The sequence below is a fragment of the Tenacibaculum pacificus genome, assembly GCF_027941775.1.
Lineage (GTDB): Bacteria > Bacteroidota > Bacteroidia > Flavobacteriales > Flavobacteriaceae > Polaribacter > Polaribacter pacificus_A.
The window spans coordinates 770,687-828,357 of the sequence record NZ_CP115917.1; the positions used below are offsets into that span (position 1 = coordinate 770,687).

54 protein-coding genes and 4 pseudogenes (2 of these 58 running past the window's edge) are annotated in these 57,671 nt (G+C 28.0%); 30 read left to right on the forward strand and 28 right to left on the reverse strand.

The window, feature by feature from the left end; all coding sequences use genetic code 11:
* From PG913_RS03570 to PG913_RS03580, 3 genes and pseudogenes are all read left to right on the forward strand, one after another.
* On the forward strand, positions 1-685 hold the 3' portion of the coding sequence (locus PG913_RS03570; protein WP_271231650.1) for a 3'-5' exonuclease. Its footprint begins 143 nt before the window's first position; the window shows 685 of its 828 coding nt (coding positions 144-828); the start codon falls outside the window, past its left edge; it ends in the stop codon at positions 683-685.
* A 34-nt stretch (positions 686-719) separates the two neighbouring features.
* Complete coding sequence (locus PG913_RS03575) at positions 720-1,205, forward strand: ABC transporter ATPase (RefSeq protein ID WP_271231651.1); 486 nt, start codon at positions 720-722, stop codon at positions 1,203-1,205.
* Positions 1,206-1,600: 395 nt separating this feature from the next.
* Positions 1,601-4,362 (forward strand): annotated as a pseudogene (locus tag PG913_RS03580) (glycoside hydrolase family 3 N-terminal domain-containing protein).
* Between the two features lie 12 nt (positions 4,363-4,374).
* On the opposite strand, the gene PG913_RS03585 reads toward PG913_RS03580, so the two are convergent.
* The 9 genes and pseudogenes from PG913_RS03585 to PG913_RS03615 all read right to left on the reverse strand — a co-directional run bounded on the left by PG913_RS03585 (position 4,375) and on the right by PG913_RS03615 (position 10,606).
* Complete coding sequence (locus PG913_RS03585; protein WP_271231652.1) at positions 4,375-5,295, reverse strand: bile acid:sodium symporter family protein; 921 nt, start codon at positions 5,293-5,295, stop codon at positions 4,375-4,377.
* Positions 5,279-5,922, reverse strand: a pseudogene (locus tag PG913_RS03590) (DUF4159 domain-containing protein). Before PG913_RS03590 ends, PG913_RS03585 begins: the two are co-directional and overlap by 17 nt.
* A gap of 235 nt (positions 5,923-6,157) precedes the next feature.
* Complete coding sequence (locus PG913_RS12995) at positions 6,158-6,373, reverse strand: helix-turn-helix domain-containing protein (protein ID WP_408648502.1); 216 nt, start codon at positions 6,371-6,373, stop codon at positions 6,158-6,160.
* Positions 6,340-7,236 (reverse strand): hypothetical protein, encoded by an 897-nt coding sequence (locus tag PG913_RS03595; RefSeq protein WP_271231653.1) that lies wholly within the window; start codon positions 7,234-7,236, stop codon positions 6,340-6,342. The genes PG913_RS12995 and PG913_RS03595 overlap by 34 nt, the downstream gene beginning before the upstream one ends.
* Positions 7,237-7,376: 140 nt before the next feature.
* A pseudogene (locus PG913_RS03600) lies at positions 7,377-8,088 on the reverse strand (16S rRNA (uracil(1498)-N(3))-methyltransferase).
* Positions 8,088-9,206, reverse strand: a complete 1,119-nt coding sequence (locus PG913_RS03605; protein ID WP_271231654.1) for a GTP cyclohydrolase — start codon at positions 9,204-9,206, stop codon at positions 8,088-8,090. Before PG913_RS03605 ends, PG913_RS03600 begins: the two are co-directional and overlap by 1 nt.
* Positions 9,207-9,224: 18 nt before the next feature.
* Entirely contained in the window at positions 9,225-9,806 is a 582-nt protein-coding gene (locus PG913_RS03610; protein WP_271231655.1) for a hypothetical protein, read from the reverse strand.
* A 27-nt stretch (positions 9,807-9,833) separates the two neighbouring features.
* A pseudogene (locus tag PG913_RS13000) lies at positions 9,834-10,310 on the reverse strand (transporter); the annotation flags it as partial.
* Positions 10,283-10,606, reverse strand: coding sequence for a hypothetical protein (locus tag PG913_RS03615; RefSeq protein WP_271231656.1), 324 nt, complete (start codon positions 10,604-10,606; stop codon positions 10,283-10,285). The pseudogene PG913_RS13000 and the gene PG913_RS03615, both read right to left, overlap by 28 nt.
* A 137-nt stretch (positions 10,607-10,743) precedes the next feature.
* Here PG913_RS03615 and PG913_RS03620 point away from each other — a divergent pair, with 137 nt between their 5' ends.
* The 9 genes from PG913_RS03620 to PG913_RS03660 all read left to right on the forward strand — a co-directional run bounded on the left by PG913_RS03620 (position 10,744) and on the right by PG913_RS03660 (position 19,057).
* The gene (locus PG913_RS03620; protein ID WP_271231657.1) at positions 10,744-11,034 is read left to right on the forward strand and encodes a DUF4834 family protein; all 291 of its coding nucleotides are present in this window, start codon (positions 10,744-10,746) and stop codon (positions 11,032-11,034) included.
* Positions 11,035-11,063: 29 nt separating this feature from the next.
* A complete protein-coding gene (locus tag PG913_RS03625) occupies positions 11,064-13,319 on the forward strand; it encodes a hypothetical protein (RefSeq protein ID WP_333780788.1) in 2,256 nt (751 codons plus the stop codon).
* 155 nt (positions 13,320-13,474) lie between these two features.
* Entirely contained in the window at positions 13,475-13,996 is a 522-nt protein-coding gene (locus PG913_RS03630) for a class I SAM-dependent methyltransferase (protein ID WP_271231658.1), read from the forward strand.
* A 4-nt stretch (positions 13,997-14,000) separates the two neighbouring features.
* A complete protein-coding gene (locus tag PG913_RS03635; RefSeq protein WP_271231659.1) occupies positions 14,001-14,165 on the forward strand; it encodes a hypothetical protein in 165 nt (54 codons plus the stop codon).
* 89 nt (positions 14,166-14,254) lie between these two features.
* On the forward strand, positions 14,255-15,187 hold the full coding sequence (locus tag PG913_RS03640) for a glycosyltransferase family 4 protein (protein ID WP_271231660.1): 933 nt from the start codon (positions 14,255-14,257) through the stop codon (positions 15,185-15,187).
* Between the two features lies 1 nt (position 15,188).
* Positions 15,189-15,455, forward strand: coding sequence for a hypothetical protein (locus PG913_RS03645; protein ID WP_271231661.1), 267 nt, complete (start codon positions 15,189-15,191; stop codon positions 15,453-15,455).
* A 92-nt stretch (positions 15,456-15,547) separates the two neighbouring features.
* The gene (locus PG913_RS03650; RefSeq protein ID WP_271231662.1) at positions 15,548-16,468 is read left to right on the forward strand and encodes a glycosyltransferase; all 921 of its coding nucleotides are present in this window, start codon (positions 15,548-15,550) and stop codon (positions 16,466-16,468) included.
* On the forward strand, positions 16,465-17,550 hold the full coding sequence (gene wecB, locus PG913_RS03655) for a non-hydrolyzing UDP-N-acetylglucosamine 2-epimerase (protein WP_271231663.1): 1,086 nt from the start codon (positions 16,465-16,467) through the stop codon (positions 17,548-17,550). The genes PG913_RS03650 and wecB overlap by 4 nt, the downstream gene beginning before the upstream one ends.
* 1 nt (position 17,551) lies before the next feature.
* Positions 17,552-19,057 carry a lipopolysaccharide biosynthesis protein gene (locus tag PG913_RS03660; protein ID WP_271231664.1) on the forward strand — a complete coding sequence of 502 codons (1,506 nt, stop codon included), beginning with the start codon at positions 17,552-17,554 and terminating at the stop codon, positions 19,055-19,057.
* 89 nt (positions 19,058-19,146) lie between these two features.
* On the opposite strand, the gene PG913_RS03665 is transcribed toward PG913_RS03660, so the two are convergent.
* Positions 19,147-20,148 carry a transglutaminase domain-containing protein gene (locus PG913_RS03665; protein ID WP_271231665.1) on the reverse strand — a complete coding sequence of 334 codons (1,002 nt, stop codon included), beginning with the start codon at positions 20,146-20,148 and terminating at the stop codon, positions 19,147-19,149.
* A 12-nt stretch (positions 20,149-20,160) separates the two neighbouring features.
* Positions 20,161-20,826, reverse strand: coding sequence for a carboxypeptidase-like regulatory domain-containing protein (locus tag PG913_RS03670; RefSeq protein WP_271231666.1), 666 nt, complete (start codon positions 20,824-20,826; stop codon positions 20,161-20,163).
* 161 nt (positions 20,827-20,987) lie between these two features.
* Here PG913_RS03670 and PG913_RS03675 point away from each other — a divergent pair, with 161 nt between their 5' ends.
* Positions 20,988-21,437, forward strand: coding sequence for a Panacea domain-containing protein (locus PG913_RS03675; RefSeq protein ID WP_271231667.1), 450 nt, complete (start codon positions 20,988-20,990; stop codon positions 21,435-21,437).
* Positions 21,430-21,834, forward strand: coding sequence for a hypothetical protein (locus PG913_RS03680; RefSeq protein ID WP_271231668.1), 405 nt, complete (start codon positions 21,430-21,432; stop codon positions 21,832-21,834). The genes PG913_RS03675 and PG913_RS03680 overlap by 8 nt, the downstream gene beginning before the upstream one ends.
* Positions 21,835-21,917: 83 nt before the next feature.
* On the opposite strand, the gene htpG is transcribed toward PG913_RS03680, so the two are convergent.
* From htpG to PG913_RS03705, 5 genes are all read right to left on the reverse strand, one after another.
* Positions 21,918-23,831: a molecular chaperone HtpG gene (gene htpG / locus PG913_RS03685; RefSeq protein WP_271231669.1), complete on the reverse strand. Its 1,914-nt coding sequence runs from the start codon at positions 23,829-23,831 to the stop codon at positions 21,918-21,920.
* A gap of 127 nt (positions 23,832-23,958) precedes the next feature.
* Positions 23,959-24,627: a hypothetical protein gene (locus PG913_RS03690; protein ID WP_271231670.1), complete on the reverse strand. Its 669-nt coding sequence runs from the start codon at positions 24,625-24,627 to the stop codon at positions 23,959-23,961.
* A 990-nt stretch (positions 24,628-25,617) separates the two neighbouring features.
* Positions 25,618-26,547 carry an IS3 family transposase gene (locus PG913_RS03695; protein WP_193700664.1) on the reverse strand — a complete coding sequence of 310 codons (930 nt, stop codon included), beginning with the start codon at positions 26,545-26,547 and terminating at the stop codon, positions 25,618-25,620.
* Positions 26,481-26,873: a helix-turn-helix domain-containing protein gene (locus PG913_RS03700; protein ID WP_101915088.1), complete on the reverse strand. Its 393-nt coding sequence runs from the start codon at positions 26,871-26,873 to the stop codon at positions 26,481-26,483. The genes PG913_RS03695 and PG913_RS03700 overlap by 67 nt, the downstream gene beginning before the upstream one ends.
* A gap of 38 nt (positions 26,874-26,911) precedes the next feature.
* Positions 26,912-28,630: a hypothetical protein gene (locus PG913_RS03705; protein ID WP_271231671.1), complete on the reverse strand. Its 1,719-nt coding sequence runs from the start codon at positions 28,628-28,630 to the stop codon at positions 26,912-26,914.
* A gap of 102 nt (positions 28,631-28,732) precedes the next feature.
* On the opposite strand from PG913_RS03705, the gene PG913_RS03710 reads away from it, so the two are divergent.
* Entirely contained in the window at positions 28,733-29,740 is a 1,008-nt protein-coding gene (locus PG913_RS03710) for a 3-oxoacyl-ACP synthase III family protein (protein WP_271231672.1), read from the forward strand.
* Positions 29,741-29,910: 170 nt separating this feature from the next.
* Here PG913_RS03710 and PG913_RS03715 read toward each other — a convergent pair whose 3' ends face one another.
* Together PG913_RS03715 and PG913_RS12880 are read right to left on the reverse strand one after the other, a co-directional pair.
* Positions 29,911-31,596 (reverse strand): outer membrane beta-barrel family protein, encoded by a 1,686-nt coding sequence (locus PG913_RS03715; RefSeq protein WP_333780789.1) that lies wholly within the window; start codon positions 31,594-31,596, stop codon positions 29,911-29,913.
* Complete coding sequence (locus PG913_RS12880) at positions 31,586-32,377, reverse strand: TonB-dependent receptor (RefSeq protein WP_333780790.1); 792 nt, start codon at positions 32,375-32,377, stop codon at positions 31,586-31,588. The genes PG913_RS03715 and PG913_RS12880 overlap by 11 nt, the downstream gene beginning before the upstream one ends.
* 118 nt (positions 32,378-32,495) lie before the next feature.
* Between PG913_RS12880 and PG913_RS03720 the strand changes: the two genes are divergently transcribed.
* Both PG913_RS03720 and PG913_RS03725 read left to right on the forward strand, forming a co-directional pair.
* The gene (locus tag PG913_RS03720; protein ID WP_271231673.1) at positions 32,496-33,017 is read left to right on the forward strand and encodes a hypothetical protein; all 522 of its coding nucleotides are present in this window, start codon (positions 32,496-32,498) and stop codon (positions 33,015-33,017) included.
* A 21-nt stretch (positions 33,018-33,038) separates the two neighbouring features.
* On the forward strand, positions 33,039-33,401 hold the full coding sequence (locus tag PG913_RS03725) for a CoA-binding protein (protein ID WP_271231674.1): 363 nt from the start codon (positions 33,039-33,041) through the stop codon (positions 33,399-33,401).
* On the opposite strand, the gene PG913_RS03730 is transcribed toward PG913_RS03725, so the two are convergent.
* The 5 genes from PG913_RS03730 to pyrR are packed head-to-tail and all read right to left on the reverse strand — an operon-like array spanning position 33,398 to position 36,535.
* Positions 33,398-34,339, reverse strand: a complete 942-nt coding sequence (locus tag PG913_RS03730) for a ribonuclease Z (protein WP_271231675.1) — start codon at positions 34,337-34,339, stop codon at positions 33,398-33,400. The two genes, PG913_RS03725 and PG913_RS03730, sit on opposite strands and share 4 nt — an antisense overlap.
* Positions 34,340-34,657: a T9SS type A sorting domain-containing protein gene (locus PG913_RS03735; protein ID WP_271231676.1), complete on the reverse strand. Its 318-nt coding sequence runs from the start codon at positions 34,655-34,657 to the stop codon at positions 34,340-34,342.
* A 31-nt stretch (positions 34,658-34,688) separates the two neighbouring features.
* Positions 34,689-35,021: a hypothetical protein gene (locus tag PG913_RS03740; RefSeq protein WP_271231677.1), complete on the reverse strand. Its 333-nt coding sequence runs from the start codon at positions 35,019-35,021 to the stop codon at positions 34,689-34,691.
* 2 nt (positions 35,022-35,023) lie between these two features.
* Positions 35,024-35,956 carry an aspartate carbamoyltransferase catalytic subunit gene (locus PG913_RS03745; RefSeq protein WP_271231678.1) on the reverse strand — a complete coding sequence of 311 codons (933 nt, stop codon included), beginning with the start codon at positions 35,954-35,956 and terminating at the stop codon, positions 35,024-35,026.
* A gap of 24 nt (positions 35,957-35,980) precedes the next feature.
* Positions 35,981-36,535: a bifunctional pyr operon transcriptional regulator/uracil phosphoribosyltransferase PyrR gene (gene pyrR, locus PG913_RS03750; RefSeq protein ID WP_271231679.1), complete on the reverse strand. Its 555-nt coding sequence runs from the start codon at positions 36,533-36,535 to the stop codon at positions 35,981-35,983.
* Positions 36,536-36,680: 145 nt separating this feature from the next.
* On the opposite strand from pyrR, the gene PG913_RS03755 reads away from it, so the two are divergent.
* The gene (locus tag PG913_RS03755) at positions 36,681-38,573 is read left to right on the forward strand and encodes a SulP family inorganic anion transporter (protein WP_271231680.1); all 1,893 of its coding nucleotides are present in this window, start codon (positions 36,681-36,683) and stop codon (positions 38,571-38,573) included.
* Between the two features lie 50 nt (positions 38,574-38,623).
* Here the strand turns inward: PG913_RS03755 and PG913_RS03760 are convergent, their stop codons facing one another.
* Entirely contained in the window at positions 38,624-39,565 is a 942-nt protein-coding gene (locus PG913_RS03760) for a LysR family transcriptional regulator (RefSeq protein ID WP_271231681.1), read from the reverse strand.
* A gap of 112 nt (positions 39,566-39,677) precedes the next feature.
* Here PG913_RS03760 and PG913_RS03765 point away from each other — a divergent pair, with 112 nt between their 5' ends.
* On the forward strand, positions 39,678-40,148 hold the full coding sequence (locus tag PG913_RS03765) for a Dps family protein (RefSeq protein WP_271231682.1): 471 nt from the start codon (positions 39,678-39,680) through the stop codon (positions 40,146-40,148).
* Between the two features lie 77 nt (positions 40,149-40,225).
* Here the strand turns inward: PG913_RS03765 and PG913_RS03770 are convergent, their stop codons facing one another.
* Complete coding sequence (locus tag PG913_RS03770; RefSeq protein ID WP_271231683.1) at positions 40,226-41,041, reverse strand: TerC family protein; 816 nt, start codon at positions 41,039-41,041, stop codon at positions 40,226-40,228.
* Positions 41,042-41,280: 239 nt separating this feature from the next.
* Here PG913_RS03770 and PG913_RS03775 point away from each other — a divergent pair, with 239 nt between their 5' ends.
* The 4 genes from PG913_RS03775 (at position 41,281) to PG913_RS03790 (ending at position 47,358) form a co-directional block, all read left to right on the forward strand.
* Positions 41,281-42,801, forward strand: a complete 1,521-nt coding sequence (locus PG913_RS03775; protein WP_271231684.1) for a PhoX family protein — start codon at positions 41,281-41,283, stop codon at positions 42,799-42,801.
* Between the two features lie 4 nt (positions 42,802-42,805).
* Positions 42,806-44,596 (forward strand): cytochrome-c peroxidase, encoded by a 1,791-nt coding sequence (locus PG913_RS03780; RefSeq protein ID WP_271231685.1) that lies wholly within the window; start codon positions 42,806-42,808, stop codon positions 44,594-44,596.
* Positions 44,597-44,809: 213 nt separating this feature from the next.
* A complete protein-coding gene (locus PG913_RS03785; RefSeq protein ID WP_271231686.1) occupies positions 44,810-46,141 on the forward strand; it encodes a saccharopine dehydrogenase C-terminal domain-containing protein in 1,332 nt (443 codons plus the stop codon).
* Positions 46,142-46,146: 5 nt separating this feature from the next.
* A complete protein-coding gene (locus PG913_RS03790; RefSeq protein WP_271231687.1) occupies positions 46,147-47,358 on the forward strand; it encodes an NAD(P)-dependent oxidoreductase in 1,212 nt (403 codons plus the stop codon).
* 46 nt (positions 47,359-47,404) lie between these two features.
* On the opposite strand, the gene PG913_RS03795 is transcribed toward PG913_RS03790, so the two are convergent.
* The gene (locus PG913_RS03795) at positions 47,405-48,187 is read right to left on the reverse strand and encodes a sulfite exporter TauE/SafE family protein (RefSeq protein WP_271231688.1); all 783 of its coding nucleotides are present in this window, start codon (positions 48,185-48,187) and stop codon (positions 47,405-47,407) included.
* Between the two features lie 40 nt (positions 48,188-48,227).
* Positions 48,228-49,106 (reverse strand): helix-turn-helix transcriptional regulator, encoded by an 879-nt coding sequence (locus PG913_RS03800; protein WP_271231689.1) that lies wholly within the window; start codon positions 49,104-49,106, stop codon positions 48,228-48,230.
* 247 nt (positions 49,107-49,353) lie between these two features.
* Here PG913_RS03800 and acs point away from each other — a divergent pair, with 247 nt between their 5' ends.
* The 6 genes from acs (at position 49,354) to PG913_RS03830 (ending at position 55,946) form a co-directional block, all read left to right on the forward strand.
* Positions 49,354-51,264: an acetate--CoA ligase gene (gene acs / locus PG913_RS03805; RefSeq protein WP_271232125.1), complete on the forward strand. Its 1,911-nt coding sequence runs from the start codon at positions 49,354-49,356 to the stop codon at positions 51,262-51,264.
* A gap of 12 nt (positions 51,265-51,276) precedes the next feature.
* The gene (locus tag PG913_RS03810; RefSeq protein ID WP_271232126.1) at positions 51,277-51,849 is read left to right on the forward strand and encodes a Crp/Fnr family transcriptional regulator; all 573 of its coding nucleotides are present in this window, start codon (positions 51,277-51,279) and stop codon (positions 51,847-51,849) included.
* Between the two features lie 59 nt (positions 51,850-51,908).
* Positions 51,909-52,634, forward strand: a complete 726-nt coding sequence (locus tag PG913_RS03815; protein ID WP_271231690.1) for an acyl-CoA desaturase — start codon at positions 51,909-51,911, stop codon at positions 52,632-52,634.
* A gap of 149 nt (positions 52,635-52,783) precedes the next feature.
* Entirely contained in the window at positions 52,784-54,559 is a 1,776-nt protein-coding gene (locus PG913_RS03820) for an ABC transporter ATP-binding protein (RefSeq protein WP_271231691.1), read from the forward strand.
* Positions 54,560-54,689: 130 nt separating this feature from the next.
* Positions 54,690-55,454, forward strand: a complete 765-nt coding sequence (locus PG913_RS03825; protein ID WP_271231692.1) for a DUF6503 family protein — start codon at positions 54,690-54,692, stop codon at positions 55,452-55,454.
* 9 nt (positions 55,455-55,463) lie between these two features.
* Positions 55,464-55,946 carry a GNAT family N-acetyltransferase gene (locus PG913_RS03830; protein WP_271231693.1) on the forward strand — a complete coding sequence of 161 codons (483 nt, stop codon included), beginning with the start codon at positions 55,464-55,466 and terminating at the stop codon, positions 55,944-55,946.
* Here PG913_RS03830 and PG913_RS03835 read toward each other — a convergent pair.
* A complete protein-coding gene (locus PG913_RS03835) occupies positions 55,943-57,136 on the reverse strand; it encodes a BaiN/RdsA family NAD(P)/FAD-dependent oxidoreductase (RefSeq protein WP_271231694.1) in 1,194 nt (397 codons plus the stop codon). The two genes, PG913_RS03830 and PG913_RS03835, sit on opposite strands and share 4 nt — an antisense overlap.
* A 260-nt stretch (positions 57,137-57,396) precedes the next feature.
* Here PG913_RS03835 and PG913_RS03840 point away from each other — a divergent pair, with 260 nt between their 5' ends.
* A protein-coding gene (locus PG913_RS03840; protein WP_271231695.1) for an MIP/aquaporin family protein crosses the window boundary here: on the forward strand, positions 57,397-57,671 show its start. It continues 394 nt past the right edge of the window; the window shows 275 of its 669 coding nt (coding positions 1-275); it begins with the start codon at positions 57,397-57,399; its stop codon lies beyond the right edge, outside the window.

Consider the following 57,671-nt stretch of genomic DNA (forward strand, 5'->3'; position numbering starts at 1 on the left):
TCCTGAAATGCCAATACCCGTAGCATCATCAGAAATACACGGAATTACAGATGATAAAGTAGCAAATGAGCCTACTTTTAAAGAGTTATCGGTAAATATTAATGAAATGATTGCAGGTTGTGATTTAGCAGGTTTCAATTCAAATAGGTTTGATATTCCTGTTTTAGCTGAAGAGTTAATGCGTGCAGGAATTGATTTTGATATGAAAGACCGTAAGGCTGTTGATGTTCAAGTAATTTTTCATAAAAAAGAACAACGAACTTTAAGTGCTGGTTATCAGTTTTATTGTGGTCAGGAATTAGTAGGTGCACACGGTGCTGAAGCAGATACAAATGCTACTTATGAAATTTTGTTAGCGCAGTTAGATAAATATGATGATATTGAAAATACAGTAGATGCGTTAAGTGAATATTCAACACATGGTAAACGAGCCGATTTTGCTGGTTTTGTTTTGATGAATGATGAAGATCAAGAAACTTTTTCTTTCGGAAAATATAAAGGACGTACTGTTGAAGATGTTTTTAAAGAAAACCCTGGTTATAATTCATGGATTCAAAATGCAGATTTTCCACTGTACACTAAAAAAGTATTACGTGAAATTAAGCAGCGTATGACAGTTCCTAAAAAGAAATTGACGGATGCAGAAAAATTACAAGCCTTACAGCAAAAATTTAATTTTAGATAATATTTAACTTAGAGGTTATAAAAATCAAGAAAAAATGTTTACAGAATATAGCAATTTACCAAGTAATTCAAGAGTTTGGATTTATCAAGCTGATAGAGAATTTAATATAGAAGAAATAGAATATATTTGTGCAAAAGCAATTCTTTTTATTGATAATTGGACACGTCGTGGTGACGATTTAAAAGGGGCTTTTACCGTAAAATACAATCAGTTTTTAATATTAGCTGTTGATGAAAATGTAACAAGTGTATCAGGTTGTTCTATTGATTCTTCTGTTCGTTTTATCAAAGAGTTAGAAAACGAATTAAAAGTCGATTTAATGAATAAAATGAATGTTTCTTTTAAAGATGGAGACATTATTAATATTGTTAAATTATCAGAATTTAAGCAGTTTGCCAAGGCGAAAAAAATTACATCAGAAACAGTAGTTTTTAATAATATGGTAAATACCAAAGGAGATTTTGAAACGAAATGGGAGGTAACCGCAGATAAAAGCTGGCATAAGCAATTTTTGGTATAACTATTGATTTTAAATAGTGTAAAGTTAAGTAGGTATTCTTATTTTATTAGCTATTGCTTTTGATATTAGAATACGTAAAATATTTAGCAAACGACTCACTTTGTTATTTTTATAAATCAAATTATATTTAATTGAAAACTAAATTCAATTTATTAAGTGAGTCGCTAAAATTATTGCCTTATTTATTGTATTTAACAATAATTTGTAAAGAAAAGATTATGAAAAAGATACTTATATTACTCGCTATAACGTTTATACAAACGTTAGAAGCTCAACAAATATCAGAGATAAAACAAACCGACCCATTATTGGCTAAGGATGCCATAAATCAAAAAAAATGGGTAGATAGTATTATGAATAATATGTCAATTGATGAAAAAATTGGACAGTTATTTATGATACAAGCATATTCTAATAAAGATAAAAAACACGAAAATTTTATTAATAATATGATAAACAAGTATCATATTGGTAATTTAATTTTTATGCAAGGTACTCCACAAAAACAAGTCGCTTTAAATAATAAATATCAAGCAATATCAAAAGTACCATTAATGATTGGTTTTGATGGTGAATGGGGTTTAGATATGCGATTGAAAAATACCTATCGTTTCCCTTGGAATATGACTTTAGGAGCTATTCAAGATGACAAACTATTAAAAGCAACAGGTAAAAGAATTGGTGAACACTGTAAAAGAGTTGGGATTCATATTAATTTTGCGCCCGTAGTTGATATCAATACAAATCCTAAAAATCCTATTATAGGAAATCGCTCTTTTGGAGAGAACAAAGAAAACGTTACTCGAAAAGCAATCGCTTTTACTAAAGGAATGCAAAGTGTTGGCGTGTTAGCCAATGCAAAACATTTTCCTGGTCATGGTGATAGTGCTACAGATTCACATCACACATTACCAACTATTAATTTTGATGAATTTCGTTTAGATTCGATAGAGTTACATCCGTATAAAAAAATGTTTCGTGAAGGTGTAGCAAGTGTTATGACAGCACATTTAAGTATTCCGGCTTTAGAGCCGAATGAAAAATTACCAACATCATTATCAAAAAATGTTGTAACGACTTTATTACAAGAAGAATTAGGTTTTAAAGGTCTTGTAATTACTGATGGTTTAAACATGAAAGGTGCGGCTAATTATGCAACACCAGCAGCTATTAATGTTGCTGCACTTGTAGCTGGTAATGATTTATTACTGATTCCTCAAGATGTTCCAGGAACAATACGATTGATAAAAGATGCATTAATTAAAGGAGATTTAACACAAAAACGTTTAAATAAATCAGTAAAAAAAATATTAAAAGCAAAGTATCTAGTAGGTTTAAATAAATATAAAGCTATTGAAACTGAAAATATTGCTTCGGATATTAATTCACCATATGATGAGGTTTTACACAGGAAATTGATGAAGAATGCGATTACTGTTGTGAAAAATAACGAAGCTATTTTGCCAATCAAAAACTTAAAAGATAAAAAAATAGCATATGTATCTTTAGGTGACGCTAAAGGAGATTCATTTGTATCAATGTTAAAGAATTATACAAGTGTTGAGGTAGTTTCGGCAGATAATTTAAATGTATTATTACAGAAACTTGAAAAATTTAATCTAGTTGTTATTGGTTTTCATAAATCGAATAAAAATCCTTGGAAAGGATATGAATTTTCGAATAAAAATTTAGTTTGGTTACAAGAAATAGCTAGAAACAAAAAAGTTATTTTAGATGTATTTACAAGTCCGTATAGTTTATTGAAGGTAAAATCATTTGAAAATATAGAAGGAGTTGTTGTTTCTTATCAGAATAGTGTTTTATCACAAGAACTATCGGCACAAGCATTATTTGGGGCTTTTGATTTGAAAGGAAAATTACCTGTTTCAATTAACGGAAATATTCAAGAAGGTACAGGTATTTTTGTAAAAGGAATTAATGTATTACAATATACAATTCCTGAAGAAGCAGGTGTTTCTTCAGAAAAATTATCAATAATAGATAAAAGAATTGATACTATTTTGATGAAAAAAATGGCGCCAGGTGGACAGGTTTTTGTAGCTAAAAATGGAAAAGTTATCTATAATAAAAGTTTTGGATATCATACTTTTTCAAAAAGACGTGCTGTAAAAAGTTCTGATATTTATGATTTAGCTTCTTTAACAAAAATATTAGCATCATTACCAATGATAATGAAGGCTGAGGAAGAAAAAAAATAAGTTTATATTCTAATTTAGGAAATGTTTTACCAAGGTATAAAGATTCTAATAAAGATACTTTGTTGTTAAAAGAGTTATTATCACATTACGGGCGTTTACGCTCTTGGATTCCTTTTTATTTAAATACCAAAGATGATGAAACAGGTAACAATTCTAAAAAATATTATAGAAAAGTAAGAACAAGCGACTTTAATATTAAAGTCGCTAATAACTTATATTTAAAAAATACTTATAAAGACTCGATATACAAGCATATTGTAGATGCTAAGCAGCGAAAAAGATTAGGTTATAAATATAGTGATCTTGGTTATTATATGTTTAAAGAAATTTTAGAGTTAAAATATCAACAACCATTAAATATTTTGGCTGATGATTTTTTATATAGTTCGTTAGGAGCTGATAGAACAACTTATTTACCTCTTACTAAATTTAGTAAATCTGATATTGTACCAACAGAACGTGATAATTATTACCGAAATCAATTAGTACGTGGTTATGTGCATGATATGGGAGCAGCTATGATTGGTGGAGTAGGTGGCCATGCTGGTTTGTTTGCTAATGCTAATGATGTAGCTAAAATTATGCAACTTTTTTTACAAGAAGGAACTTATGGTGATAAAAAATATTTTGAGCCAGAAACTATCGAAAAATTTAATAAAAGATACTATGAAAATAAAAGAGTTCGTAGAGGTTTAGGTTTTGATAAGCCTCAGTTAAATCCTAAGGTAAAGGCAACTTGTGGTTGTGTTTCTGATCAAAGTTTTGGGCATAGTGGTTTTACAGGTACTTATACTTGGGCAGATCCTGCAACAGGTATTGTATATGTTTTTTTATCAAACAGAGTATATCCTACGATGAGAAATAGAGGTTTGATTAAAAGCAACATACGAACTAAAATTCAAAATGATATTCAGAATGCTATTTTAATGGCAGAGTAGTGCTTTTTTATCTTATTGATCTATTTTTTTATATTTCCAATAAGTAGATAAAACAATTCCTGAAGATAATCCCCAAACACCCCAAAAGGCAATTAATAAAGCCATTCCTCCTAAATCTTCAAAAAAAGTAAAGACAAGTAATAGTCCTAATCCGCTATTTTGAATTCCAGTTTCCATTGAAATAGTTCTAGTATCTTTTTTATTAAGTTTGAAAGATTTTGCTGTTAAATACCCGATTATAAAACCATATATATTGTGGAAAATAACTAAAAATAAGACTAAAGTAACATACTTTTTAAAGATATATGTATTGTTAGAGAGTGCTATACCAATTAATGCGATAAAAAATAGCATTGAAAACGGACGAATTAATTTATTTAGTTTTTTAGCTATTGTAGGGTAAAAATAATTAACAGTCATTCCTAGTGTTAAAGGGAGCCCTAAAAGAAGAGTAACAAGTTTAAATAATTCTAGCGGATTTAACGAAATGTTTTTTAAAATAATATTTGTAGGTTCATATAAACTTCCCCAAAAATGTAAATTAAAAGGAGTCATAACTAAACAAATAATAGTAGCACAGGTTGTTAAGCTAACAGATAGTGCAGTGTTTCCATGTGCCATTTTACTAAAGAAATTAGAAGTATTCCCTCCAGGACAAGCTGATATTAATAACAATCCTAAGGCAAAGCTAGGATGAGGATTAATAATGCAAATTGCAATAAAAGTTAAAAAAGGTAACAAAAAAAATTGTGATAACAAACCAATTAAAATAATTTTAGGGTTTTTTAAAAGTGTTTTAAAATCAGCTATTTTAACATCTAAAGAAACACCAAACATTATAATAGCTAAAGCAATATTTAACATCCATAAGGCATCCGAATTAAAGTTTATTCTAATACTATCTATTTCAGTGTTATTAATGTTTAAAAGCATATTCTATAATATTTGCGCCCATTTTTAATGCTGTTAGTCTTGTTTCTTCGGAATTATTATGAATAGAAGTATCTTCCCATCCATCACTTAAATCGCTTTCATAGTCATAAAAAACAACTAATCTACCTTTGTAAAAAAGTCCAAATCCTTGAGCTGATTTTTCGTCACGTATTCATGAATTTTAGGAAGTCCTTTAGTAAACGGAAATGTTTGATGATAAATAGCATGTGTATTGGGTATTTCTTGAAAATTTATAGTAGGAAATACTTTTTTCATCTCTCTTCTAATATATTTATCTAAACCATAATTGTCTGATATGTGTAAAAATCCACCAGCAGTTAAATAGTTTTTAAGATTAGTTACTTCTTCTTCAGGAAAAAAAATATTACCATGACCTGTAATAAAAACAATGGGATAATTATAAATCGTATTATCTTCAAGGGTTACTGTTTGAATTTTTTGGTTAATAGAAGTATTTGCATTGGTGTTACTAAATTCTATTAAATTAGGTAAAGCTGTTGGGTTAGCATACCAATCACCACCACCTTTATATTTTAAAATAGCTACTTGCTGAGCAAAAATAAAAGTATGACTAATAAATAAAAGTAAAAATAGTATATTTTTCATTTAGTAATTTAGTTATATGATATCAAGATAATAAAAGAACAATAAAAAACACCAATATTGCTATTGGTGTTTTAGTACAGTACTCTTCTTTTTCATCATTAAGAATAATCTTAATAACTTCTTTAAAGTTGTATGTAAAATAGAAAACCCCTTCAAAAATTTTCTTAAACAAATATAATATTATTTATATGAAAAAGAGTGTGAAATCATCAATTTTATATGTTTTTGTACTTTTTTAAGTCTTATTTAACTGATTTGTAATTGATGTTGAATTTTTAAACTGCACAGGTGTATACCCTACCTGTTTTTTAAAGACAGTGAAAAATGTTGACTTTGAATTAAATCCAGATTCTAAGCCTATAGCAGTAATAGTATATTTTGAATAATGAGGGTCAACTAAAAGTAGTTTTGCTTGTGTTATTTTTTTTCGTTCAGGTAATCTGTAAAAGATTTACCTGCAATATTATTGATAATTAAAGAAAGTGTACTTGAACTTAATTTAGTGTCTTTTGATAAATTTAGTAAAGTATATTTAGGTAATAAGAATTTTTTATTATGATTAATAAATGTATCTATTTCTAAAAATTGTATTTCATGTTTTTTAGAAGTTGTGTTTTTAGTATTTAATTTAGTCGTTTTAGTGAAGTTTATATTTGAATTAACTACTAGTAATAATAATTCTCTTATTTGTTTACGTTCGTTTAATATTCTTATCTGTTTTAATCCTTGATAACCTAACCAATAAATAAGTAAAGTGGTATAAACCCTAAGAGGATAGTAAGAAAATATAAAGCCAGTAAAGTTCATTCTTATTTTAATAATCAATGCAAGTATCCATAATGTATATCCAATAGTTGTAAGTTTAAAAAAAGTATGAATCCATTTTAAATTATCAAATGATAATATTTTAGGGAACATTTTTTCCTTTTTATAAAGAATATAAAAGGAATAACTAAAGATACTTAATGAAACAAGTAAACTAAACATTTCTTCAAAAGAAGTATATTTTTCATAAATATAATCTAATTTTTGAATAGAGGTTTTAATGGTAACACTGTAGTGATAAACAAAAATAATTTGAATAACTACTATAATTAAAAATAAAGGAAGTATTATTTTTAAAATATTAATTGCTTTTTTAGCTAAATTTAGATAATGAATTAAAAACATATACAAAAAAGGCATTGCTAAAAAGTGCCAAGGGATTTGTAAATAATCTAACGAAAATTTATGTTGAAATAAATTGTTTTCTAAAATCCAATCTTGTATGTTATTTAAAGAAATAGTAAGTATCAAAAAAAATAAATAACGCATACTTTTTTCTCTTCCCTTTTTTGAACAAAAAAGAATAATGCTAAAAGCAACGCCATGTAGCGCGCTAAAAATTAAAAAGAGGTTAAATAAGTCCTTGATATTCAATTATTGTAGTTTTAACCAAATATACAAAAAATCAATTACTGATGTATAAAAGCAATACTTTGCACTACATTTAAACCTGCAGTTTCTGTACGAAGACGATTTTCACCTAATGAAATAGGAAGAAAATTTGATGATAATGAGGTTTCAATTTCTTTTGATGAAAAATCACCTTCAGGACCAATTAAAACAGTATATTTTCCGTTTTTTTGCACACTATTTTGTAAAAATTTCTTCTCTATATTTTCTTCACAGTGAGCAATGTATATTTCTTCTGTAAAATTTTGTTTTATAAATTCTGAAAATTTTATTGGATTATTCAGTTTTGGAAGTGTAAATTGTAATGATTGCTTCATTGCTGATTGTACTATTTTAGCCAATCGATCAATTTTTATTATTTTTCTTTCTGAATTATCACAAATAATAGGTGTAATTTCATCAATACCAATTTCTGTTGCTTTTTCTAAGAACCATTCTAAACGGTCATTGTTTTTAGTTGGAGCAATGGCAAGGTGTAAATAATAATCTCTATTATTAGGCTTGTTTTCAATGTTTTACAACAGTTGTAAGACATCTTTTATCATTTGCAATAGTTATTTCTACAAAAAATAAAAATCCAGCACCGTTAGTTATATGTAATAAATCACCTTCTTTTTTTCTTAAAACACGAACAATGTGCCTACTTTCTTCTTTATCAAAAGTAATTTGTTTGGTTTCTTTAGTAATATTAGGGTTGAAAAATAATTGCATTACAAATTAAGTTTATAAGTTCTTCTTCTTTTGTGTGTTGTCGGGTCAAAGTCTTTCCATATTTGATGGATAGCTGTGTTATCTTCTAATTCTGGTGTTCTAATACAGTTTACGATTCCTTTTTTAGCAAACGTATTACAATACTGTTTAAAAATAATCGCAATAACACCTTTATTTTGATATTCAGGATCAACACCAATTAGATAAAAAGTAACATCTTTTGAGTTTTTTCGAGCATTTAATAAATGAAATAATCCGAAAGGTAAAAGATTTCCTTTTGCTTTTTGTAAAGCAATAGAAAAAGAAGGCATCACAATAGCAAATGCAACTAATTTATCATTTTTATCTACTACAAATTTTATATATTCAGGATTAATAAAGCTGATATATTTTTCTTTGAAGTGTTTTATTTGTGCATCTGAAATAGGAACATACGTTGATAATTTCGAGTATGCTTTGCTAAATACATCAAACATTTCATCTACATAAGGTAATATATCTTTTGTTTTAGTAAAATCTAAGGGTCTTAATCCGTAGCGTCTTTGGATTAAACTACTTGCTTTTCCATATTTTACGCCGTCTACATTTTTAAAAAGAAATTTATTCTCTAAGTATTCTTTTTCTTTTTTGAAACCTAATTTTTCAAAATGCTGTGAATAATAAGGGTGATTATACCACGTAATCATTGTACCGATATGATCAAAACCTTCAACAAGTACACCTGTTTTATCTAGGTTATTAAAACCAACAGGTCCTTCAATGAAGTCTAAATTGTTTTGAATACCAATTTCTTTAGCTTTATTTAATAATGCTTCTGTTACTTTTATATCATCAATGGCATCAAACCAGCCAAATCGCAATTTTTTTATACCTTGTTTTTCTACTTCATAAGTGTTGATAATAGCAACTATTCTTCCAACAATTTTATCATTTTTTAATGCGATAAAAAAGTGTGCTTTTGCGTATTCAAAAACAGGATTTTTGTCTTTATCAAAATTATCAACTTCATCACTAATAATAGGGGGAACCCAGTTCTTATTATCTTTATAAAGAGAAAAAGGAAATTTAACAAATTGTTTCATTTCCTTTCTTGAAAATATTTCTTTAATTTTAATCATACAGCAAATGTAAGATTTTTAATCGTCCTTTTTTTCTTCTTTTTCGTCTTCCTTTTTTAAATCGTCTTCAAGTTTTTTTATTTCTTTTTCTAGTTTTAAACGTTCTTTTTCTTTACGTTTAATTTCTTTTTCTTCCTCTTTTTTAATATCTTTTTGAAGTTTTAATCGCTCTTTTTCTTTTTGTTTAACTTCTTTCTCCTTGTCTTTAATAAGGTTTTTTTCTTGTTTTAAACGTTCTTTTTCTTTTCGTTTAATAGCTTTTTTAGCTTTTTTAATTGCTCTTTTCTCTGCTTTACTTGTTTTTTTCTTTTCTTTTTTATCTTCTTTAGTAATAACATCAATTAACGACTTAGAACGTTCTCTTCTTGGTTTTTCAATTATTATTTCTTCTTCTTTATCTCCGTCTTTTATTGTTACTTTTTGTTTATCTTTCTTTTTAAATAATCCAGTTATTTTCGCAATTATACGACCAAAGAAGCCTTTATCTTCATCGTATTTTTCGTCTTTTTGTTCTTCTATTTTATTATCAAACTCATCAACTTCTATAAATTTATCTTGATGCTTATTTAATCGATATGAAGCACCTAAACCAACATACATACCAACTTCTTCTTGTTGTAAAGTACCTCTAACTGTACCGTTAAATTGTAAGTTTTCACTAAATAGGTAGGCTGCTCCAGCACCAACGTTTGTTTTGTTTTGATATTGATCAGAAGTTCCTTGTATTTCTGCAAAAGCAGACCAATAATCGTTTAGGTTTTTAGTTGCACTAATTATATATGAAAGTTCTTTAAAATCACTACCAATATAATCATAGTAAAAATTGGTAATTACGTATAATTTATCAGAAAATTCATGTTGAAGTAAAAGACCAACTTTAGCATTAATACCGCCTTTTTGATAATAATCACCTAAAACACTTCCAAAATTAGCACCTACATATATACCTACATGAGGAATCCATCTTTTATTATCAAAAGAATGTCTTTTTTTCCAGCTTCTAATCTCTTCTTTTTTATCTTCATATTTAGGAGTGTAAATTAAGTATTTAGCTCCTAATGTTAGTTTACTTAAACCTATTTTATTAACAGAGGATTCAAAAATATTTTTAAAAAAAGTTTATCTTTTTGAAAAGTTGTATTTAAGTTAAATTCTAATTTTTCCGTAAAAAAGCTAGTTCTAAATAAAAGATTTAAACCTAAAGCTTCTGGATTACTAAAAGTAGGAGTAGCATTTGCTTTTCGAAAAAACAAACTACTTTCAAATTGATAAATACCAGAACCAACACTGTATGGACTTTCTGAAAAGCCAGGTCGATTTGAATTTATAACTGTTGTATATTGAGCATTTACAGTTAATACAGCACAAAAAGCAAAAAGTAAAAGAAGTTTCTTAATCATGTTATAAAGTCAATTTATACAATTACTACAAACATACATAAAATACAAATTACTATTTAATATAAGTTTTATAAACTCTTAACGGTTTCTTTTACTTCAAATTGTTATTTTTGATTAATTTTTTATTAAAAGTGAAGATGACACATATAAATGAAGCTGGACCTATGGGATTTTTAAGAACTATATTAATACTAGTTATTGCATATTATGCTATAAAATTTCTAGTGAAATTATTTGCACCTTATTTATTGAAAAAAGCAGTAGATAAAGTTCAAAAGAAAGCAGAACAAAAATTTAATAATCAACAGCAACAACAACAACAAAGTGATGTTGAAATAGGAAAAACAGTTGTTGATAAAAAACCACAAAATATACAACAAAGCAATAATTCGGTAGGAGAATATGTTGATTTTGAAGAAATAGATTAACTTTTATACTAATTATGAATTATAAAAAAATGATGCCCTTTGCAATTACACTTGTTGTTTTTGTAATTATATCGTTGTTGTATTTTAGCCCAGTTTTAAGCGGTAAACAAATAAAACAGAATGACATTACTCAGTTTATAGGAATGTCAAAAGAAGTAAAAGATTATCGAATTGAAAAAGGAGAAGAACCATATTGGCTAGGAAATGCCTTTAGCGGAATGCCTGCATATCAGGTAAGCGCCTATTATCCGAATGATTTTGTTAGATATATTGATAAAGCAATTCGTTTTTTACCACGTCCTGCCGATTATTTATTTTTATATTTCTTCGGATTTTTTATCTTATTAACGGCTTTAAAAGTCGATTGGAAATTAGCCGTTTTAGGAAGTTTATCCTTCGGGTTTTCTACGTATTTAATTATTATTTTTGGTGCGGGACACAATGCAAAAGCCCACGCAATCGGTTATATGCCGATGGTAACTGCGGGTGTTTTATACATCTTTAGAAAAAAATATTTGTTAGGATTTGTAATTACTGCTTTGGCGATGGCTTTAGAAGTTTACACAAATCATCCGCAAATGACCTATTATTTAGGTTTTTGCTTACTGATATTGGCAATTGTTGAATTTATTGAAGCTTTTAAAACTAAAAATTTATCGGTATTTACAAAACAAGCTGTTGTTTTAATTACAGCTATGGCGATTGGTTTGGGTGTAAATTCAACTAGATTATTGTCAATGAAACAATATGGCGATTTTAGTACTCGAGGAAAATCGGCATTAACGATTAACCCAGATGGCTCTCCAAAAGAAAAATCAACAGGTTTAGATAAATCGTATATCACAGAATATAGCTACGGAATTGCTGAAACTTTTAATTTGATGATTCCTCGTTTTATGGGCGGTGGAACTGTTGAAGAATTGAGTTCAGATTCTAATTTTTATCAAACTTTAGAAAAAAATGCAGGTAGAAATGTTGCTAAAGAGTATTCAAAGCAAGTTTTAACTTATTGGGGAACACAACCAATTGTAGAAGCACCCGCATATATTGGGGCAATTTTATTTTTCTTGTTTTTTTTAGGAGTTTTTTTAGTAAAAGGACGTTTAAAATATTGGTTAGTATCGGCAACTATTTTTTCAATAGTATTAAGTTGGGGGAAAAATTTTGCTGGAATCACTAACTTTTTTATTGATTATGTTCCGTTGTATAATAAGTTTAGAGCAGTTTCATCAATTCAAGTAATTGCAGAATTATGCGTTCCTTTATTAGGTATTATTGCTTTACGTGATTTGTTTTCATCAAAAGTTACATCCGAAGAAAAAGAAAATGCCTTAAAAAATGCTTTTTATGTTTTAGGAGGAATTACTTTATTATTTGCACTTTTTGGTTCAAGTTTATTTGCTTTTGAAGGATTAAGAGATGCGCAATATCAAGAATTACCAACTTTAATTGATGCCTTAATTACTGACAGAAAAGCCATGTTATTTAAAGATAGTGTTCGTTCTTTTTTATTGATTTTAGCATCAGCGGGGTTATTATGGTTTTATCTGAAAGGAAAATTAAAACAAGTACCTGTTATAATAATTTTAGGTGCTTTAATTGTTTTCGATTTAGTTTCAGTTGATATAAAATATGTAAATAAAGAAGATTTTACATCAGCAAGAAAAGTTTTAAAACCGTTTACAGCAACTCAAACTGATAAAGAAATTTTAAAAGATAAGAGCCATTATCGTGTTGCAAATTTTAGTGTAAATCCTATGCAAGATGGAAGAACTTCATATTTTCATAATTCGATAGGAGGATATCATGCAGCTAAAATGAAGCGATATCAAGAATTATTTGATTATCAAATTTCTAAAAATAATATTGAAGTATTAAACATGTTAAATGCAAAATACTTTATTGTTGGAGATGATAAATTACAAGAAAATAAGGATGCAAACGGAAATGCATGGTTTGTAAATAATCTGAAAATTGTTAAATCGGCAGATGAAGAAATATTTGCTTTAGATAGTTTGAATACTAAAACATCAGCCGTAATTAATGCGAAAAATTACACGAATAAAAATCAATTTAAAAAAGATTCAACAGCTACAATTTCATTAATCAAAAATGATATTACAACTTTAATTTATCAAACAAATACACAAGAAAATCAGTTTGCTGTATTTTCAGAAATTTATTATAAAGATGGTTGGAATGCTTACATTGATAATAAATTAGTACCACATTATAATGTAAATTATGTATTAAGAGGTTTAGAAGTTCCAAAAGGAAAACATTGAAATTTCTTTTAAATACGAACCAAAAATAATACAAACAGGAAATAAAATAACTTTATTTTCATACGCTTTATTATTGTTTATTCCGATGGGATGGTTTTTTATCCGAAAGAAAAAAAGAAAAAAGTAAACTTAAAATTGTTGTTTAAATACTAAAAATGTACAAAAAAATCCCTAAAAAAAGATATCATCATACATTAGAATTTTTAAAGAAAAATGTGCCTGCACCCGCAGTTATTTTAGATTTAGGTGTTCGAAATCCTTTTTCTGAAATTATGGAAGAAAATGGTTATACGGTTTATAACACAGAAGGTGAAGATTTAGATTTGTTGCCCGAAATAGTTAAAAATTATAAAGTAGATGTTGTAACAGCTTTTGAAATTTTTGAACATTTAATAGCTCCTTTTAATGTTTTAAAAGCTATTGAAACTACAAAAATTGTAACAACTGTACCTTTAAAATTATGGTTTGTTGATGCATACAGAAGTAAAACTGATATGTGGGACAGACATTATCATGAATTTGAAGATTGGCAATACGATTGGTTATTAGAAAAATCAGGCTGGAAAATTTTAGATACTAATAAATGGACAAGCCCTATAAATCAAATAGGAATTAGACCTATTTTAAGAAAATTTACGCCAAGATATTACGCTGTGTACGCAGAAAAAGAGTCGTAAAAAGATGAAAAAAGACATCAAAATAGGCAAGAGGATAGGAATGATTTTAGATAAAACATTTCCGCCTGATCCTAGAGTTGAAAACGAAGCAATTGAGTTGTTAAAACAAGGACATCAAGTGTTTTTGTTTTGCTTAACTTACGGAAATCAAAAAAAAATGAACTTATAAGTGGAATTGAAGTAGTCAGATATTCATCAAATAAAATAGAATACAAATTATCGGCTTTAGCCTATACAATTCTGTTTTATTCTTATTTGATGAAAAATAAAATTGCTGATTTTTTAGCTGTTTATAAAATCGATGTAATTCATGTACACGATATGGTTGTTGCTGAAGCTGTTTTTTTAGCGAATAAAAAGCAACTTCCTGTAGTGTTAGATTTACACGAAAATCGTCCGCAGATAATGAAGTTTTATCCGCATTTAAAAAAGTTTCCTGCCAATGTTTTAATATCAGTAAAAAAATGGCAACGTAAAGAAGCTGAATTAATAAATAAAGCATCAAAACTGATTGTTGTAACCGAAGAAGCTAAAAAAGAGGTGTTAACCAGAACTCAAATAAAAGCTCAAAATATAGCAGTTGTTCCTAATACGGTTCGAAAATCTTTTTATCAGAACATTGAAACATCAGCTAAAAATAATACAATTTTCAATTTATTATATATCGGTGATACAGGCGAAAGAAGAGGTTTGAAAACAGTTATAGAAAGTTTACCAGAATTACAGAAAAGTATTAAAAATATACGATTTGTAATTGTTGGGAAAGTAAGTTCAGAACTTGAAAATATTGTAAATAAGTTAGCGTTAAATAAGGTAGTTATTTTTGAAGGGTGGCAAAACGAAAGTACATTTCAAAATTATATTGTTAATAGCGATATTTGTTTATCGCCTTTACACCGAAATATTCATCACGATACAACGTACGCAAACAAGTTGTTTCAATATATGAGTTTAGGAATACCGTTATTGGTAAGTAACGCAACAGCTCAAGAAAATTTAGTGAAACGTGTAAATTCAGGTTTGGTACATGAGGCAAAAAATGTAGCCGATTTTACAACAAAAATTTTGGAATTATATAATAATACTTCTTTAAGAGAAACGTTAGCAATTAATGGAAAGGAGTTTGTAAATAACTCTTTTACTTGGGATAAAACATCGAAAGAATTAATAGATTTATACACTAACTTATAATTTGAAAGTACTAATTATTACTTATTATTGGATTCCTGCAGGAGGTTCGGGAGTACAACGCTGGTTGAAATTTGTAAAATATTTACGTGATTTTAATATCGAACCTGTAGTATATACGGTAGATGAAGCGAAGTACCCTATTATTGATGCATCTTTAAAAAGTGATGTTCCCGATAATTTAGAAGTTATTAAAAAATCAATTTATGAACCGAACGATTTTTTATCGATATTTAAAAAAAGGAAACTAAAACAAGTGCTGGTTTTTTAAATCCGAATCCAACTTTTTTTGGAAAAATATTACAATATATAAGAGCAAATTATTTTATTCCTGATGCTCGTAAATTTTGGATTAAACCATCAGTGAAATATTTAGAAAAATATTTATCAGAAAATAATATTGATGCCATTATTACCACAGGACCTCCGCATAGTTTGCATTTAATCGGCTTGAAATTAAAGAAAAAATTAAACATAAAATGGATTGCTGATTTTCGTGATCCTTGGACGGATATTGATTATTTTCATCAATTACCATTAACTAAAAAAGCCATTAAAAAACATCATCAATTAGAACAACAAGTTTTGAAAAATGCTGATGCAACACTTGTAGTTGGTGAAACTATGAAAGAAAATTATAAGAAATTTTCAAAAAATATTCATGTAGTAACCAATGGATATGATTCATCAGAAAATGAAAAGAATAATATTGTTTTAGATGATAAATTCTCAATAACACATATCGGTTTGATGAATTCTGATAGAAATCCGATTATTTTATGGAAGGCTTTAGCTGAATTATCCGAAGAAAATAATGCTTTTAAAAATGATTTAGAGATAAAACTAATCGGTAAACTATCTGATGATGTAATTGCTGATTTAGAAAAATATCAATTTAAAAATGTTCAAAAAACAAATTACGTTCCACATAAAGAAGTACAAAAATATCAGCGTAATTCACAAGTTTTATTGCTTGCTGTAAATAAAGTTCCAAGTGCTAAGGGAATTATAACAGGTAAAATTTTTGAGTATTTACAAGCAAAACGACCTATCTTAGCAATCGGTCCTGAAGATGGCGATTTAGCAGAAATCTTAAAAAACACTAATTCGGGAATTATTGTTGATTTTGACGATAAAGAAGCAATTAAAAAATCGGTTTTAAATTTGTATAAAAGTTACAAAGAAAACAGGTTGGAAGTTTCATCAAAAAATATTGAGCAATACCATCGAAAAGAGTTAACTAAACAATTATCAGTAATACTTAAACAAGTAGTAAATTCTTGAAAAAAATAGTCACCATATTAGGAGCCAGACCTCAGTTTGTAAAAGGAGCAGTACTAAGCCGAGTTATAAAAAATCACGAAGAAATTGAAGAAATAATTGTGCATACAGGGCAACATTTTGATGCCAATATGAGCGCTGTTTTTTTTGATGAAATGCAAATTCCGAAGCCAAAATATAATTTAAACATCAATGGTTTAAATCACGGTGCGATGACAGGGCAAATGCTAGAAAAAATTGAAGAAATTTTAATCGCTGAAAAACCAGATGCAATTGTGGTTTATGGCGATACAAATTCTACGGTTGCAGGAGCTTTATCAGCAAAGAAATTACATATAAAAGTAGTGCATATAGAAGCGGGATTACGTTCGTATAATATGCAAATGCCCGAAGAAATAAACAGAATTATAACCGATAGAATTGCCGATTTATTAAGTTGCCCAACACAAGTTGCTATCGATAATTTAAAACAAGAAGGTTTTGATAATTTAGTTATTAAAATCGAGCAACACGGCGATATTATGAAAGATGCTGTGGAGTTTTACGGTGCTTTTTCCGAAGAAAAATCAACAGTTATTGCTGATTTAAACTTAACAAAGAATGAGTTTGTATTAGCTACGATTCACAGGCAAGAAAATACGGATGATAAACAAAAATTGACCAACGTTTTTTTAGGGTTAGAAGAAATCAATAAAACAAAAAAAGTGGTCACGCCCTTGCATCCTCGGACAAAAAAAATGCTCGATTTATACGGATTAAAACCGAATATTACTTTTATAAAACCTGTTGGTTATTTTGATATGCTAGAGCTTTTAAAAAATTGTGCTTTAGTTGTTACTGATAGTGGCGGACTTCAAAAAGAAGCATTTTTTAATAAAAAATATTGCATTATTGCCAGAGAAGAAACTGAATGGACAGAGCTTGTAAGTAATGGTTATGCTAAAATTACGGCTACAAATCCGCAAGAAATAACGACTGCTTATACCGATTTTTTAAATTTAAAAAAGAGTTTTAAAGAAGAATTATACGGTAATAATGTTGGCGAAAAAATATATCAATCAATCATTAAATTAATAAACGCATAAATTGGGAATCGTATTAAAACAATCACTTAAAAACACCATAATTATCTATTTAGGATTTTTAATTGGTGGAATAAATACCATTTTTTTATATGCTCGTTTTTTAAAAGATGAATATTACGGTTTAGCAACGTATGTATTTGCAGCCTCTAATTTATTAATGCCTGTTATGGCATTAGGTATTCAATTTACTATTATTAAGTTTTTTTCTGCCTATAAAACCAAAAAAGAAAAAGATAGTTTTTTAAGTTCCATACTTTTTTTACCCTTATTAGTAGCCTTGCCTATTGGTTTTTGTTGGGATATTTTTCATAATTTAATTATGAGTTATATTGCAAAAAGTAATGTTGAAGGTAATTTAATTATCGAAAATTACACTATTTATATCTATATAATTGCCGTTTGTTGTGCGTATTTTGAAGTCTTTTATTCGTGGGCAAAAGTACAAATGCAATCGGTTTTTGGGAATATTTTAAAAGAACTTTATAACAGAGTCGCTATTATGACTTTATTATTTGCTGTGAATTTTGATATCATAACCAAACAAGAATTTTTATATTATATGGTATTAGCCTATATAATACGAACTTTTTTGATGCTATTTTATGCGTTTAAATTGTATACACCTAAGCTAAGTTTTACATTGCCTTATAATTTTAAAGAAGTTTTACGTTATTCATTTTATATTCTTTTAGCAGGAAGTGCAGGTGCATTAGTTTTAGATATTGATAAAGTAATGATACCTGGAAAAGAAGGTTTTGCAACCGCTGCATATTACGGAGTAGCATTATTTATAGGAAGTTTTATTGAAGCGCCAAGTAGGGCGATGGGGCAAATTTTACAGCCATTAACATCAAAAGCTATTAACGAAAATAATAAAAAAGAAACAAATAGTTTGTATCATAAAAGTGCTATCAATTTATTATTAGTTGGAGGTTTATTTTTTATTTTGGTTAACTGTAATGTTGATGAATTATTTAAAATAATGCCTAATAAAAATTATGCTGGCGGTGGTTTAGTCGTTTTATTAATTTCGGGAGCAAAATTATTTATGATGTCTTTAGGAAATAATGGTGCTATTATTCAAAATTCAAAATTTTATAGAATTACCATGCCTATCGGATTAGGAATGGCATTTATGGTTACTTACCTAAATATTTTTTTCTATAACGATATAGGAATGGGAACAGAAGGATTAGCCTTAGCAACTTTGTTAGCCGTGTTAACTTTTAATGCTTTTAAGCTTTGGTTTGTAAACAATAAATTAAAAATGTTTCCTTATACCTTAAAAACATTACAAATGACTTTAATCATTTTAGTATTGTTTTTATCTTTTTATTTCTGGAACTTTTCTATACCTGAATTTTCAATAAAAAGCATTAGAATCGATCCATTAGTTAACATCATTTTAAAAAGTATTATAATTATTCCTGTGTATTTATTTATAGTGATTAAATTATCAATTTCAGAACAGATAAATAATTTAGTAAGTAGATTTATTAAAATATAATTTTTTTTGAAGCAATTTCCCGCTTTCCGCACTCGCTCTTTTTGTTTGAAAAAAACAAAAAGGAGCTCAAACAATTGCTTCAATCGGGGCTAGATAACTTTTACAATATAAGTAGCAATAATATCATCATCAATTTTTAGATGTACATCATAAGTACCTTTCCTTTTGAATTTGTGTTTAAAAGTAATTGTATGGTCGTTTTTATTGAGGTCATCAATTTTTAGTTTCTTAATAGTATTACCTAAAAAGTGTACTAGCGTAATTTTTTTTGATGAATTATTTTTTAGTGAATTTAATTTAAAGAGTACTGATTCTTTTTTATTTATGGTTAACTTCATTTTTTTAGGAAACAATGAAGTTATTTGATATTTAAAAATTTCACCATAAATAATAGGAGATTCAACAAAATTAGAGACGGTTTGTTTCGCATTTAAAAACCATTTTTTTTGAAAAGGATAATGATTTTTAGAAAATAATACAGGGTCTGTTAAAAAGTAACCTGTATTATAATCGGTAATAAAAGAATTATTTTCGTCAAAATATCCGCTAGACCACGTAGCATCACATAAATACCATTTGTTGTTAAGTTTAACCGAATTCCAAGAATGATTTATATTTTCTAGCGTATCAATATTAGAAGATACTGTTCTGCCGTAACCATTAATAATTTTAGATTCAATATTTACAATAGTAGCCATTTCTTTAATTAAGTAGGCATAGCCAGTACACATTGTTTTTTGATGTTTCACCAATTTTTTAAATACGATTTTTTTATAAGTAGTATTCCAATTGGATAAAGAAACACTATCATTTTTAAACTTTTTACGCATTTTAGTTACTTTGTTATGAACTTTAGAATCTCCTTTAATATTTGTAGTAACCCATGTATAAATAGCTCTAAATTTTTCAACATCGGTATTTAGTTTATGCGTTAATTTATAACATAATAGAGGTAAGTTTTTTAGGTTTTCATTACAATTTAGTTTTGCAATATTATCGGCTTTGGTAAAATTAATATCTTTAAAATCTGATATTTGAGCATTTATTAAATTGATATAAATAATAAAAAACAAGCCGATACTTTTTTTCATTCTAATTTATTTTTAAGATTTTTTAGAACTATACACTTTTTTAACAGCGACTTTACCTGCTAATATGCAAGAATCTAAAGTCATACCAACTTTTAAATTTATAGCACGAACAGATTTATTATTTTGAATTATTACTTTTTTATTTTCCAACCCTATAAAACTAAAAATTAAAATATCTCCTTTTTTCAGTAATTTTGGAAATGTAAAATTACCATCAAAATCTGTTTCTGTACTAATATCAGTTCCTTCTAAAATAACACTTGCACCTGGCAAAGGTCCTGATTCATCAGAAACAACTCCTCTTACAAGAATATCATAACCTTGATTATTTAGGTCGATATTATTTTTATCAATAGGCGTATTTCCTTCTTGTGCTTGAGTTGTATCAAAAGAAAATAAAGACAATATAGCAAGTCCGAAAGTTGCTAAAAAACCATATTTTTTTCTTCGGATAGGTTTTTCGTTATAAGTTGTTAATTGTTTTTTATTAAACTGTCCACAAGTATTTTTTGATGTATTATTTTTAAAATAATGACTAATTTCTTGTGTGGTCATTTTTGTAAAATCAATAACTTCTTTATTACAAGAATTACAAAAACCACCTAATTTTGTAGGTTTAAATTCATTAAATTTTTCTGAACAGGGTGTGTTAATTTCTAAGCTAAATTGATTTTTCAATGAAGCATTTTTTAGTTAAAAATATACCAAATCTATACATTAATAGCGTATTGTCAAAATATTAATAAGTAAACGTTTCTTTTTAGAAGGTTTTTTAAAATAAAAATATTACTTATTCAATAATTCTGCATAAATTTGTTGATAACTTTAATATAAATTAAATGTATAACTGTTTTGATATAGCTAAGAAATTTGTTTATCTTTCTAAGGAAGAAGGTATTTCTATGACTCCGATGAAGTTATTAAAACTTACATATATTGCTCATGGTTATTATTTAGCTTTTTCAGAAAAGCCTCTTTTTAGCAATACTATTGAAGCTTGGAAGTACGGTCCTGTTATTCCCGATTTATATCATATAATTAAAAGAGTTGATTTTTCTAGTAACGATTTTAATTTTATAGAGATGTATTCTCAAAATAATTTATCAAAAGATGATGATAAATTTATTGAAGCTGTTTGGAATGCATATAAAAAATTTGATGGTAGTCAATTATCATCAAAAACACACGAAAAAAATACTCCTTGGGATAAAACATTTAACGGTCAGGTATTTACCAAAATAAATGATGGATTGATAAAGGAATACTATCAAAATAAAGTAAATGGATAATATTGGAGAAAAAGCAAATAAGTTTTTTAAATCAAAGCCTATTGAAGATATTGATGCAAATGTAGATTCTAAATCAACCAAGGAAGATGCATCTCTTTTTATAGGTGAAATTCAGAGTATTCAAGAGCATATACAGCATGAAGAACATATTATAAAAAAATTAGATAAAACTTCTGAGCGTTTTTTAAGAGAAAAAAATGCAAAATTAGCTTTTATATTTTCTTCAGTTTGGGCAATATTTATAGCTATTGTAATTCTTTTAAAAGGTTTTGGATTTTTTGGTTTTAAACTTTCTGAAACAGAGTTTTTATTTGTTGTAGGAGCTTTAACTACTTCAATTTTTACTTTTTATTTATTAGTTTTAAAATTCCTTTTTGATAAACAAAGTATTTCATAATAAAATATAATTTTTTTGATAAACTAAAAAACCTCTTTGCATAACACAAAGAGGTTTTTAATATATTTAAAAGTAAAAAAATATTACTTAATAAGTTCGTAAGAACGTTTGATAAAGTTAGTTAAAGCCTCACCATGTAATAAGTTTTGAGATAATTTAGCTAAATCGAAAGCTTGCGTAATTAAATCTGCTTTTTTGTCTTCATCAGCATTTAAAATTTCAGAAACTAATGGAGAATTTGTATTCACAACTAAGTTATACATTTCAGGTAAATTACCCATTCCCATCATTCCACCTCCACCACCAGAAGCTTGCATTTCTTTCATTCTACGCATAAACTCAGGTACTGTAATTATAAATGGAGACGAAGCAGAATCCATAGCTTCTAATTGAACAGTATAAGTTTGTGATGCAATTACACCTTCAATAACAGGTTTTAAAGCTTCTTTTTCTTCATCAGTTAATTTAGAAATAACCGCTTCATCTTTTTTGATTAAGTTATCAATAAAATCAGAATCTACACGAACAAACTGAACTTTAGTTTCTCCAGAAGTTTCTAATTTTTGCATTAAGTGACTTACAATAGGAGAATCTAAAACAACAACTTCGTATCCTTTAGCTGTAGCTTCTTGAATATAACTGTGTTGTGCTTCTTTATTAGAAGTATATAAAACGATGTGATTTCCATCTTTATCAGTTTGATTATCTTTAGTTTTTTCAACTAATTCATCAAAAGTAAAGTATGTATCTGCAACAGTTGGATATAAAGCAAATTTCTTAGCTTTATCCATAAATTTATCTTCCGATAACATTCCGTATTCGATAATTACTTTAATATCATTCCATTTTTGCTCAAAATCAGCTCTATCTTTTTTGAATAAAGAACTTAATTTATCAGCAACTTTTTTAGTAATATAACCAGAAATTTTCTTTACAGCTCCGTCAGCTTGTAAACCAGAACGAGAAACATTTAAAGGAATATCAGGAGAATCGATAACACCTTTTAACATCTGTAAAAAGTCAGGAACAATTCCTTCAACGTTATCAGTTACATAAACTTGGTTTTGATATAATTGGATTTTATCCTTTTGCATATCTAAACTCTGCGTTAACTTAGGGAAGAATAAAATTCCTGTTAAGTTAAACGGATAATCTACATTTAAATGAATGTGAAATAAAGATTCTTCAAATTGAGTAGGATATAACTCTTTGTAAAAGTTAGTATAATCTTCATCATTTAAATCAGCAGGTGCTTTTGTCCAAGCTGGGTTTGTGTTGTTGATAATGTTATCAACTTCAATTTGTCTGTGAGGTTCAGTAGTTTCTTTACCATCAGCATCTGTAGTAGTTGAAGGAGTAAATTCAGGGTCGTTTATTTTGTTAGTTCCAAATTTAATTGGCACTTGGTTAAAACGATTGTATTTGTTTAATAAACCACCAATTTTAGCTTCTTCTAAAAACTCTAAAGAATCATCAGCAACGTGTAAAATAATTTCTGTACCTCTGTCAGCTTTATCATGCTCAACTAAAGTAAATTCAGGAGAACCATCACAAGTCCAATGAGCAGCAGGAGCATCTTTAAAAGATTTAGAAATTAATTCTACTTTATGAGCTACCATAAAAGCAGAATAAAAACCTAAACCAAAGTGTCCAATTACACCAGTTTCGTTTTTATCATCTTTGTATTTGTCTAAAAATTCCTCAGCTCCAGAAAACGCAATTTGGTTGATGTATTTTTCAACTTCATCAGCAGTCATTCCTAAACCTTGATCTTTAATTGTAATTGTTTTAGCTTCTTTATCAATACTAATTTCAATTTTAGCATCTCCTAATTCGGTTTTAGCTTCACCAATAGAAATTAAGTGCTTTAATTTAGTAGTTGCATCTGTTCCGTTTGATATTAACTCACGTAAAAAAATTTCGTGATCAGAATACAAGAACTTTTTAATCAGTGGAAATATATTTTCTACCGACACATTAATACTTCCTTTGCTCATAATTATATATTTTGATTATTTTTTTGATAGCTATTGCTTTCTCATAATTAGGTAGTCAAAAAAAATACCAAATAATATTTTATGACAAAATGGCGTAAAATATTATTTGGTATTTTTTATAGGTAAATTAATTACTACAATTACCGTCTATGAGATCTTGTTTGGTTGGGTTATAAGAATTATTATTGATAAAAAACCAATAAGATTTATTTTTTGATATTATTAAACTTGTTAAAGAACAAAAATTAGAAAGAGACGTATTATTTTCAATAGAAATCTTCTTTATTGAAGATAAATTATCTAAACCATTTAGGTTAGTTAAGTTATTGTTAGATGTTATTGTTAAATCATCTAATGAAGTTAAATTATTTAGTCCTTCAAAATTTGTTAAAGCGTTATTTTTTCGAATATCTAACATAAGTAATGAAGATAAATTATCTAAACCATTTAGGTTAGTTAAGTTATTGTTAGATGTTATTGTTAAACCATCTAATGAAGTTAAATTATTTAGTCCTTCAAAATTTGTTAAAGCATTATTTTCTCGAATATCTAATATAGGTAATGAAGTTAAATTATTTAGTCCATCAAAATTCTTTAATAGTTTATTGTTTCTTATAAAAACTGCTTTTATATCAGTAAGTTTATCTAGTCCTTCAAAATTTTTGAAAGAGGTACTGTTTCTAACATCTAATTTATCTAATGAAGTTAAATTATTTAGTCCTTCCAAATTTATTAAAGAATTATTATTGTGAATAGAAATTGTTTTAGAGTTAATTAAATTATTTAGTCCTTCCAAATTTACTAACGAATTATTCTCGTAGATATAAATGTATTTAGCTATTTTTAAGTTTTTTAACTCATTTATATTTTCTAATTTAGGGTTAGATATAATGTGAACATGATTTAAATAATTAAGATTATTAAAGCTTGCTAAGTTCTTTAAATTTTTGTTTTCTTTAATGCGAAAACGATAATTTAGGGTACTTAAATTTTCTAACCCATTTAAATTAATTAATGAAGAGTTATTAATTACCTCTAAAGAGTACCAGATCTCTTGTAAATTATTTAAAGCATTAAAACTATTTAAAGCGGTATTATTTTTAATAATTAAGTCTTTTTTTATAACTTCAAGGTTATTTAAACCTTCAAAATTTATTAAAGAATCATTATCACTAATTTCAAGTGTTTCATTAATTTTTGTGATTTTATTTAAACCTTCTAAATTTATTAAAGAATTATTATTACTAATTACGATATTTTGATTAATTGAAGATAAGTTGTTTAAATTAATTTTTTTAAGAGAATTATTATCCTTTATGGTTAAATTTTCTCCTATAGAAGTAAGATTTTCTAAACCATTTAAATTTTCTAACGAATTATTTCCTTCTAAAAGAATATTTTTTTTAATACTACTAATTTTTTTTAAAGCTTTAATATCAACTAAATTATCGTTGTTTGTAATTTCAATATTTCCATATTTGATAGTGTTTAAATTATTTAATTCGTTTAAATTTACTAATGAATTATTATTTATGATAGTTAAATCAGAAAAAATAGAATTTATGTTATCTAATCCTTCTAAGTTAAGAAGAGAGTTATTATATCTAATTAAGACACTCCTTGCAGATGTAATATTATTTAATCCGTTTAAGCTTTCTAATTTTTCATTATACCCAATGTTTATAAAAAAATCATTGCTTTTAATGTTCTTTAAAGCTTCAATATTTAAAAGATTTTTATTATAGAGTTGTATTGTCCTGAAATAGGTTGACCTTTTTTTTTGAATTTATAAGGTTAATAATTCCAGATTTTTTTTATTTCTTCGATATGATTTATATTCGATATTTTGATTTATATGAACCTTCTTAGGAGTATTTAAATCGAGACTTAAATGTGGACGAAGGTTGTTATAAATATTAATAGCACTTTTTGTAATTTTCTTTGCTAAAATAGTGTTTTTAATTGTTAGTTTCAAACCATATTCATATTTTAAAGTTCTATTAATTCTTTCAGCGATAGCATTTTCATATGGATCATATTTTTCAGTCATACTCATAATTAAACCATTTTTTTCAGCAAATAGGGTATAAGTCGGATTGCAATATTGTAGTCCTCTATCTGAATGATGAATTAGTTTTTCATTCGGATATTTTCGATTTTTGATAGCCATTTTGAGTGCATCTATACAAAGCGATGTTCTCATATGTGTGTCTAATTTATACCCCATTATTTTCTTAGAATATGCATCTGTTACTAAAGCTAAATAATTATGACCTTTTTCTGTTTTTATATAGGTAATATCTGTTACCCAAAGTTGTTCCGCTCTTGTCGGGATTTTGTTTGATACAAGGTTTTTATACTTATAAAAATGATGTTTAGAATTCGTTGTAATATGATAGTTTTTTGTTCTAGGTACTAGTAATCTATGGCTTCTTAAGAAATTATAGAACTTGTCTCGCCCTATTTTTATTCCTTTTTTATCGATATCAATTTTTAATTGATGATATAGTTTTTTAGCCCCTAATTTCTGACCAATTCTATCACGACATTGTTTGACTAATTGTGTTAATATAAGTTCGTTATTTTGCTTTATTTGATAAGATTTTAATCGTTTGTAAAAGGCCTGTTTACTAATCCCAAAACATTGAATTAACCATTTTCTTTTAAACGGTTTTGCTTCTTTTTTTGAATCTCTTCTGCTAATGTTTTGGGCAATGACTTTTTTGACATATCGACACCAGTAATGATTTCCATATCAGCGATAATATCTTGTTGAAAATCTTTTACAAATTCTAGTTCTTCAATTTTCTCTTTGAGTTTTTTGATTTCATCTTGTTTACTCATGCCTAATTTTTTTTGTTCAAAAGTACTATATTTTTTGATCCAGTACTGAATTGTAGCTCTAGAAATATCGTATTTTTTAGCGGCGTAATTAACAGAAATACGTCCATTATGAATTTGGTCAATGATGAATAATTTGAGTTCAAAACCTACTTTATTGTAGTTCTTTTTTCGGCAGGGTAGTTTTGTCTTTGTGTCCATAGTTTAACTAAAAGTGTTTAAATTTTAGTCAACCTATTTCAGGATTTTACAAGTATTTGTATAGCCTTTCCTTTTATAGAAGTTAAATTATTTAAGCCTTCTAAACTAGTTAAGTTTTTATTGAGTTGTATATATAACAAACCTCCTATAGATGTTAAGGATTTTAATTCATTTAAATTTTGGTTTGATAACCCTTTAATGAATAAGTCTCCTGTTATACTTGTGTATTCTTTTTTAATAAATTCTTGATATTCTTTATCTGTATTTAAACTAACGTTACCGTTATAAATATATTCTTTTACAATACTACCATTACCATTACAAACGGTAATATCTTTTGTCGTAAAATCATTATTAAAGTTAAAATTATTATCAATTACTATGATATCACTAGAATCAAAAACTTTAATTTCCCCTTTATAAGTTGTTGTCTTATTATAGTTACAAAGTAATTTACTTATAGAAAACTTACCTTCATTATCAGAAAATGCAATAATTTCATCAGTTTGATTGCCATTATATAATGTAATTATAAATGCTTTGTTTTTCCATTTTTCATCATTACAAGATTTTAAAGAGCCTTTTAAATTTATTTGTCTAAGATTCGGGTTTGAAATTTTTATAGATAATTCTTTGGTTGTATTTTCATTAATAATTCCTATAGAAGCTTTAATACTTTCACAACCAGTAATAACCTCTAAACTATAAGTAGCTCCTTTAGGTGCTTTAACTATTTTGAATTCTCCTTTATTATCTGTTTTTATTAGAACCCCGTATGAATCATTATTAATTGTAGCTGTTAATATTGCTTTTTGATTTGATATATAATTACCATTATTGTTTTTTAGAACTACACCAAAATCAATAGACTCAACAGATACATCTAAATTATAAGTAGAAAAATGCTTTACAGTAGTAGTATATTTGCCTTCTTTTTTAGTAGCAATTCCTGTTTCTACCCAAATTCCTTTTTCTTCGTTTAAATGCCAAAAAGGGATTATTGCAGGATCATTATCATTTGCAGGCATGATTATAGTAACTTCTTTTCCTTCATAAATTTCTAATTCATTACCTGAAGAATCAGTTAAATCAACTCGAATCATTCCTTTAGAAATTAAAGCTTTTAGTGAGTTTGAAGCATCTAAACCAACTAATATACCTGGAATTGTTGCATTAAAAGTAGTTGAGTTAGGGTCGTAATAAGTAACCGTAGCTTTTACATCACCATTATAGAAACTACCATTTTCATTTGCAATAGCTTTTGCAGGAAATATTATAGTAATATCATCATTAGCTATTGTAGCTCCTTTTATAGCCGAAAAAGATTCTACAAAAGAAGGTTTTAATAATGTTATTGATACGTTTGTTACTCCATTTTTTGATGGAGTAATCGTTTTTAATGAAGGAATATAATCTTTATTAACTGTTTTTATAAGTTGATGTTCACTATTTACTTTTACATTTTCAATAAGAGCAAAGCCATTATCATTAGTTGTTACATTTTCTGAACCTATTTTTATAGAAGCATTGGTAATTGGCTTATTTTCTTCATCAGAAACAAAAATGCTAAAATTTGTAGTAAGTGTTTCGGTAGCTAATACGTTATTTAAACGATCAACTTCTTCATTATTAGCGACACTACTTGTGTTAATGCTACTTTCTTCTTGTATTGGTTCATTATCATCTTTATCACAAGTATAAAAAATAGTTGTAAATAAAAATAAAAATAAAATTTTTAGTGTAGTAGTTAATTTCAATGTAATTTTTAACAGCTAAATTAAATTATTAAAAATGAATGACTAAATTAAAATCACTATTTTTATAATTTACAATTTCAAATAACCAAAAATTAATATAATATGTACAGTTCAAAAATAACAGGCTTAGGACATTATGTGCCAGAAAATGTAGTTACAAATAATGATTTAACTGCTTTTATGGATACTTCTGATGAATGGATTAAAGAAAGAACTGGTATTGAAGAACGCCGTTGGATAGATCCTAAAACAGATGACACTACTGCTGTTATGGGTGCAAAAGCTTCTAGAATAGCAATTGATCGTGCTGGTTTAACAAAAGATGATATTGATTTTATTGTTTTTGCAACGTTAAGCCCAGATATGTATTTTCCTGGAGGAGGCGTACAAGTTCAAAATATGTTAGATATGCCTACAATTGGTGCGTTAGATGTTCGTAATCAATGTTCGGGTTTTATTTATGCGATGTCAGTTGCCGACCAATTTATAAAAACAGGAATGTATAAGAATATTTTAGTGATTGGTGCTGAAAATCATTCTGGTGGTTTAGATAAATCAACTAGAGGAAGAAACGTTTCTGTAATTTTTGGTGATGGGGCAGGAGCTGCTGTTTTATCGAGATGTGAAGAGGAAGGAAAAGGAATTTTATCTTCTCATTTACATTCAGAGGGAAAACACGCTAAAGAATTGGTTTTAGAAGGACCATCAACAAGTCGTTGGGTTCCTGAAATTTTAGATAAAAATGATCCTGAAGATATTTCTTACTATCCTTATATGAACGGACAATTTGTGTTTAAACACGCTGTAACACGTTTTTCTGAAGCAATTATAGAAGGATTAGAAGCTAACAATTTGCAGAAAGATGCTATTGATATGTTAATTCCGCATCAAGCAAATTTACGTATTGCTCAGTTTATTCAAAAGAAATTTCAACTTTCTGATGATAAAGTATATAATAATATCATGAAATATGGAAATACTACTGCGGCTTCTGTAATTATTGCTTTAACCGAAGCTTGGGAAAAAGGAAAAATTAAAGACAATGATTTAGTCGTTTTAGCTGCTTTTGGTAGTGGATTCACTTGGGGGTCTGTTATTATTCGTTGGTAGTTTTTTAGCCCCGATTGTAGCAATTGTTTGAGCTCTTTTTTATTTTTCTTTTGAAAAAATAAAAAAAGCGAGTGCGGAAAGCGGGAAATAGCTTCAAAAAAAAATATATTAAAAAAAAATCCGAAGTTTTAATTAACTTCGGATTTTTGATTTTTAAAAAAACAATAATTTTACATAAAACCACCGCCTTGTTTTTCGTTATTATCTCTGTTTCTTCTTCGTTTAGCTTTGTTTTTTCCTCCACCAAATCGATAATTAAAACCTAAGTAAGCAGTTCTACTTTCCCAGTTAAATTGTCCTGTTTGTGTATATGGATCTGTTGAATTAAAACGAAATTTCACGCCTTTAAAAATATCATTTACTTTAAATGAAAGACTTCCTTTTCCTTTTAAAATTTTATAACTAGCGCCTGTATTTATCATCCACATTGGATCAATATTAAATTGTAAATTTTTGTTAGCACCTCGATACATGGCGAATAACTGAAATTTTAATTTTTTAGAAGCACTAAAACTATTACTTAATCGAGCATTAAAAGCTGTATTTTCTACTTCTTTTTCAACATTACTAACAAGTCCTTTTAATTTTTGTGAATAAAGATCTAAACTAGCATTTGTACTCCACCATTTTGTAATTCTGTAATTGCTAGACATTTCAAAACCATATCTATCATTTCCATCAAAATTCTGATCTGATTTTATTTGTTTTGTATTGTTATTATCCGAAGGATCTTTGTATAAAATAGTTGATATCTCATCAGTTACTTTTCTGTAAAATGTTCCAAATGTAAGTGAACCTCCTTTTATTTCTCTAGTATAATTTAATTCAAATGAATTTGTAAATTGAGGTTTTAAATCAGGGTTTCCAACAGAAGTAATTAAAGGAGTACTCCATTCTCTAATCGGATTTACTTGACTAATAGAAGGTCTATCAACTCTGCGACTATAACTTAATTGGTACTGATTTTTTTCTGATGGATTAAAAGTGAAAAAAGCAGAAGGATAAATACTAAAAATATTATCAGTATAAGGTTTAGTTTCATTTTTATTGGTAAAACTTCCTTTTACGTCGTATTGTTCAATACGAGCACCTAACTGCATGGTTAATTTGTCAAACTTGTGTCCGTAGTTAATATAACCAGAAAAAATATCTCTATTATAAGAAAATGCTGATTTTCCGATAGCCTCTATAATAGGCGCATCACTAGAGTCAAGCACTAAATTACCATTGGTATCTACTTTATAACCATCTTGATCTGTATTATTGTTATTCTTAGTTTCGTTTGTTCTGTATTCTAAACCAAGTTCTAATTTACCATTTTTTGATATTGGCTTTGTATAATCAAGATTAATTAAGGTGTTATTACCTTTGTTTTTAATAGTATTAAAATAATTTAAAAATTTATATTCAGGGTCAGTTGCTAGTATAATAGTTTCATCATTTGTAGCATCTTCATCATTTTCTGAATCAGAATAAGTTGCTTCAAATTCTAAATTATGACCTTCTTGGTTAAAGTCGATTTTATAATTCATATTATAACTTCCTGAGCTATTATCATTATCAGAAGTATTAGGCGAATTTTGATTAAGCGTATTTGTTAAGTCATATATTTTTACAGAACCGTCATTAAAACCATTCGTTCTGTTTTGAGTAGTATAAAATGATAAAGTGTTTTTATCATTAATATAAATATCAGCACCAAGTTTTACTAAAAATGATTCTCTATCATTATCAAAAATAAAATTTTGACTAGAAGCTCCTTCTCCTATTCTTACAATTGCACCATAATTATGACGTTTACCTCCGTTGTATCCTAAGTTTGTATAAAAATTAACTTTACCAGTTTTATAATTCAATGTTTAAAGAACCATTATAACGAGTATTTTCTCCTTGTGTAATTCCTGTATTAATTGAGCCGTTAAAACCTGTATTAGCACCTTTATTTAAAATAATATTGATAATTCCACTCATTCCTTCAGGATTGTATTTTGCTGATGGATTGGTAATTAATTCAATACTTTTAATCGATGTAGAAGGTATTTGTTGTAATAATTGAGCAGTACTCATATTGGTTGGTTTTCCGTCAACTAAAACTCTAACATTTGAATTTCCACGTAAACTTATTTCTCCTGATTGACTATCGACACTTACAGATTGTACATTGTTTAGTAACTCTGATGCTGTTGCACCTGCTGAGGTTAAATCTTTACCTACATTAATTACTTTTCTGTCTATTTTTTGAGTTACAGTAGATGTTTCTGCACGAACTACGACTTCATCTAAAGCTGTACTATCTTCGGATAAAGAAATTGTACCTAAAGATACTTTTTTGTTTTTATTGCTAATAGTAATTGATTTAGATACTGTTTTGTATCCTATAAATTGAATTTCTATTGTGTTTTTTCCTTCGGATATATTTTTGATACTAAAAGTACCATCATCATTTGTAATTCCACCAGTTAAAATTTTATCAGAAGTATTTTTAATTATGATGTTTACGTAAGGTAATGCTTCTTTTGATACTTTGTCAATCACTTTACCAGAAACAATACCAATTTTTGAGAGGTTTTTTTTAGGTGTTTGAGCAAATAAATTGACACTAAATACTGTTAAAATTAGTAGTAGTAACTTTTTCATTGAGTTTTTTTTGAGTTGTTTGATATCTAATAGACGAGTTATTTCTTGTTTTTGTTACTGACTTTAACTACATTTAACTTATTGTTAACATTTGATATTCAAGAATAAAACATAAAAAATGATTAATATAATTGGAATTGTTTTGATTACTGTCATCACTGCAGGGCTAACCTGGTATTCTGAAGTTAAATCAAATGAAAGACAAAAAAAACAAATTAATGGTCGATATTTACTTAAAGCTAATTTAGTTTATAAAGTTCTAGGGTTTTTATTCATCATTATTGGTGTTATTTTAATGAATTTTATAATTTTAAATTGGAATGAAGAGATAAAGATAATTGGACCGATCTTAATTTGTTTTTTTTTAATCCCTGGAATATTTACAGTAATTTTTTATTATAATTACAGTATAGAATTTGATGAATTAAGAATTATTACTACAAATTGGAAAGGAACAAAAAGAACATTTAAATGGAGTGAATTGATTAATGTTAAGTTTTTTAGTTCATTTAAATATTTAGAGATAAAACTTAAGTTTGATAAGATATTAATCAATCAAGACTCTACTGGATTCATTAATTTTATTGAAATGATGGAATTACAAACAGATTATACAATTGAAAAATTAAAAATTCACTAAACATTATACAAGTCCCTCATTATGAAGAAAAAAACATTGGTTATAGGAGCCTCTTTAAATCCTACAAGATATTCAAATATTGCAATTAAAAGATTGATAGATAAAAGTGTTGAGGTAGTTGCTATCGGTTTACGAAGCGGTAGTATATTTGGTGTAGTTGTAGCTACAGAAAAAGTATCGTTTAACGATATCAATACAATTACATTATATTTAAATTCAGAACGTCAAAAAGAGTATTATAGTTATATAATAGCTTTGAAACCTGAGCGCGTAATTTTTAATCCAGGTACCGAAAATGAAGATTTTTATACTCTTTTATCTGAAAATGATATTAAGTATGAGATCGCTTGTACGTTAGTTTTATTATCGACCAATCAATATTAATTATTAATATTGATTGGGTTATTACTTGTGCTATATTGTTTTCCTGCTTCTGCTAATTCTACATTTTCAAAAATAGTTTGAGCTTCTTTTTTGAACTCTTGAATATTTGAATAGCGACTAGAGTAGTGTCCGATAATCAATTTATTTACCATTGCTTGATTGGCTATATCGGCTGCTTGTTCAGCAGTTGAATGCTTTGTTTTATCGCATAAATCCTCTCTATCTTTTAAGAAGGTAGCTTCATGATATAACAAATCGACACCTTTAATAATAGGTACAATATCTGGTTTATAAGCAGTATCACTACAAAAAGCATAACTTTTTGCTTTTGGAGGAGTAATTGTTAATTCTGAATTTGGAACAATTTCACCTGTAGATAGTATGAAATCTTTACCTGCTTTAATATTATGATAATCGCAGGTATCTATTTCATCGTATTGTTGAACATTACCAATGTGTAATTTTCTTGCTTTATGCTTTTCTTTAAATAAGAATCCGTTTGTATAAACCCTATGATTTAAAGGAATAGTATGTACGGTAACTTTATCATCTTCAAAAATTAATTCACTTTCTTTCGATTCTAATTCATGAAAGAAGAGGTTATACTTTGTCCAAGATTTAGTTAGTTTTAATTGAAGTACGGTAATTTCTTTAATTCCTTTTGGGCCATAAATATGTAAGTCTTTTTCTCGATTTAAAATTCCAAATGTTGAAATAAGACCTATTAATCCAAAAAAATGATCACCGTGTAAATGAGAAATAAAAATATGATTTATCTTAGAAAAACCAATTTTATATTTTCTCAGTTGTGTTTGAGTACCTTCTCCGCAGTCAATTAAAAAGTGACTATTATTAATTTCTAAATATTGAGATGTAGGATGCGCATTTACTCTCGGAGTAGCCGAGTGACAACCTAAAATAGTTAATTTTAAACTCATTTATTTAATTACAAATCGTTTAGAAATAATTTCTTTATTACTTTGAATAGCGTAAATATACATTCCTGATTTTAAATCATTACGATTAAAAAGAATTGAATTACGTCCATTAATAACGTCAACTTGTTTCGAATATACTGTTTTACCAAGTATGTTACGAACAGTTAAAATAACCGCTTGCTTGCTTGTTGAGTTAACAAAAATAGTTGTGTTATTAACAAAAGGATTAGGAGATGCAACTAGTTTGTCTATAGATTTTTGTTGAGAAAAACTAGATATTGTTATAAGTAATAAGAAAAAAAGTATTTTTTTTGCCATATATATGTTTTTAATGAATCATTAAATTAGGTTAAAAACCTAAATCACGCTGCATATTTTCCATATCTAAAACATCTTGAGCTTCAACCAAGGTTGGAACAATATTAAATGTTTCTGGAAAATCATCAATGTTCACATCTTTTACTATAATAACAAAAGATGTGCCATTTTGTTGATGTTTATCAGCATATTCCAAAAATAACGAAATATTTTCTTTTGAAGCACAAAAATCACCTAAAACTTCAACAATAACGTGTTTTTTATTATAGTTAAAATGTTCTTTTTCAAAAGTTAAGAAGAAATCTTGAAAGTTTTTTTCTTCAGAACTGATTAAAATATAGTTGTTTTTATCTTCTATTTTCATGCTTATCTTTTTATCTGTTGTGCTAATAAGTACATAACTGCCATACGCACAGCAACACCATTTTCTACTTGATTTAAAATAATAGATTGTTTGCTATCAGCAACATCACTTGTTAATTCAACACCTCTGTTTATAGGTCCTGGATGCATAATAACGATTTCCTTGTTAAGGCCGTCTAAAATTTCTCTATTAATACCAAAAAGCTGTGTATATTCTCTTGTTGAAGGAAAATATTTAATATCCATTCGTTCGTGTTGTACACGTAAAACATTGGCAACATCACACCATTCTAAAGCTTTCTTTAAATCGGTTTCAACTTCAACTCCTAAACTTGTAATATATCTAGGAATTAATGTAGTTGGTCCACAAACTTTAACTTCAGCACCTTGTAATTGTAAAGCGAATATATTTGAAAGTGCTACTCGTGAGTGTAAAACATCACCAACAATAACAATTTTTTTCCCTTTTAAATTACTGTTTAAAGCTTCTCGCATAGAAAAACTATCTAACAATGCTTGTGTCGGATGTTCATGAGTTCCATCACCAGCATTAATAATTTTAGCATCTACATGTCTTGATAAAAATATACCTGCTCCAACACTCGCATGACGCATAACAACAATATCAACCTTCATGGCTAAAATATTGTTTACGGTGTCAATTAGTGTTTCTCCTTTTTTTACTGATGATTGTCCTGCTGAAAAATTAATGACATCAGCAGATAAACGTTTTTCTGCTAATTCGAATGATAATTTTGTACGGGTACTATTTTCAAAAAATAAATTAGCAATCGTAATATCTCGTAAAGAAGGAACTTTTTTAATCGGTCTATTTATAACTTCTTTAAAATGAGAAGCAGTTTCAAAAATAAGTTCTAAATCTGTTTTGTTAAGGTATTTGATACCTAATAAATTCTCAACACTTAACTGCTTCATCTTCGTTTTGTTTTATAATCATAGCTAATCAAGCTTAGTAGGCTTGGTTTCTAAGTAAATTCTGTCTTTTTTATGAGTTTCTTGCCAATTAACAATTACTGTTTCTTCGTTAATTGCATCTACTTGTCTTCCTCTATAATTAGGTTGAATAGGTAAATGACGGCTAAAACGACGGTCAATTAATACGAGTAACTCAATATTTTCTGGTCTTCCGTATGATTGAAGAGCTGTTAAAGCACTTCGCACACTTCGTCCTGAATAGAGTACGTCATCAATTATAACTACTTTTTTATCTTCAATTAAAAAATCGATTTCGGTAGATGTAGCCTCTAAAGGTGCATCTCTTCTTCGAAAATCATCTCTATAAAAAGTAATATCTAAAAGACCTAATTGTAAATTTTTAATTTGATATTCATCTGTTAATAATTTTGCTAATCGTTTTGCTAAATAAGTACCTCTTGGTTGAAGACCTATTAAAACAGTATTAGAAAAATCATTATGATTTTCGATTAACTGACAGGCTAATCGATGCAGAATGATTTCAATTTCTTTTGAAGTAAGTAGTGTTTTCCTGCTCATAATTTGCTACCAAATTGGTTTGATAGTTGAATGTTCAAAAATAAAGTAAAAAATTAAGTGAGCAAAATTAAAGTTGAACAAACATAAAACTATATGAATAAAATTATCTTTACATTTGCCACCTTTTAGCAAAACGGATATAATTATGATGAAATACCTTAAGAATAAGAAACTTAACATTAAAGACGATACCCTTGCAGGTATAACAGTTTCTTTAGCAATGATACCCGAAGTGGTGGCTTTTGCTTTTGTTGCGCAAATTAGCCCTATTGTAGCATTGTTTGGAGCTTTTGTAGTCGGAATAATATCTGCTGTTTTTGGTGGAAGACCAGGTTTAATTTCAGGTGCAGCAGGTGCTGTAGCGGTTATTTTTGTACATATGATTCAAGAAGGACACGCAAAAGGACTTCTATTTGATGAGCCTGTTGAAAATATGGGATACTTTTATTTACTCGCCGCCGTGGTTTTAATGGGAATAATACAAGTCTTTGCAGGACTATTTAAGCTCGGTAAGTTTGTACGGTTGATACCACATCCTGTAATGATGGGGTTTGTAAACGGATTGGCTATTGTTATTTTTATGGCACAATTAGGAATGTTTAAGGAAAATTCAAAAGATTTTTTTGGACAAAATAAACGTGAAACAACATCTAAAGAATTAGTTTATAACGTAAATAATAATGAAGTAAAAGATGTTTTGTCGGGTACTGTTTTATATACGATAAAAGATAAATCAGTAATAAATAATCAAACAGCTAAAGAAGCTTTTATAATTTCTGATGGACAGGTTTTTAATCCAATAACTAAAAAAGTTGTTTTTAATGTAAAAGAAGATGGTTTTTATTCAGTTAAAGATACTGGAGTTGTAAAATCGACTATGCAAGGTGAAAAGCTTTATATAATGATAGGTTTGGTTTTATTAACAATGCTTATTGTTTGGGGATTACCAAAAATTACCACAAAAATACCCGCAGCATTAACCGCTATTTTAATCGTTTCTTGTATTGTTATTTTTGGAGGAATTCAATCAATTAATGTAGGTGATTTTATTAGAGATGGTGGTGGAGCTGGTTTAAATGGTTTTGATGAATTATCAAAAAAATTAAACGTATTTGAACTTTGGAGTAATTTACCTTTCAATTTAGAAACGTTAAAATTTATTGCGCCGTATGCATTTTTAGCGGCTTCTGTTGGTTTAATTGAAACCTTAATGACCGTGAATTTGGTAGATGAATTAACCGATACCAGAGGAAATGGAAATAAAGAATGTATCGCACAAGGTGCGGGAAATATGGTAAGTGGTTTATTTGGTGGTACTGGAGGTTGCGGTATGATTGGGCAAACGGTTATTAATATCAACGCAGGTGGTAGAGGACGTTTATCAGGAGTAATGATGTCGTTAACTTTATTAACCTTTATTTTATTTGCTGATAAATATATTGAACAAGTGCCAATTGCTGCTTTAGTAGGTGTAATGTTTATGATGGTTATTGAAACTTTTGCTTGGTCTAGTTTTAGAATTATGAAAAAAATTCCAGCTTCGGATGCCTTTGTTTTAATCATTGTATCTGCTGTAACTGTGTTTTTTGATTTAGCAATTGCTGTATTTGTAGGTGTTATTATTTCAGCATTATCATTTGCTTGGTCGAGTGCTAAAAAAATTAGAGCTAGAAAACGTGTAAAAGCAGACGGAACTAAAATATATGAAATTTGGGGTCCTTTATTCTTTGGAAGTATTACTGAATTTAACGAGAAATTTGATATCAAAAATGATCCTGAGCTTATTGAAATTGATTTTGTAGAATCAAGAATTTCTGATCATTCGGCTATTGAAGCAATTGTTAATTTGGTAGAAAAATATAAAGCAGTAAACAAAAAAGTAACCTTAAAGCATTTAAGCGAAGATTGTAAAGTTTTATTATATAAAGCAAATCCGATTTTTAAAGGTGTTATTGAAGAAGCTGTTGATGATCCTAGATATCATTTAGCTGCAAATCCAGAAAAGTTTCCAAAAGCTTTATCAGAATATAAATTCTAAATAAAAAAATCCCGCAATTATTTGCGGGATTTTTTTTGATTTATAGTTTTTTACATTTTTTGTATCGGACTAATTATTTGAACATCATTAAAAGCAATTGCACCTCTTATTACGCTATCTATTGTTTTTTTCAAGGCTTCAATTAATTGCATTTTAAGTTGCGATTTATGATAAATTAAACTTACTTCTCTTGCAGGTGGAGGTGTTTCAAATTCTCTTAAATTTTTTTTATCAGCATCATTTAAATCGAGTGTATTTAAATAAGGTAATAAAGTCATTCCTAAACCATCTTTTGATAACTTTATAAGTGTATCGAAACTTCCACTTTCTAATTGAAAATTATTTGCACAATTTTTTTTATTAGCTCTACATAAATTAATAATGCTATTTTTAAAACAATGTCCATCTTCAAGAAGTAAAATATCATCAACATCTAAATCATCAATTTTAATTTTCTTTTTATTAAATAATCGATGTTCATTAGGTATTAAACCAACAAAGGGTTCGTAGTATAAAACACGTTCTTTTATTGCTTCATTTTCTAAAGGTGTAGCGGCTAAAGCAGCATCAATATGTCCATCTGTTAATTTTCTGATGATTTCCTCTGTTGTTAATTCTTCAATAATTAATTTAACTTTTGGATAATTTTTACCAAAGGTTTTTAAGAACATCGGTAATAATGTAGGCATTACTGTGGGTATAATACCAAGTTTAAACTCGCCACCTACAAAACCTTTTTGTTGATGTACGATGTCTTTAATACGACTGCTTTCATCTACAATAACTTTTGCTTGTTCTATGATTTTTAGACCAACTTCTGTTAATTCGATTGGTTTTTTTGAGCGATTAAATATTTTAGCATCTAATTCATCTTCTAATTTTTGTATTTGCATACTTAAAGTAGGCTGTGTAACAAAACAATGTTCAGCTGCTACTGTAAAATTTTTATATTTAGCTACAGCAAGAGTGTATTTTAACTGTGTTATTGTCATTGTATCAGTTTTTTTGATAAAGATATTAAAAGTATCAATAACGTTTATAGTTTTTAACAATTATTTGAACCTACTTTTGAAGTAGTAAATAACAGTACTTAAAAAGAATATTATGAAAACAACAGTTTTAGGTTTAGATAGTAAAAAGTCAATAAAATTAGCAAAAGAATTAAATATATTATTAGCTAATTTTCAAGTGTATTATCAAAATGTAAGAGGATTACATTGGAATATTAAAGGTAAAAGTTTTTTTGAACTACATGTTAAGTTTGAAGAATTATATACTGATGCTCAAGAAAAAGTTGATTTAATTGCTGAAAGAATATTAACATTACAAGGAGTTCCGTTACATACTTTTGAAGATTATTCAAAACTATCAACGGTTGTTGTGGGTAAAAATATTTCTAATGATAAAAAAGCAGTGGAATTAGTGGTTAATTCATTATCAGAATTATTGAAAATAGAGCGAGCTATTTTAGCAACATCAGATGAAGCAAATGATGAAGGAACAAATTCGATGATGAGTGATTTTATCGCGGAGCAAGAAAAAACAATATGGATGTTAAATGCTTGGTTAGGTTAGAAATCAGTAAAAAACTTCTTAAAAATAAAAAAAGGCAATCATTTACGATTGCCTTTTTTTATAAATATATTTTAAAATTATTTTTTATCATCAGTAATATTTACCGTGTTTTCTGCTAATATTTTTTTCTGATATTGTCCTTGCACAACATCTACAATAATTAAAATAGCTAACACAAAATAGAAAGTTGTTTTACTCATCGGTACAATTTCGTTTCCAAATAATTTTAAATGCGCTAAATGCCCACCTTCAGTAACCAACATAATTCCGACTATAAAAAGAATAAATAATCCTAATACTTCATACATACGATTTTTTGCTAAAAATGTAGAAATTTTATCTGCCATTACTAACATTAATAATCCGCTTATAACAATAGCAATTGCCATAACAATAAATGCGGTTGTTGAGTTTTCAATTTCGCTAGTAAGCCCGATTGCGGCTAAAATAGAATCAAAAGAAAAAACTAAATTCATAATAACAATACTTGTAATAACAGCATTTGACGATTTTGCTTTTTTTCCGCTTTCAATATCATGTGATAAATCGTTGCTTCCAATCATATGCCATATTTCTTTTATTGCGGTGTAAAGTATAAATCCACCACCAAATAAAACAATAATACTATGTCCATTAAATGCAAAATGAACAACATCTTTAATGCCTCCACTTAAAAAAGAAAAAGGTTCTTGAAAAAAATCAATAACAGAAACTAAAACAAAAAGTAATACAATTCTTAAAACAATGGCGATTAAAATACCCACTTTTCGTACTCTTTTTCTGTCTGATTCAGGTGCTTTTTTAGATTCTAAAGAAATATATAATAAATTATCAAACCCTAAAACGGCTTGTAATAAAATTAGCATTAATAAAGTAAAAATGATTCCTAGCATAATAATTTAAAGTTAATTGATTTTATGTTGTCAAATATATCAATAAAGAATTGAAGCAAAAAGTGTTTCTAAATGAAGATAATAAAGAAATGAGTTCTTTATTAAGAACAAATCTAATTATTTAAGTTCTCTTAATAAAGTTTACATTTTAATGATGTGTTGTTAAAATAAGAGCGCTATAAGCTTTACAAACGCGCCTTTAATTTGACCAATCAAAAAAACCTTAAATATTACTTATAATGAAAAACTTAAAATTAAGCGTATTAGCTTTATTAGCAATTTCGATTAGTTTAACAACATTGACTTCTTGTGAAGATGGAGCTGATGGAACAAATGGTATTGATGGAGTAAACGGAACTGACGGAACAAATGGAACTGATGGAACTGATGCTTCAACATATTTAACAGCATCTAAAACACCAAACTTTTTAAAGGTAACTAGTGATTTTGTTGGATTAAAAATTACACCATTATTATCATCAGAAGATATTATACCAAATTCACCAGATTTTGTGTACGGTTCTATGGCTGATGGAGCTGGTTTATTACCAGAAGCAGATGGTACTTTTACTTTAATTAATAATATTGAAGCTGATTATTCTATTGCTAGAATTAAATTAAACAAAAATTTAAGACCAATATCAGCAGAATATATTTTAAACGCAACTGCAACTGGTGCAACAGCACAATGTTCAGGATCTATGGTTTCTCCAGAAGAACATGGTTTTGGACCTTTATATTTATCAGGTGGTGAATGGGGTGGAGCATCAAAAGGTGTTTTTGCTACAGATCCTTATAAATCGGCAGAAGATGCAAGCATAGGAAGAATGTTAACTGCAATGGGACAATGGTCTACTGAAAATGCTGTAGTTATCGGTAAAGATGCTTATGCTGATAAAACAGTTGCTTTTATTGGTGATGATAACGGAAATAACGAAGTTCCTTCAGGTCAATTAGGAATGTATGTTGGTAATAGAGGAGATTTAGAAGGAGGAAAATTATATGGTTTAAAAGTAACTTCGGCAGGAGTAGCTTATGAAGTTGATATGACTGAAGGAACTGAATATGATGTTGAGTTTGTTGAATTAGAAGAAAAAGAAATTACAGCTTTAGATACAGAATGTAAAACTAAAGGTGTTATGGGATTCTCTAGATTAGAAGATATTGACTGGAGAAGAGGTTCTGCATCAAATAATAGAGAAATTTATTTTGCAGTTACAGGTCGTAACAAGCCAGGTTTAGTTGGTAAAGGAACTATTTTAGGACGTGTTTATAAAGTGGTTTTAAATGAAAATGATCCAACAGGAGCGGCTAAAATTACTTGTGTATTAGATGGTGATATTGTTGGAGGAAAAGCAGATGGTTTTCATTCTCCTGATAATATTGTAGTTACTGAAAACTATGCATATGTTCAAGAAGATCCTAACGGATATGCTTCTGTAAATCCAAATATTATTGGATATTCTAAATTATATCAATATAACTTAAATACTGGAGTAATTAAAACTGTTTTAGAATGCGATCAAGATAGAGCTGCAACTTTAGGTTACGGAAATATTGCAAAAAATTGGGAAATTACAGGAATGATTGATGTTACTGATATTGTAAATAATGGTAAAAATTCATTTTTAGTAATGACTCAAAATCACGGATGGGAACCAGCTGATGGAACTTCATTTACAGATCCAAAAGCAAATACTGATTTAGATAACAGAAAAGAAGGTTCTGTTTTACACTTAATTACAGGATTAGAAAGATAAAAAAATGAAAGACTTTTTCAGTCAAGCTAAGACATACCTTTGTGTATGTCTTTTGCTTTTGGTAGTATCATGTACTCAAAAACCAGCAAAATATTCTTCTGTTGCTCAGTTTTCTGAGGATGTTAAAAAACAATATATTAATCATCTTTCAAAAGCTATTGAGAATTTAGATAGCATGGAAGGTAAATCGATTAAAGAACAACAAAAACATTATGTTTTAGCTCGTAAATATTTCAAATTAGCTGAACCAATTTTAGCTTTTTCAGATAAAGATAATTACAAATCATTAAATGCACCTAATATTATAGGTGTTCATGGTGAAACTACAAATGATACTCGAGTTATAAATCCGATAGGATTTCAAGTAATAGAAGAAACTATTTATGATGATGATAGCGATTTTATTGTATTAAAAAGAGCCATAAATGTTACTAGTAATCGATTGAAATTAATTAAAAAAAATGTAACACTTAAGTTAAAAGGATATCATGTAATGTGGTTAATAAGAGATCAAATTACTAGAGTAGCTACAGCGGGTATTACTGGTTTTGATTCTCCAGTTTTAAATCAATCATTAGTTGAAAGTTCATATACTTATGAAACCCTTCTTGATATTATCAAATTAAATGAAAACAAGTTTACATCAAAAGCATTATTTAATAAATTTGAAGTGGCTGTAAAAAGTGCTCAAAAATCTTTAAATCATGATTTTGATACTTTTGATCGTTTTAATTTTATAAAAAATCATACAAATCCTCAGTTAAAAATATTACTTGAAATTCAAAAAGATTGGGAAGTTAAATATCCTTTTGAAATGGCATTATCAAATAATATGTCAACCTTGTTTTCTGATAAAACATTAAATATAAATTATTTTTCTGATCATTTAAATGATACCACTAAACTAGCTGAAAAAATAGTTTTTGGTAAGCAATTATTTAATGATACATCTCTTTCTAAAAATTACGATATGGCTTGTGCAACTTGTCATATTAAAGATTTAGCTTTTACTGATGGTAGAAAAACTTTTGATGAAAATCAAACAAGAAATAGCCCAACATTAACTTATGCAGCTTATCAAAGAAGTTTTTTTATGGATGCCAGAGCTGGTAGTTTAGAAGGTCAGGTTGTTGGAGTTGTAGAGAATCATAATGAATTTAATATGTCTATGGATTCTGTTGTACAGCGTGTATATAAGAATAAAGAGTATAAAAAATCAATAATAAATTTATATGGTGCTAAAAGAGTTGATTTTAATATACGTCATGCAATAGCTTCTTACATAAGAACTTTAAATATGTTTGATTCAAAATTTGATAAAAATATAAGAGGAGAAGAGGAAACCTTAACAGCAGATGAAAAGCAAGGTTTTAATTTATTTATGGGAAAAGCATTGTGTGCAAGTTGTCATTTTGCACCTGTATTTAATGGAACAGTTCCTCCTAATTATAATGATACAGAGCTTGAGTTTATAGGTGTTCCAGAATCTACGGATAGTATTAATCCTAAAATTTCTACGGATTTAGGGCGTTATGCTTTATATAAAACTCCAGAACGTAAACACTTTTTTAAAACACCTACTGTTAGAAATATAGCTAAAACAGCGCCATATATGCACAATGGTGTTTATAAAACTTTAGAAGAAGTTATGGATTTTTATAATAAAGGTGGTGGAGCAGGTTTAGGTTTTGATACTGAATATCAAACATTACCTTTTGATAGTTTAAGTTTATCAAAGAAAGAAATATCTCAGATTATTGATTTTATGAATACATTAACAGATGAAACTTATTAGAATAAAAATGTAATTTTATAACAAATAAAAGCAACCAGTGTATCGGTTGCTTTTGTTTGTTATATGTTTAATTTTCTATAACTAATAACCTTAAAATTATTGGAATTTTACAAATGTTTAAAATAAGACAAAAAACAGTTTTCTGTGAATTATGCTGTTTTTTTTAAATTAAGTTAAATGTAATGTTACGTTTGTGCTATAAAATTAAAATAAATGAAAAAAATACTAATGTTTGGAGCAGGATTATCTGCCACAACACTTATTAAATATTTATTAGATAATGCTCAAGCACAGCATTGGAAATTACAAATAGCTTCTAGAACAAAAGCTACAGCAGAAGCTAAAATAAATAAGCATCCTTTTGGGGAAGCCATTGGTTTAGATGTAGTAAATGATGCAGAAGGAAGAAGAAAATGGATTGCTGATGCTGATATAGTGATATCAATGTTACCTGCAGCCTTACATATGTTAATTGCTAATGATTGTTTATCAGCTAATAAAAACTTAGTAACAGCTTCTTATGTTTCGCCAGAAATACTTGCTTTAGATGAAAAGGTTAAAGATGCTGGAATTATTTTTATGAATGAAGTAGGAGTAGACCCAGGAATTGACCATATGTCTGCAATGAAAATTATAGATTCAATAAAAAATCAAGGAGGAACTATAGATACATTTAAATCGTACTGTGGAGGGTTAATGGCTCCAGGATATGATAATAATCCTTGGAAATATAAATTTACTTGGAATCCTAGAAATGTAGTAATGGCAGGTACTGCTGGAGCATTTTTTTTAGAAGAAGGTAAAGAAACTACTTATACTTATTCTAATTTATATGAAAATACAGAACAAGTTGAGGTGTTAAACTATGGTAAGTTTGATGCATATGGAAATAGAGACTCTGTAATTTATAAAGAAATTTATGGCTTAGAAGGTATTTCTAATTTATATAGAGCAACCCTAAGAAATGAAGGATATACAGATGCTTGGAATATCTTATTACAATTAGGTTTTACTGATGACGAGAAAAAATACAATGTAAAAGATACTACTTTTGCCGATTTTACAGCACAATTTGTAAATAAAGAGGGTTCTTGGAAACAAAGAATAGAATCAGTATTAAATAAAGAAATTTCTGAAATTTCATTTGCTAAAATTGAATGGTTAGAAATTTTTACTGATGCTATTATAGGAGGAGAAGATAAAACTGCTGCTCAGGTATTAGAACAAGCAATGGTTGCTAAAATGAGTTTAGAAGAAGGAGATAAGGATATGTTAGTAATGCATCATTACTTTAAATATATATTAAATGGAGAATCGAGAGAAATAACTTCTTCTATGGTATATATTGGTGAAGGAAACGAACATACAGCAATGTCTAAAACTGTTGGCTTACCTACTGCAATTGCTGTTAAAAATATTTTAAACGGAAATATTTCTTTAACAGGAGTTCAAGTGCCAAACGTAAAAGAAATATACGAACCAATTCTTAACGAATTAGAGGAGTATGGAATTCAATTTATCGAAAAAGAAACTGTTTTAGCTTAATTGATATGAACATAAAAATAGGAATATTAAGAGAAGAAAAAACACCACCAGATAGAAGAGTACCTTTTACACCAGAACAAGTAGCTGAAATTATAGCTACTTATTCAACTGTAAAAGTGGTGGTACAACCTAGTGAAATTCGTTGTTTTAAAGATGAAGACTATGTTGCTAAAGGAGTTGTTTTACAAGAAGATTTATCGGATTGTGATATTATTTTTGGAGTAAAAGAAGTACCTGTACAAAATTTAATTCCGAATAAAAGATATTTTTTCTTTTCGCATACACATAAATTACAGCCTTATAATAAAAAACTAATACAGGCTATTTTAGAAAATAAAATAACACATACAGATTATGAATGTTTAGTTCAGCCAAATGGAGCAAGAATTATAGGTTTTGGTAGGTATGCAGGTATTGTTGGAGCATATAATGGTTTAAAAACATTTGGTGAACGAACTCGAAATTATCAATTAAAACCAGCAACTTCTTGTACCGATTTACAAGATATGATAGCACAATTAAAGTTGTTGCAATTAAATAAAGTTAAAATTGTTTTAACAGGTTCAGGAAGAGTTGCAAAAGGAGCTAATGAAATTTTAGAAGCTGCAAAAATAAGAAAAGTAGCTACTGATGAGTATTTAACTCAAACATTTAACGAAGCTGTGTATTGTTGGATTGATGCAGATGAATATACAGAACGAAAAGATGGAGCTGATTTTGATTTCAATCACTTTTTTGAAAATGGAACAGCGTATAAATCGACTTTTAAAAGGTTTACTGAGGTATCAGATTTATTTATAGCTGGGCATTATTGGGATAATTCATCACCTGTATTTTTTACAAAAGAACAAGCTGCTTCAGAAGATTTTAAAATAAGAGTAATTGCAGATATTAGTTGCGATATTGCATGTGCAGTACCATCAACATTAAGACCTTCTACTATTGCAGACCCTGTATATGATTATGATAGAATAACAGGAAAAGAAGTTGAGAAATATTCTAATGAAAATAATATATCTGTTATGGCAGTAGATAATTTGCCTTGCGAATTACCTGTAGATGCTTCTCAAGGTTTTGGAAAACTTTTAATTGAGCAAATAGTACCTTTATTAGTATATGGAGATAAAGATGATATTCTAAAAAAAGCAACTTTTACCACATCAGAAGGAAAATTAGCATCAAAATATAGTTATATGGAAACTTTTGTAAATTCTTAATAATAAGATGAAAAATAGAAAAAGGAACCTTTAATGTTCCTTTTTTTTAGATATAATTCCATAATATTTTTATGGCAACAAAGGCAATCAAAATAGCAGTTGCCTTTTTTAATTGAATAGGTGTAAGTAATTTATTACTCATACGTTTTCCTATTTGTCCTCCAATAGCTACAGTAATTAATAAAGTAGAAGTTAATTTCCAGTCAATTATAAAATTAGTATTAAAATATTGACCAAATAATCCGGCAATAGAGTTTACTAATATAAAAACACTAGCGGTTGCTGCAATTTTTTTAGAAGAGTCCCAGTTTGATAAATGTAATAAAGGAGCTAAAAAAATGCCTCCCCCAATACCAACTATTCCAGAAATAAAACCAATACCTCCTCCATAACTAGCATTTTTATAAATATTTACTTTATTATGTTGTTTTTTAGAAATGATACTTTTTTCAGAAAACCACATAGTAATTGCTGCTATTAACAATGTGATTCCTAAAATAATAAAAAAAAATACTTGATTAATTTTAAGAAATCCACCAAAAAAAGCTAATGGAACACTAGATAAAACTAAAGGAGTTATTTTCTTCCAGTCAATTAATTTTTCTTTTTGAAAGAATAAAATATTACTAAACACAACAACAATGTTACAAAGTAACGATGTTGCTCGTATTTGAGAATAGGCAATTCCAGTAAGTGCAAGTACCGCTAAGTAACTAGAGCCTCCTCCAAAACCAACAGAAGAATATAGTATAGCGATACAGTAAAATACGAGTATTAATTGCCAGTTAATAAAAAAGGTTTCAATTAAAAACATTAATGAGTATATCAAATTATTTCTTTCAAAGATATTTTAAATTGTTGAGGTGTTATTAATTCCTTTTTTTGAAAATCCTATTAAAATATGTAACATTATTAAAACCTGTTTTATAAGCAATATCAGAAATATTTTGATTAGGATTATTTTTAATTAGTTGTTTAGCAAATTTAATTTTTTCAGAATTTATATAATCAATAGGTGTAACACCTAAAGTACTTTTAAATTTTTTAAAAAAATGAGATTTACTCATACAAGCTTTTTCAGAAATTTTATCTAAACTTAAATCATTTTTTGTTAAGTTTTCTTTAATATATTTAATAGCATAGCTTATACGGGTATCACTAAAACCATCATTAACATTTTTTAAAATCAGTTTTCGTGCTTTACTTTGTAACAAACGAATAATTAATTCTTGAATCATTAAATCTAATAATGCATTTTTAGATTTTGAATTATTAATAAATGTATTTGTTAGTTTATTAATAAGTATGTTTATTTCAGTATCATTATTTAAATGTGAAGTTTGTTTTTTAAAATCCCAATTATTATTTTCTCTTTCAATAGCGGTATTTTCATTAAAATGATAAACAACTTCATTTATTTTATTTTGATTAATTACTAATCCAGAATAGGTTGTTGGAGTAGTTAATGAAGCTTCAGGAAAATCAATACTTATATTGTTTTCTTCAGGAATAACTAATGTTGCTCCTTTAGTAAATAAAAATGGTTTTGTTTTATCGAAATGCATTATCATTTTACCAGTCATCATACTCGCAATAACTGTATTATCAAAATTTAAAAATACATTTTTTGTGGTTTCATATGTTTTAAAAATATTTAACTCTGCATATTCAGAGTTGTAGATAGTTTTATTATCAATAAATGTAATTACTTTTTTTGTTTTGATATTTTTATGGTTTAGCGACATCATTTTTTTATTTTTCATTTAGCATAGACTAATATCGTTCAATTATTTAATAGTATTGTTTGGTAATAGTTATTCTTTTGAGTGTAATTTTGGTTTATTGTTAATAAAATGATTTTACTTGTGTTAAGTATTTAAAATGCTTAATACTAGTATATAAGTCCCCCCTTTTTTTACTGTTAATAAAGAATTAAAGCTAACATTGTAAAAGTGTTAGCTTTTTTTGTTAAAAACCCATATTTTTAAAAAAAAAATTATGAGTAGTTATCATATTAAAAATTTAGAAGAATATTTTCAAGTGTACCGTAAGTCTGTTGCTACTCCTGAATTATTTTGGGAAGAAATAGCTGAAGAACACTTTATATGGAGAAAAAAATGGGATACGATTTTAAATTTTGATTTTAACACACCTAAAATAGAATGGTTTAAAGGTGCTAAATTAAATATTACAGAAAATTGTATCGATAGACATTTACAGATAAGAGGAGATAAAACGGCTATATTATTTGAACCAAACAATCCTAATGATAAAGCTGAGCATATTTCTTATAAAGAATTACATAAAAGAGTCTGTAAATTTGCAAATGTTTTAAAAGATAACGGAATTAAAAAAGGTGATAGAGTTTGTATCTATCTACCTATGATTCCTGAATTAGCAATTTCAGTATTAGCTTGTGCTAGAATAGGAGCAGTACATTCGGTAGTTTTTGCAGGATTTTCATCAACAGCTTTATCAACAAGAATAAATGATTGTGAAGCTAAAATGGTTATTACTTCGGATGGTTCTTTTCGTGGTACAAAAACAATCGATTTAAAAGGTATTGTAGATGAAGCATTAAACGATTGTGAATGTATAAATACTACTTTAGTTGTAAAAAGAACACACACAACTATTGAAATGAAAGAAGGTCGTGATAAATGGTTACAACCTTTATTAGATGAAGCTTCTGAAATTTGTGAACCAGAAATAATGGATGCAGAAGATCCTTTATTTATTTTATACACTTCAGGTTCTACAGGTAGTCCAAAAGGAATGTTACACACGACTGCTGGATACATGGTTTATACAGCTTATACTTTTAAAAATGTATTCAATTATAAAGAAAATGATGTGTATTGGTGTACAGCCGATATCGGTTGGATTACAGGACACAGTTATATTGTATATGGTCCGTTAGCAAATGGCGCAACTACCGTATTATTTGAAGGCGTACCGAGTTATCCTGATTTTGGTCGTTTTTGGGAAATCATAGAAAAACATAAAATTAATCAATTTTATACCGCTCCAACAGCAATTAGAGCGTTAGCAAAAGAAAAGTTAGATTTTGTAGATAAATATAATTTATCATCATTAAAAGTATTAGGAACAGTTGGTGAGCCTATAAATGAAGAAGCTTGGCATTGGTATAATGATAATATCGGAAAGAAAAAAAGTCCTATTGTAGATACTTGGTGGCAAACTGAAACAGGTGGTATGATGATTTCGCCATTACCATATATTACACCAACAAAACCAACGTATGCAACCTTACCATTACCAGGAATTCAATTATCTTTAATGGATGAAAATGGTGCAGAAATAAAAGGAAATCAAGTTGATGGACGTTTATGTATCAAATATCCTTGGCCAAGTATGGCAAGAACCATTTGGGGAAATCATCAAAGATATAAAGAAACCTATTTTTCAGCTTTTGAAAATAAATATTTTACAGGAGATGGCGCTTTACGTGATGAGGTTGGGTATTACAGAATTACAGGTAGAGTAGATGATGTAATTATTGTTTCAGGACATAATTTAGGAACTGCTCCTATAGAAGATGCCGTAAATGAACATCCTGCAGTAGCAGAAAGTGCTATTGTTGGTTTTCCACGTGATGTAAAAGGAAACGCTTTATATGGATATGTTATTTTAAAAGATGTTGGAGAAGGAAGAGACCATGATAATTTACGAAGAGAAATCAATCAAATTATAACCGAACATATAGGACCTATTGCAAAATTGAATAAAATACAATTTACTATAGGATTACCAAAAACAAGGTCAGGTAAAATAATGCGTCGTATCTTGCGAAAAATTGCACATAACGAATTAGATAATTTAGGCGATGTTTCTACATTATTAAATCCAGAGGTAGTGCAAAGTATTATTGATAATAGATTGTAACGTAAAATGAGTATTGTAAATATTAGAACCTATCTAGAAAAATCACTAACAATTAATGATAGTGATTGGCAATTTTTTACATCTAGATTAACACTAATAAAAGTAAAGAAACGTACAAAACTTTTAAATTTAGGTGAAGTAGAAAATCATATTTCATTTCTAGATAAAGGTATTGTACGTTTTTTTATCCCAAAAGAAAGTAAAGAAAAAGAAATTACTTTCGGATTTTGTTTTAGTAATGAGTTTGTAAGTGCTTATGATTCTTTTTTAACAAAATCACCATCATTATACGAATTAGAAACGCTTACTGATGTAGAAATGTGGCGTATGACTTATGATGATTTACAAGAGGTATATAATCAAACAAGTATTGGAAATGCTTTAGGAAGATTATCTTCAGAGCGTTTATATTTGATAAAATCAAAAAGAGAACAATCGTTATTAAATGAAACAGCCGAAGAACGTTATTTAAAGTTATTTGATGAACGCCCTAACTTAATAAAAGAAATTCCGCTAAAATATATTGCTTCTTATATTGGCGTAACAGCTCAGGCTTTAAGCCGTATTAGACGACGAATTACTTAACTTAGGTTCATTTTTTTTATGTCACAAAATTTAGTTCTTTGTAGTCTAAATTATCAAGAATGACAATAGTAGTTTTTATTATTTTTTTATGGTATTCAGGATTGTTTTTTCAAACGTTCTTTTTACATAGATATGCCGCACATCAAACATTTACAATGTCAAAATTTGCCGAAAAAGTATGTTTTGTATTTACTTGGCTTTTTCAAGGTTCTAATTATTTAAGTGCGTATGGTTATGGAGTTATGCACAGAATGCATCATGCGTATGCTGATACAGAGAAAGACCCGCATTCGCCTAAATACGATAGTAATTTATTTAAAATGATGTGGCGTACTAAAAACGTATACCAAGATATAAATAATCAAAGAATTGAAGTTGAACCTAAATTCACCAAAAACGTACCACAATGGAAAAGCTTTGATGACTTTGCAAGTTCTAAATTCTCTAGATTAACTTGGGGAGCTTTATATGTAGTGTTTTTCGCATTTTTTGCAACTGCTTGGTGGCAATGGTTATTTTTGCCTGTTGCTTTTTTGATGGCACCAATACACGGAGTTATTATTAATTGGTTTGCTCATATTTACGGTTACGTAAACTTTAAAGTTAGCGATACATCTAAAAATTTATTTCCTTTTGATTTTTTAATGATGGGCGAGGGTTATCATAACAATCACCATGCGAACGGAGGGCGTGCAAATTTTGGTGGCGTAAGATGGCGTGAAGTAGATGTTACGTATTGTATCATGATTATTTTAGATAAGTTGCGATTGATTAAATTGAAATAAAATTCATATAAAAAATATATTTTTAACCTTCTAGAATCTCAAGTTATTTTAAATAATAAGTTGAGATTCTAGAAGGTTTTGTTATTATGTCATAGTATTATTCGATGGCGTGTAATTTGACAATGCTATTTATATCTTCAAAAAATAATATGCAACATCAACATAAAATATCTTCAAAAAAAAACCTTAAAAAGAAAACAAAGGTTACAATGGTTACGGCTTTTAAAACTATTATTTGGCCAAAACGAAATTTAGTTTTTATCGGTTTGATATTAATTGTTTTAAGCCGATTAGCAAGTTTAGTTTTGCCATGGAAAAGTAAGGAATTATTAGATTATGTTATCCCTAATAAAGATTATAATCAATTATACGAATTGCTATTGATTGTCGGAATTGCTATTTTAGTACAATCAATTACATCCTTTTTATTAACTCGAATTTTAAGTGTACAGGCTCAATATTTGATATCAGAATTAAGAGCAAAAGTCCAAAAGAAAGTACTGTCTTTACCAATTAGTTTTTTTGATAATACTAAATCAGGTGCTTTAGTTTCTCGAATTATGAGTGATGTAGAAGGTGTTCGTAATTTGATAGGAACAGGATTAGTACAGTTAGTCGGTGGAACTATAACGGCTGTAATTTCGATGATTTTGTTAATTAGAATAAGTTTATCGATGACAATATTTGTATTGATTCCTGTTGCAGTATTTGGAGTTGTTGCTTTAAAAGCATTCAAATATATCCGACCAATATTTAAAAAAAGGCGTGTAATTAATGCTGAAGTAAAAGGACGATTAACCGAAACTTTAGGCGGTGTTAGAGTGATAAAAGCCTTTAATGCGGAAGCACAAGAAAACGAATCTTTTGAAAAAGGAGTTGCTCTTTTATTCCAAAACGTAAAAAAAGGATTAACGGCAACAGCTATTATGACAAGTTCATCTGCCTTTTTGCTAGGAATTGCTTCTACAGGAATTATGGGAATTGGCGGTTATAAAATTATGACAGGTGAATTAACCGTTGGTGATTTTTTATCGTTTACGCTTTTACTTGGTTTTATGATTGCTCCAATTGTACAGATGAGTAATATCGGAAGTCAATTAACAGAAGCTTTAGCGGGTTTAGATAGAACCGAAGAATTAATGAATATGGAAGCCGAAGAAGACAATGAAAATCGTGTTATTCAATTAGAAGATATTAAAGGAGAATTAGTTTTTGATAATGTTTCTTTTTCTTATGAAGCAGGAAAAGAGGTTTTAAAAGATATAAGTTTTCAAGTGCCATCAGGAACGGTAACAGCGTTGGTTGGAAGTTCGGGGTCGGGAAAATCTACAATTGCAGGTTTATCTGCTACTTTTTTAAATCCAATAGCAGGAAAAATAACAATTGATAATCAAGATATGTCAAAAGTTAAATTAAGTAGTTATAGAAAACATTTAGGCGTTGTTTTACAAGACGAGTTTTTATTTGAAGGAACTATTAGAGATAATATTTTATTTCCAAGACCAAATGCTTCAGAAGAAGAATTACAGAATGCTGTAAAAGCTGCTTATGTAAATGAATTTACAGACAGGTTTGAAGATGGATTAAATACATTAATCGGAGAAAGAGGTGTAAAACTTTCAGGAGGTCAGCGCCAACGTTTGGCAATTGCTCGGGCTATTTTAGCAAATCCGAAAATTATTATTTTAGATGAAGCAACTTCTAGTTTAGATACTGAAAGTGAAGCATTGATTCAAAAAAGTTTATCAGAATTAATAAAAGACAGAACAACAATAGTAATTGCACACAGATTAAGTACCATTAAACAAGCGGATCAAATTTTAGTGATAGAAGCAGGGGGTATTGTTGAACGTGGTACACATAATGAATTAATAGCTAAAAAAGGAAGATATTTTGAATTGTATACGTATCAAGCAAAAATTTAAGAAGCATATTTTTTAATAATGAAAAGCATCCTTTATAGGATGCTTTTTTATTTTATGGTAATTAAAAATATGTTATGTAAGTTTACTGTAAATATTCGACTGTATTTTAAGCATATAAATTAATCAAAAAATGAAAAAAATAGTATTACTAATAGCAATAAGCACAGTCTTTTTTGCTTGTAAAAAAGAAGTTAAAAATAAGGCAGAAAATAATATCACAGAAAATAAAAAAGCAATATCAAAATATCCTGATGCTTTAGATGCTATTTTTAATGCACACGGTGGTATTGATAATTGGCAAAAAATGAAGACTTTATCTTTCGGGTTAAATAAAGAAGAACATACTACGGATTTACATTCAAGGAAAACGGTTATAAATTCTGCGGATTATTCTTTAGGTTTTGATGGTAAAGATGTTTGGGTTTCTGATACGACTGCTTATAAAAAAGATCCAAAATTTTATTATAACCTTTATTTTTATTTCTATGCGATGCCTTATGTATTGGCAGATGATGGAATAATTTATTCTGAAACAACTTCGTTAGAGTTTGAAGGAAAAAAATATCCAGGGATTAAAATATCATATAAATCAAATGTAGGCTCTTCATCTGATGATAATTATTATATGTATTATGACGCAGTTACTAAAAAAATGAGTTGGTTAGGTTACACGGTTACTTATTTCAGTAAAACAGCTTCGGATAAAATCAAGCTTATTCGATATAATGATTGGGAAAAAGTTAATGGTTTTTTATTACCTAAATCTTTAACTTGGTATCAAAAAGATACAAAAGGTAACCCAACAAAACCAGACGGAAAACCAATAGAGTTTTTATTACCTTTATTAAGTGAAAAATCATTAGGTGTTTCTTTTTATCAAAAACCAGCTAAATAAAGTAATAAAATGATTACAACAAGAAAAGCTACTTTAGAAGATTTACCGATTCTTTTAGAATTTGAACAAGGTATTATTGACTTCGAACGTCCTTATGATTACACATTAAAAGAAGATAGAATATCATATTATGATATTAAAGAAATGATTTTAGCAGATGATGTAGAAGTAATCATAGCGGTTGATACAACTGAAAATACAACAATTAATAATCAAATAATAGTAGGTTCGGGTTATGCCAGAATTGAAAAAGCAAAACCGTATCTTAAACATGATACTTTTGTTTATTTGGGGTTTATGTTTGTAGCACCTACATATCGAGGAAAAGGAATTAATAAATTAGTGATTGATGCTTTACATACTTGGGCAAAAAGCAAAAATATCTTTGAATCTCGGTTAGAAGTATATGCTGATAACCATGGAGCTATAAAAGCGTATCAAAAAACAGATTTTAAAAGTCTTATTGTAAGAATGCGTAGAAGTTTACTTTAATTAGAAATGTTTTTATTTAAATGTTTAGCAACATAAACGCCCATACTAAAACAGGCTTGTAATAAATAACCACCAGTTGGAGCATTCCAATCAAGCATTTCGCCAATACAAAAAGTATTTTTTAATTTATTAAGTTCAAAGTTTTGGTTAACTTCATTTAAGGCAATTCCACCAGTTGTAGAAATCGCTTCATTTAATAGTGCAGAACTTTCTATAACAAGTGGTAAAGCCTTTATTTTTTTAGCAAGAATTTCTTTATTTGTATATTCTTCTTTAGATAAAAGAGTTTTTAAGAGTTCAATTTGAGGCGGACTTAATTTTAAAGTTCTTTTCAGAATATCTGTAGTTCTGTAATTAGAAGATGTTATTTTTTTTAAGATATCATCAAAAGTAAACATTGGTTTTAAATCTAAATAAATAGTTGCTTTTTTACCTTCAGAAAGTTGCGATTGTATTTCAGGACTCAAGGCGTAAATAGCATTTCCTTCTAAGCCAAATTTTGTGATTACTAATTCTCCTTTTTGAGTTTTATTTAAGCAAGAAAGAGCTATGTTTTTTAACGGATTTCCTTCGTTTTTTAAAATAAATTCTGATTTCCATTTTATTTGATATGCACAATTAGCAGGTGAAAAAGGCATTGTTTTTATGCTTTTATCTGAAAAAATACTTGACCAAGCTCCATCAGAACCTGTAATTTTCCAACTAGCGCCACCCATCGAAAAAATGGTGTAATCTGCTTTTATAATAGTTGAATCATTAAAAATTAATTCATTTTTATCGTTCCAACCTTTCCATTCGTAATTGTGTGAAAACTGAACACCTTTATCAATATTAAATTGTTTAATTTTCGATAAAACGCTAATCGGTTTAATTCCTTTTTCAGGATAGATACGATTACTACTTCCAACAAATGTTGGAATTCCGATACTAAGAAGCCATTTTCTTAAATCATCATTTGAAAAATTCAATAACGCATTTTTCAAAAAATAAGGAGGTGTGTATCTTGTAATCATTAAATCAATTTCTTCGCCATGACTCAAATTAAATCCACCATCACCAGCAACAAGAAATTTTCTTCCTACCGATTTTTTTTTCTCATAAATAGTAACATCAAATTTAGTCGTATCTAAAAAAGATGCTGTAAAAAGTGCCGATGCCCCGCCACCAATAATGGCTATTGATTTTTTCATTTTGCAAAATTAACATTTGTTTTTTGAAGGAGTCTTATAAATTTTTAAAAGAAGAAAAATTGATTTTATTTTTTTTAGAAGCAATTTCCCGCTTTCCGCACTCGCTTTTTTTTGAAGAAAAATCAAAAAAAGAGCTCAAACAATTGCTTCAATCGGGGCTAGGCTTCCTGCTTACATTTATATAAAAAGTAAAAGTCATTATATTGTTAAATGTAAATTAAAAGTTAAAATAACTATTATATTTTATTCATATTTGCAGAATGAAGAAAAAATACATTTCAGAATTAATAGGAACATTTGCCTTAATATTCTGCGGAACAGGAGCGATGACGGTCAATGAAATAACAGGCGGAACAGATTTAACTCATACAGGTGTTGCTATAACTTGGGGATTAATTGTAATGGCAATGATATATTCTTTCGGAGAAATATCAGGAGCTCATTTTAACCCTGCGGTAACAATAGCTTTTGCTTATGCTAAAAAATTTGAATGGAAAGAAGTTCCAAAATATATTTTAGCACAATTAATAGGTGC

Excerpts from the sequence above, each read along its gene's own strand:
- htpG (WP_271231669.1), bottom strand. The coding sequence starts at position 23,831 with ATGAGCAAAGGAAGTATTAATGTGTCGGTAGAAAATATATTTCCACTG.
- PG913_RS03765 (WP_271231682.1), top strand. The coding sequence starts at position 39,678 with ATGAAAACAACAGTTTTAGGTTTAGATAGTAAAAAGTCAATAAAATTA.
- PG913_RS03760 (WP_271231681.1), bottom strand. The coding sequence starts at position 39,565 with ATGACAATAACACAGTTAAAATACACTCTTGCTGTAGCTAAATATAAA.
- PG913_RS03615 (WP_271231656.1), bottom strand. The coding sequence starts at position 10,606 with ATGATTAAGAAACTTCTTTTACTTTTTGCTTTTTGTGCTGTATTAACT.
- PG913_RS03630 (WP_271231658.1), top strand. The coding sequence starts at position 13,475 with ATGTACAAAAAAATCCCTAAAAAAAGATATCATCATACATTAGAATTT.
- PG913_RS03610 (WP_271231655.1), bottom strand. The coding sequence starts at position 9,806 with ATGTATGTTGGTTTAGGTGCTTCATATCGATTAAATAAGCATCAAGAT.
- PG913_RS12880 (WP_333780790.1), bottom strand. The coding sequence starts at position 32,377 with ATGAAAAAGTTACTACTACTAATTTTAACAGTATTTAGTGTCAATTTA.
- PG913_RS03585 (WP_271231652.1), bottom strand. The coding sequence starts at position 5,295 with ATGCTTTTAAACATTAATAACACTGAAATAGATAGTATTAGAATAAAC.
- PG913_RS03675 (WP_271231667.1), top strand. The coding sequence starts at position 20,988 with ATGTATAACTGTTTTGATATAGCTAAGAAATTTGTTTATCTTTCTAAG.
- PG913_RS03785 (WP_271231686.1), top strand. The coding sequence starts at position 44,810 with ATGAAAAAAATACTAATGTTTGGAGCAGGATTATCTGCCACAACACTT.
- PG913_RS03740 (WP_271231677.1), bottom strand. The coding sequence starts at position 35,021 with ATGAAAATAGAAGATAAAAACAACTATATTTTAATCAGTTCTGAAGAA.
- PG913_RS03665 (WP_271231665.1), bottom strand. The coding sequence starts at position 20,148 with ATGAAAAAAAGTATCGGCTTGTTTTTTATTATTTATATCAATTTAATA.
- PG913_RS03755 (WP_271231680.1), top strand. The coding sequence starts at position 36,681 with ATGATGAAATACCTTAAGAATAAGAAACTTAACATTAAAGACGATACC.
- PG913_RS03625 (WP_333780788.1), top strand. The coding sequence starts at position 11,064 with ATGATGCCCTTTGCAATTACACTTGTTGTTTTTGTAATTATATCGTTG.
- PG913_RS03790 (WP_271231687.1), top strand. The coding sequence starts at position 46,147 with ATGAACATAAAAATAGGAATATTAAGAGAAGAAAAAACACCACCAGAT.
- PG913_RS03620 (WP_271231657.1), top strand. The coding sequence starts at position 10,744 with ATGACACATATAAATGAAGCTGGACCTATGGGATTTTTAAGAACTATA.
- PG913_RS03710 (WP_271231672.1), top strand. The coding sequence starts at position 28,733 with ATGTACAGTTCAAAAATAACAGGCTTAGGACATTATGTGCCAGAAAAT.
- PG913_RS03720 (WP_271231673.1), top strand. The coding sequence starts at position 32,496 with ATGATTAATATAATTGGAATTGTTTTGATTACTGTCATCACTGCAGGG.
- PG913_RS03775 (WP_271231684.1), top strand. The coding sequence starts at position 41,281 with ATGAAAAACTTAAAATTAAGCGTATTAGCTTTATTAGCAATTTCGATT.
- PG913_RS03575 (WP_271231651.1), top strand. The coding sequence starts at position 720 with ATGTTTACAGAATATAGCAATTTACCAAGTAATTCAAGAGTTTGGATT.
- PG913_RS03815 (WP_271231690.1), top strand. The coding sequence starts at position 51,909 with ATGACAATAGTAGTTTTTATTATTTTTTTATGGTATTCAGGATTGTTT.
- PG913_RS03830 (WP_271231693.1), top strand. The coding sequence starts at position 55,464 with ATGATTACAACAAGAAAAGCTACTTTAGAAGATTTACCGATTCTTTTA.
- PG913_RS03745 (WP_271231678.1), bottom strand. The coding sequence starts at position 35,956 with ATGAAGCAGTTAAGTGTTGAGAATTTATTAGGTATCAAATACCTTAAC.
- PG913_RS03640 (WP_271231660.1), top strand. The coding sequence starts at position 14,255 with ATGAAAAATAAAATTGCTGATTTTTTAGCTGTTTATAAAATCGATGTA.
- PG913_RS03700 (WP_101915088.1), bottom strand. The coding sequence starts at position 26,873 with ATGGACACAAAGACAAAACTACCCTGCCGAAAAAAGAACTACAATAAA.
- PG913_RS03725 (WP_271231674.1), top strand. The coding sequence starts at position 33,039 with ATGAAGAAAAAAACATTGGTTATAGGAGCCTCTTTAAATCCTACAAGA.
- PG913_RS03820 (WP_271231691.1), top strand. The coding sequence starts at position 52,784 with ATGCAACATCAACATAAAATATCTTCAAAAAAAAACCTTAAAAAGAAA.
- PG913_RS03730 (WP_271231675.1), bottom strand. The coding sequence starts at position 34,339 with ATGAGTTTAAAATTAACTATTTTAGGTTGTCACTCGGCTACTCCGAGA.
- PG913_RS03825 (WP_271231692.1), top strand. The coding sequence starts at position 54,690 with ATGAAAAAAATAGTATTACTAATAGCAATAAGCACAGTCTTTTTTGCT.
- PG913_RS03735 (WP_271231676.1), bottom strand. The coding sequence starts at position 34,657 with ATGGCAAAAAAAATACTTTTTTTCTTATTACTTATAACAATATCTAGT.
- PG913_RS03595 (WP_271231653.1), bottom strand. The coding sequence starts at position 7,236 with ATGCGTTATTTATTTTTTTTGATACTTACTATTTCTTTAAATAACATA.
- pyrR (WP_271231679.1), bottom strand. The coding sequence starts at position 36,535 with ATGAGCAGGAAAACACTACTTACTTCAAAAGAAATTGAAATCATTCTG.
- PG913_RS03605 (WP_271231654.1), bottom strand. The coding sequence starts at position 9,206 with ATGATTAAAATTAAAGAAATATTTTCAAGAAAGGAAATGAAACAATTT.
- PG913_RS03835 (WP_271231694.1), bottom strand. The coding sequence starts at position 57,136 with ATGAAAAAATCAATAGCCATTATTGGTGGCGGGGCATCGGCACTTTTT.
- PG913_RS03800 (WP_271231689.1), bottom strand. The coding sequence starts at position 49,106 with ATGATGTCGCTAAACCATAAAAATATCAAAACAAAAAAAGTAATTACA.
- PG913_RS03680 (WP_271231668.1), top strand. The coding sequence starts at position 21,430 with ATGGATAATATTGGAGAAAAAGCAAATAAGTTTTTTAAATCAAAGCCT.
- PG913_RS03780 (WP_271231685.1), top strand. The coding sequence starts at position 42,806 with ATGAAAGACTTTTTCAGTCAAGCTAAGACATACCTTTGTGTATGTCTT.
- PG913_RS03770 (WP_271231683.1), bottom strand. The coding sequence starts at position 41,041 with ATGCTAGGAATCATTTTTACTTTATTAATGCTAATTTTATTACAAGCC.
- PG913_RS03635 (WP_271231659.1), top strand. The coding sequence starts at position 14,001 with ATGAAAAAAGACATCAAAATAGGCAAGAGGATAGGAATGATTTTAGAT.